General features: G+C 58.0%; 57 protein-coding genes and 1 tRNA gene (1 of these 58 running past the window's edge). 31 read left to right on the top strand and 27 right to left on the bottom strand.

Going from position 1 to position 55,625, the window contains the following annotated elements; all coding sequences use genetic code 11:
- Nucleotides 1–245 precede the first annotated feature (245 nt).
- The 4 genes from dnaN (at nt 246) to purF (ending at nt 6,175) form a co-directional block, all read left to right on the top strand.
- Nucleotides 246–1,412, top strand: coding sequence for a DNA polymerase III subunit beta (gene dnaN / locus SynMITS9220_RS00005; RefSeq protein WP_186991645.1), 1,167 nt, complete (start codon nt 246–248; stop codon nt 1,410–1,412).
- A gap of 2 nt (nt 1,413–1,414) precedes the next feature.
- A complete protein-coding gene (locus tag SynMITS9220_RS00010; protein ID WP_186989834.1) occupies nt 1,415–2,185 on the top strand; it encodes an RNA methyltransferase in 771 nt (256 codons plus the stop codon).
- A gap of 50 nt (nt 2,186–2,235) precedes the next feature.
- Complete coding sequence (gene purL, locus SynMITS9220_RS00015; protein ID WP_186989836.1) at nt 2,236–4,578, top strand: phosphoribosylformylglycinamidine synthase subunit PurL; 2,343 nt, start codon at nt 2,236–2,238, stop codon at nt 4,576–4,578.
- 139 nt (nt 4,579–4,717) lie between these two features.
- Entirely contained in the window at nt 4,718–6,175 is a 1,458-nt protein-coding gene (purF, locus tag SynMITS9220_RS00020; RefSeq protein ID WP_115125880.1) for an amidophosphoribosyltransferase, read from the top strand.
- Nucleotides 6,176–6,182: 7 nt separating this feature from the next.
- On the opposite strand, the gene SynMITS9220_RS00025 is transcribed toward purF, so the two are convergent.
- From SynMITS9220_RS00025 to queG, 3 genes are read right to left on the bottom strand one after another with little or no spacing between them, the layout of a single operon-like run.
- Nucleotides 6,183–8,699: a DNA topoisomerase (ATP-hydrolyzing) subunit A gene (locus tag SynMITS9220_RS00025; RefSeq protein ID WP_186989838.1), complete on the bottom strand. Its 2,517-nt coding sequence runs from the start codon at nt 8,697–8,699 to the stop codon at nt 6,183–6,185.
- A 55-nt stretch (nt 8,700–8,754) separates the two neighbouring features.
- Entirely contained in the window at nt 8,755–9,609 is an 855-nt protein-coding gene (locus tag SynMITS9220_RS00030; RefSeq protein WP_370594347.1) for a tetratricopeptide repeat protein, read from the bottom strand.
- A gap of 59 nt (nt 9,610–9,668) precedes the next feature.
- Nucleotides 9,669–10,631 carry a tRNA epoxyqueuosine(34) reductase QueG gene (queG, locus tag SynMITS9220_RS00035; RefSeq protein ID WP_186989842.1) on the bottom strand — a complete coding sequence of 321 codons (963 nt, stop codon included), beginning with the start codon at nt 10,629–10,631 and terminating at the stop codon, nt 9,669–9,671.
- A 41-nt stretch (nt 10,632–10,672) separates the two neighbouring features.
- Here queG and SynMITS9220_RS00040 point away from each other — a divergent pair, with 41 nt between their 5' ends.
- From SynMITS9220_RS00040 to SynMITS9220_RS00070, 7 genes are all read left to right on the top strand, one after another.
- The gene (locus SynMITS9220_RS00040) at nt 10,673–11,332 is read left to right on the top strand and encodes an HpsJ family protein (protein ID WP_186989845.1); all 660 of its coding nucleotides are present in this window, start codon (nt 10,673–10,675) and stop codon (nt 11,330–11,332) included.
- Nucleotides 11,333–11,381: 49 nt separating this feature from the next.
- A complete protein-coding gene (locus tag SynMITS9220_RS00045) occupies nt 11,382–12,119 on the top strand; it encodes a DUF502 domain-containing protein (RefSeq protein WP_067093790.1) in 738 nt (245 codons plus the stop codon).
- 25 nt (nt 12,120–12,144) lie between these two features.
- On the top strand, nt 12,145–12,771 hold the full coding sequence (gene nusB / locus SynMITS9220_RS00050) for a transcription antitermination factor NusB (protein WP_186989847.1): 627 nt from the start codon (nt 12,145–12,147) through the stop codon (nt 12,769–12,771).
- A gap of 17 nt (nt 12,772–12,788) precedes the next feature.
- On the top strand, nt 12,789–14,351 hold the full coding sequence (gene ftsY / locus SynMITS9220_RS00055; protein ID WP_186989849.1) for a signal recognition particle-docking protein FtsY: 1,563 nt from the start codon (nt 12,789–12,791) through the stop codon (nt 14,349–14,351).
- 81 nt (nt 14,352–14,432) lie between these two features.
- The gene (locus SynMITS9220_RS00060) at nt 14,433–15,842 is read left to right on the top strand and encodes a PP2C family protein-serine/threonine phosphatase (protein WP_186989851.1); all 1,410 of its coding nucleotides are present in this window, start codon (nt 14,433–14,435) and stop codon (nt 15,840–15,842) included.
- 32 nt (nt 15,843–15,874) lie between these two features.
- The gene (argH, locus tag SynMITS9220_RS00065) at nt 15,875–17,287 is read left to right on the top strand and encodes an argininosuccinate lyase (RefSeq protein WP_186989853.1); all 1,413 of its coding nucleotides are present in this window, start codon (nt 15,875–15,877) and stop codon (nt 17,285–17,287) included.
- Nucleotides 17,288–17,406: 119 nt separating this feature from the next.
- A complete protein-coding gene (locus SynMITS9220_RS00070; protein ID WP_186989855.1) occupies nt 17,407–18,081 on the top strand; it encodes an RNA-binding protein in 675 nt (224 codons plus the stop codon).
- Between the two features lie 25 nt (nt 18,082–18,106).
- Here the strand turns inward: SynMITS9220_RS00070 and dusA are convergent, their stop codons facing one another.
- Nucleotides 18,107–19,111, bottom strand: a complete 1,005-nt coding sequence (gene dusA, locus SynMITS9220_RS00075) for a tRNA dihydrouridine(20/20a) synthase DusA (protein ID WP_186989857.1) — start codon at nt 19,109–19,111, stop codon at nt 18,107–18,109.
- Between the two features lie 69 nt (nt 19,112–19,180).
- Between dusA and msrB the strand changes: the two genes are divergently transcribed.
- Entirely contained in the window at nt 19,181–19,690 is a 510-nt protein-coding gene (msrB, locus tag SynMITS9220_RS00080) for a peptide-methionine (R)-S-oxide reductase MsrB (protein WP_186989859.1), read from the top strand.
- Entirely contained in the window at nt 19,620–20,948 is a 1,329-nt protein-coding gene (locus tag SynMITS9220_RS00085; protein WP_186989861.1) for an NAD(P)/FAD-dependent oxidoreductase, read from the top strand. Before msrB ends, SynMITS9220_RS00085 begins: the two co-directional genes overlap by 71 nt.
- Here the strand turns inward: SynMITS9220_RS00085 and SynMITS9220_RS00090 are convergent.
- From SynMITS9220_RS00090 to SynMITS9220_RS00100, 3 genes are read right to left on the bottom strand one after another with little or no spacing between them, the layout of a single operon-like run.
- The gene (locus tag SynMITS9220_RS00090) at nt 20,923–22,200 is read right to left on the bottom strand and encodes a type II secretion system F family protein (protein WP_186989863.1); all 1,278 of its coding nucleotides are present in this window, start codon (nt 22,198–22,200) and stop codon (nt 20,923–20,925) included. The genes SynMITS9220_RS00085 and SynMITS9220_RS00090 overlap by 26 nt on opposite strands.
- A 16-nt stretch (nt 22,201–22,216) precedes the next feature.
- A complete protein-coding gene (locus tag SynMITS9220_RS00095; protein WP_186989865.1) occupies nt 22,217–23,278 on the bottom strand; it encodes a type IV pilus twitching motility protein PilT in 1,062 nt (353 codons plus the stop codon).
- A gap of 10 nt (nt 23,279–23,288) precedes the next feature.
- The gene (locus SynMITS9220_RS00100; protein ID WP_186989867.1) at nt 23,289–25,019 is read right to left on the bottom strand and encodes an ATPase, T2SS/T4P/T4SS family; all 1,731 of its coding nucleotides are present in this window, start codon (nt 25,017–25,019) and stop codon (nt 23,289–23,291) included.
- A gap of 95 nt (nt 25,020–25,114) precedes the next feature.
- Between SynMITS9220_RS00100 and grpE the strand changes: the two genes are divergently transcribed.
- From grpE to rsgA, 4 genes are read left to right on the top strand one after another with little or no spacing between them, the layout of a single operon-like run.
- A complete protein-coding gene (gene grpE, locus SynMITS9220_RS00105) occupies nt 25,115–25,852 on the top strand; it encodes a nucleotide exchange factor GrpE (RefSeq protein WP_186991648.1) in 738 nt (245 codons plus the stop codon).
- A gap of 42 nt (nt 25,853–25,894) precedes the next feature.
- On the top strand, nt 25,895–27,025 hold the full coding sequence (gene dnaJ, locus SynMITS9220_RS00110; protein ID WP_067093422.1) for a molecular chaperone DnaJ: 1,131 nt from the start codon (nt 25,895–25,897) through the stop codon (nt 27,023–27,025).
- 2 nt (nt 27,026–27,027) lie between these two features.
- On the top strand, nt 27,028–27,270 hold the full coding sequence (locus SynMITS9220_RS00115; RefSeq protein WP_067093421.1) for a sulfurtransferase TusA family protein: 243 nt from the start codon (nt 27,028–27,030) through the stop codon (nt 27,268–27,270).
- A gap of 19 nt (nt 27,271–27,289) precedes the next feature.
- Entirely contained in the window at nt 27,290–28,171 is an 882-nt protein-coding gene (gene rsgA / locus SynMITS9220_RS00120) for a ribosome small subunit-dependent GTPase A (RefSeq protein ID WP_186991651.1), read from the top strand.
- On the opposite strand, the gene SynMITS9220_RS00125 is transcribed toward rsgA, so the two are convergent.
- Genes SynMITS9220_RS00125 through murC form a run of 3 tightly spaced genes read right to left on the bottom strand, consistent with a single transcriptional unit; the run spans nt 28,146 to nt 30,871 of the window.
- Nucleotides 28,146–28,487 (bottom strand): YbaB/EbfC family nucleoid-associated protein, encoded by a 342-nt coding sequence (locus SynMITS9220_RS00125; RefSeq protein ID WP_186989870.1) that lies wholly within the window; start codon nt 28,485–28,487, stop codon nt 28,146–28,148. The two genes, rsgA and SynMITS9220_RS00125, sit on opposite strands and share 26 nt — an antisense overlap.
- 24 nt (nt 28,488–28,511) lie before the next feature.
- Nucleotides 28,512–29,444 carry a UDP-N-acetylmuramate dehydrogenase gene (gene murB / locus SynMITS9220_RS00130; protein ID WP_186989871.1) on the bottom strand — a complete coding sequence of 311 codons (933 nt, stop codon included), beginning with the start codon at nt 29,442–29,444 and terminating at the stop codon, nt 28,512–28,514.
- Complete coding sequence (gene murC, locus SynMITS9220_RS00135) at nt 29,420–30,871, bottom strand: UDP-N-acetylmuramate--L-alanine ligase (protein WP_186989873.1); 1,452 nt, start codon at nt 30,869–30,871, stop codon at nt 29,420–29,422. The genes murB and murC overlap by 25 nt, the downstream gene beginning before the upstream one ends.
- A gap of 169 nt (nt 30,872–31,040) precedes the next feature.
- On the opposite strand from murC, the gene gap reads away from it, so the two are divergent.
- Nucleotides 31,041–32,066, top strand: a complete 1,026-nt coding sequence (gap, locus tag SynMITS9220_RS00140) for a type I glyceraldehyde-3-phosphate dehydrogenase (RefSeq protein WP_115125897.1) — start codon at nt 31,041–31,043, stop codon at nt 32,064–32,066.
- A gap of 52 nt (nt 32,067–32,118) precedes the next feature.
- On the opposite strand, the gene thiL is transcribed toward gap, so the two are convergent.
- Nucleotides 32,119–33,120, bottom strand: a complete 1,002-nt coding sequence (gene thiL / locus SynMITS9220_RS00145) for a thiamine-phosphate kinase (RefSeq protein ID WP_186989875.1) — start codon at nt 33,118–33,120, stop codon at nt 32,119–32,121.
- A gap of 5 nt (nt 33,121–33,125) precedes the next feature.
- Nucleotides 33,126–34,244 (bottom strand): peptidylprolyl isomerase, encoded by a 1,119-nt coding sequence (locus SynMITS9220_RS00150; protein ID WP_370594348.1) that lies wholly within the window; start codon nt 34,242–34,244, stop codon nt 33,126–33,128.
- Between the two features lie 32 nt (nt 34,245–34,276).
- Between SynMITS9220_RS00150 and efp the strand changes: the two genes are divergently transcribed.
- A complete protein-coding gene (gene efp, locus SynMITS9220_RS00155; RefSeq protein ID WP_186991654.1) occupies nt 34,277–34,840 on the top strand; it encodes an elongation factor P in 564 nt (187 codons plus the stop codon).
- 2 nt (nt 34,841–34,842) lie between these two features.
- Nucleotides 34,843–35,328, top strand: coding sequence for an acetyl-CoA carboxylase biotin carboxyl carrier protein (gene accB / locus SynMITS9220_RS00160; protein ID WP_186989877.1), 486 nt, complete (start codon nt 34,843–34,845; stop codon nt 35,326–35,328).
- Here accB and pdxA read toward each other — a convergent pair.
- Nucleotides 35,315–36,349, bottom strand: a complete 1,035-nt coding sequence (gene pdxA / locus SynMITS9220_RS00165; RefSeq protein ID WP_186989879.1) for a 4-hydroxythreonine-4-phosphate dehydrogenase PdxA — start codon at nt 36,347–36,349, stop codon at nt 35,315–35,317. The two genes, accB and pdxA, sit on opposite strands and share 14 nt — an antisense overlap.
- Here pdxA and SynMITS9220_RS00170 point away from each other — a divergent pair.
- Nucleotides 36,348–36,539, top strand: a complete 192-nt coding sequence (locus SynMITS9220_RS00170; protein WP_186989881.1) for a 4-hydroxythreonine-4-phosphate dehydrogenase — start codon at nt 36,348–36,350, stop codon at nt 36,537–36,539. The genes pdxA and SynMITS9220_RS00170 overlap by 2 nt on opposite strands.
- On the opposite strand, the gene SynMITS9220_RS00175 is transcribed toward SynMITS9220_RS00170, so the two are convergent.
- Nucleotides 36,505–37,431 (bottom strand): SDR family oxidoreductase, encoded by a 927-nt coding sequence (locus tag SynMITS9220_RS00175; protein ID WP_186989883.1) that lies wholly within the window; start codon nt 37,429–37,431, stop codon nt 36,505–36,507. The two genes, SynMITS9220_RS00170 and SynMITS9220_RS00175, sit on opposite strands and share 35 nt — an antisense overlap.
- Before the next feature lie 72 nt (nt 37,432–37,503).
- Between SynMITS9220_RS00175 and SynMITS9220_RS00180 the strand changes: the two genes are divergently transcribed.
- The gene (locus SynMITS9220_RS00180) at nt 37,504–37,698 is read left to right on the top strand and encodes a serine protease inhibitor (RefSeq protein ID WP_067093411.1); all 195 of its coding nucleotides are present in this window, start codon (nt 37,504–37,506) and stop codon (nt 37,696–37,698) included.
- A gap of 21 nt (nt 37,699–37,719) precedes the next feature.
- Here the strand turns inward: SynMITS9220_RS00180 and SynMITS9220_RS00185 are convergent, their stop codons facing one another.
- Nucleotides 37,720–38,151, bottom strand: coding sequence for an HNH endonuclease (locus tag SynMITS9220_RS00185; RefSeq protein ID WP_115125903.1), 432 nt, complete (start codon nt 38,149–38,151; stop codon nt 37,720–37,722).
- Between the two features lie 250 nt (nt 38,152–38,401).
- Here SynMITS9220_RS00185 and SynMITS9220_RS00190 point away from each other — a divergent pair, with 250 nt between their 5' ends.
- A complete protein-coding gene (locus SynMITS9220_RS00190; protein ID WP_186991660.1) occupies nt 38,402–39,910 on the top strand; it encodes a DEAD/DEAH box helicase in 1,509 nt (502 codons plus the stop codon).
- Here the strand turns inward: SynMITS9220_RS00190 and SynMITS9220_RS00195 are convergent.
- The 3 genes from SynMITS9220_RS00195 to SynMITS9220_RS00205 form a co-directional block, all read right to left on the bottom strand.
- Nucleotides 39,865–40,284 carry a hypothetical protein gene (locus SynMITS9220_RS00195; RefSeq protein ID WP_186989885.1) on the bottom strand — a complete coding sequence of 140 codons (420 nt, stop codon included), beginning with the start codon at nt 40,282–40,284 and terminating at the stop codon, nt 39,865–39,867. The genes SynMITS9220_RS00190 and SynMITS9220_RS00195 overlap by 46 nt on opposite strands.
- 11 nt (nt 40,285–40,295) lie before the next feature.
- Nucleotides 40,296–40,712 carry a DUF6554 family protein gene (locus tag SynMITS9220_RS00200; protein ID WP_186989888.1) on the bottom strand — a complete coding sequence of 139 codons (417 nt, stop codon included), beginning with the start codon at nt 40,710–40,712 and terminating at the stop codon, nt 40,296–40,298.
- A gap of 63 nt (nt 40,713–40,775) precedes the next feature.
- Complete coding sequence (locus SynMITS9220_RS00205; protein ID WP_067093408.1) at nt 40,776–41,291, bottom strand: AbrB family transcriptional regulator; 516 nt, start codon at nt 41,289–41,291, stop codon at nt 40,776–40,778.
- A gap of 118 nt (nt 41,292–41,409) precedes the next feature.
- Between SynMITS9220_RS00205 and SynMITS9220_RS00210 the strand changes: the two genes are divergently transcribed.
- Nucleotides 41,410–41,727, top strand: a complete 318-nt coding sequence (locus SynMITS9220_RS00210; protein ID WP_186989892.1) for a chemotaxis protein — start codon at nt 41,410–41,412, stop codon at nt 41,725–41,727.
- Nucleotides 41,728–42,425: 698 nt separating this feature from the next.
- Here the strand turns inward: SynMITS9220_RS00210 and SynMITS9220_RS00215 are convergent.
- Both SynMITS9220_RS00215 and SynMITS9220_RS00220 read right to left on the bottom strand, forming a co-directional pair.
- A tRNA-Gly gene (locus SynMITS9220_RS00215) sits at nt 42,426–42,497 on the bottom strand.
- A 52-nt stretch (nt 42,498–42,549) separates the two neighbouring features.
- Nucleotides 42,550–43,701 carry an alanine--glyoxylate aminotransferase family protein gene (locus SynMITS9220_RS00220; RefSeq protein ID WP_186991665.1) on the bottom strand — a complete coding sequence of 384 codons (1,152 nt, stop codon included), beginning with the start codon at nt 43,699–43,701 and terminating at the stop codon, nt 42,550–42,552.
- A 53-nt stretch (nt 43,702–43,754) separates the two neighbouring features.
- Between SynMITS9220_RS00220 and cbiD the strand changes: the two genes are divergently transcribed.
- From cbiD to mrdA, 5 genes are all read left to right on the top strand, one after another.
- Nucleotides 43,755–44,927, top strand: a complete 1,173-nt coding sequence (cbiD, locus tag SynMITS9220_RS00225; RefSeq protein WP_186991663.1) for a cobalt-precorrin-5B (C(1))-methyltransferase CbiD — start codon at nt 43,755–43,757, stop codon at nt 44,925–44,927.
- Between the two features lie 50 nt (nt 44,928–44,977).
- Complete coding sequence (gene guaA, locus SynMITS9220_RS00230; RefSeq protein ID WP_186989894.1) at nt 44,978–46,564, top strand: glutamine-hydrolyzing GMP synthase; 1,587 nt, start codon at nt 44,978–44,980, stop codon at nt 46,562–46,564.
- Nucleotides 46,565–46,720: 156 nt separating this feature from the next.
- Nucleotides 46,721–47,332, top strand: coding sequence for a hypothetical protein (locus SynMITS9220_RS00235; protein ID WP_067093757.1), 612 nt, complete (start codon nt 46,721–46,723; stop codon nt 47,330–47,332).
- Nucleotides 47,333–47,350: 18 nt separating this feature from the next.
- Nucleotides 47,351–47,731, top strand: coding sequence for a hypothetical protein (locus tag SynMITS9220_RS00240; protein ID WP_186989896.1), 381 nt, complete (start codon nt 47,351–47,353; stop codon nt 47,729–47,731).
- A 5-nt stretch (nt 47,732–47,736) separates the two neighbouring features.
- Nucleotides 47,737–49,542: a penicillin-binding protein 2 gene (gene mrdA, locus SynMITS9220_RS00245; protein ID WP_186989898.1), complete on the top strand. Its 1,806-nt coding sequence runs from the start codon at nt 47,737–47,739 to the stop codon at nt 49,540–49,542.
- A gap of 1 nt (nt 49,543) precedes the next feature.
- Here mrdA and SynMITS9220_RS00250 read toward each other — a convergent pair whose 3' ends face one another.
- The 4 genes from SynMITS9220_RS00250 to SynMITS9220_RS00265 form a co-directional block, all read right to left on the bottom strand.
- Nucleotides 49,544–50,692 (bottom strand): glycosyltransferase family 1 protein, encoded by a 1,149-nt coding sequence (locus tag SynMITS9220_RS00250; RefSeq protein WP_186989900.1) that lies wholly within the window; start codon nt 50,690–50,692, stop codon nt 49,544–49,546.
- Nucleotides 50,693–50,705: 13 nt separating this feature from the next.
- Nucleotides 50,706–51,902 carry an NAD-dependent epimerase/dehydratase family protein gene (locus SynMITS9220_RS00255; protein ID WP_186989902.1) on the bottom strand — a complete coding sequence of 399 codons (1,197 nt, stop codon included), beginning with the start codon at nt 51,900–51,902 and terminating at the stop codon, nt 50,706–50,708.
- A gap of 58 nt (nt 51,903–51,960) precedes the next feature.
- Nucleotides 51,961–52,128, bottom strand: a complete 168-nt coding sequence (gene psb34 / locus SynMITS9220_RS00260; RefSeq protein WP_067093401.1) for a photosystem II assembly protein Psb34 — start codon at nt 52,126–52,128, stop codon at nt 51,961–51,963.
- 87 nt (nt 52,129–52,215) lie between these two features.
- The gene (locus SynMITS9220_RS00265; protein ID WP_115125913.1) at nt 52,216–53,025 is read right to left on the bottom strand and encodes a thiazole synthase; all 810 of its coding nucleotides are present in this window, start codon (nt 53,023–53,025) and stop codon (nt 52,216–52,218) included.
- Nucleotides 53,026–53,116: 91 nt separating this feature from the next.
- Here SynMITS9220_RS00265 and SynMITS9220_RS00270 point away from each other — a divergent pair, with 91 nt between their 5' ends.
- On the top strand, nt 53,117–53,638 hold the full coding sequence (locus SynMITS9220_RS00270) for a hypothetical protein (RefSeq protein WP_186989903.1): 522 nt from the start codon (nt 53,117–53,119) through the stop codon (nt 53,636–53,638).
- Here SynMITS9220_RS00270 and SynMITS9220_RS00275 read toward each other — a convergent pair.
- The 3 genes from SynMITS9220_RS00275 to rpmI form a co-directional block, all read right to left on the bottom strand.
- Nucleotides 53,606–54,196 (bottom strand): hypothetical protein, encoded by a 591-nt coding sequence (locus tag SynMITS9220_RS00275; RefSeq protein ID WP_186989905.1) that lies wholly within the window; start codon nt 54,194–54,196, stop codon nt 53,606–53,608. The genes SynMITS9220_RS00270 and SynMITS9220_RS00275 overlap by 33 nt on opposite strands.
- Before the next feature lie 34 nt (nt 54,197–54,230).
- Nucleotides 54,231–54,578 (bottom strand): 50S ribosomal protein L20, encoded by a 348-nt coding sequence (gene rplT, locus SynMITS9220_RS00280; RefSeq protein WP_186989908.1) that lies wholly within the window; start codon nt 54,576–54,578, stop codon nt 54,231–54,233.
- 65 nt (nt 54,579–54,643) lie between these two features.
- Nucleotides 54,644–54,841, bottom strand: coding sequence for a 50S ribosomal protein L35 (gene rpmI / locus SynMITS9220_RS00285; protein ID WP_066908876.1), 198 nt, complete (start codon nt 54,839–54,841; stop codon nt 54,644–54,646).
- 106 nt (nt 54,842–54,947) lie between these two features.
- Here rpmI and SynMITS9220_RS00290 point away from each other — a divergent pair, with 106 nt between their 5' ends.
- On the top strand, nt 54,948–55,625 hold the start of the coding sequence (locus tag SynMITS9220_RS00290) for a SpoIID/LytB domain-containing protein (RefSeq protein WP_186989910.1). Its footprint extends 927 nt past the window's final position; the window shows 678 of its 1,605 coding nt (coding positions 1–678); it begins with the start codon at nt 54,948–54,950; the stop codon falls past the right edge of the window.

Raw genomic sequence — 55,625 nt, forward strand, 5'->3', positions numbered from 1 at the left:
AGCTGTTTCTCCTCATCAGCGCAAAAAGATTCCCCAGGCCTGTGTGATCAGAAAAGAGCTGGTCAGGAAGGGACTTGATGGTTTTCCACGGTTTCCACAGGCCCTACTACGGCTGTTTTAGTTTTTTCTAAAAGATTTAAACAGCCAGTAAGCAGCAAGAACGACAAGTTCGTTTGGACCATTGCGCTTCGTGCGTCCCTGTGAAACCGTGGGTGACCTCAGGCCTTGCAGCGGACAACGTCGCCATGAAACTGGTTTGTTCCCAAACGGAACTCAACGCTGCGCTGCAATTGGTCAGCAGGGCGGTTGCAGCAAGACCGACCCATCCGGTACTTGCCAACGTGTTGCTGACCGCGGATGCCGGCACTGATCGGTTGAGCCTCACTGGTTTTGACCTCAATCTGGGCATTCAGACGTCCCTGGCTGCGACCGTTGAAACCAGTGGTGCGGTCACGCTGCCAGCGCGACTGTTTGGTGAGATCGTTTCGCGTCTTTCCAGCGATTCGCCCATCACTCTTGTCACCGATGAAGCCGGAGAACAGGTTGAACTCACCAGCTTGAGTGGCAGCTACCAGATGCGCGGCATGCCTGCGGATGATTTCCCGGAGCTGCCTCTGGTCGAGAACGGCACAGCGCTCAAACTGGATCCAGCAGCTCTGGTGAAAGCACTGCGCAGCACGCTGTTTGCCAGCAGTTCCGACGAAGCCAAGCAGCTGCTCACAGGGGTGCATCTCCGTTTTGATCGCACCAGCCTTGAGGCTGCTTCCACGGATGGTCATCGTCTGGCAGTGCTCAGTGTTGATGACGCACTGCAGGACCCTCTTGCTCTCTCTGATCAGGAGGCTTCGCAAGAGCCTGGCCTTGCTGTCACCCTTCCGGCCCGTTCCCTGAGGGAAGTGGAACGGCTGATGGCGGGATGGAAAGGAACAGATGCTGTGAGTCTGTTTTGCGAAAGCGGTCAGGTTGTGGTTCTGGCCGCTGATCAGATGGTGACCAGTCGCACCCTTGAGGGCACCTACCCGAATTACCGCCAGCTCATTCCTGATTCGTTCAATCGCACGCTTGATCTTGATCGTCGGGCCTTCGTGGCTTCACTCGAACGCATCGCTGTTTTGGCTGATCAGCACAACAATGTTGTTCGCATCGGCAGTGATCCTGACAAGGGTCTGGTTCAGATCAGTGCGGATGCTCAGGATGTTGGCAGTGGTTCCGAGTCCCTATCGGCTCAGATAGAAGGTGACCCTGTGCAGATCGCATTCAATGTGCGTTATGTGCTTGATGGTTTGAAAGCGATGGATTCGGAACGCGTTCGCCTGCAGTGCAATGCCCCGACAACCCCAGCCATCCTTTCACCATCAGATGATGCTTCAGGCCTCACCTATCTGGTGATGCCTGTTCAGATTCGTTCCTGACCTTGACGCTGCCTGACCCACTGCTGCTCAGCGATCTACTCAGGCACCGTGTGCGTTGTGATCAGGGACTTGATCACGGCATTGGGGTGATGGCCTGGATGCATCCTCCGGTGCATCGCCTGTTGGGCTGGGTGAGTCGTCCTTCCGCTCTGCGTAACTCCCGCACTGTCTGGAGACTTGATCAGTGTCGTGGTCTCGATGATCAGCAGGTGTTTGTGAAAGGGGTTCCTTCAGAGATTGATCAGCTCACCCTTGAGCGGCTTCCCACCCTGCTGGATGCCGACTTGCTCGATGTCGCTGGAGAGCGCCTTGGCCAGGTTGCAGACCTCGCCTTTGTTCCTTCAACAGGAGAGATCCTGCACTATCTGGTGTCTCGCAGCGATCCACGTCTGCCAGGAAGCAGCCGCTGGCGGCTCACGCCTGATCGCATTGTCGACCAGCAGCCTGGGTTGGTCTCCACTGGTCTTCGTGATCTGGATGATCTTCCCGAGGCGCGCGCCAGCGTTCGTCAGGATTTCGTTCGTCGCTCTCGTCACTGGCGGGAGCAGTTGCAACAGTTTGGTGATCGTGCCGGTGAACGGCTTGAGGGGTGGTTGGAGGAACCTCCCTGGGACGACTACCCCTCTCGCCGTGATCTCAACGAGCCTGATGATCGTCCCCAACCCATGGATTCAGATCCACTGGAGGATTGGCATGACGACGACTGGATTGATCGAGAGCCGGCCATGCAGAACCGACGGCCCGGAGAACGAGATGGAGATCCCTGGATCTGATTGGCACGGTCGGGCTGTCGGCAACACTGGGAGCAGATGACCTGTTGACTGTGGTCCAGTCTTCTTCTGCGGCTGAGACGTTTGATGTCGCGGCCGCCCTCCGCCAGGAAGGGCTCACGCAGCAGGATTACGTCGAGATTCAACGTCGCCTGGGGCGAGACCCCAACCGGGCTGAACTCGGCATGTTTGGGGTGATGTGGTCAGAGCACTGCTGTTACCGCAACTCCAGACCGCTGCTCAGTGGTTTTCCAACAGAGGGACCTCGCATCCTGGTGGGTCCCGGTGAAAACGCCGGTGTGGTGGATCTTGGCGGAGGCCATCGCCTCGCGTTCAAGATCGAAAGCCACAATCACCCCTCGGCAGTCGAACCCTTTCAGGGTGCTGCGACAGGTGTTGGTGGAATCCTCCGCGACATTTTCACCATGGGTGCTCGTCCGATCGCTCTGCTGAATGCCTTGCGTTTCGGCCCCCTGGATGATCCCGCCAATGTTGGATTGATGCAGGGCGTGGTGGCTGGCATTGCCCATTACGGCAATTGCGTGGGTGTGCCCACCGTGGGGGGTGAAGTGGCTTTTGATCCCTCTTACAGCGGCAATCCTCTGGTCAATGCGATGGCCCTCGGTCTGATGGAGACCGACGACATTGTGAAGTCCGGGGCTTCTGGAGTTGGTAACCCCGTGGTTTATGTGGGCAGCACCACCGGTCGTGATGGCATGGGTGGTGCCAGTTTTGCCAGTGCTGAGCTGAGTTCCGCTTCTCTGGATGACCGTCCCGCTGTGCAGGTGGGAGATCCGTTTCTGGAAAAGGGGTTGATTGAAGCCTGTCTGGAAGCATTCCAGAGCGGTGATGTGGTCGCCGCTCAAGACATGGGGGCTGCTGGTCTTACCTGCAGTTGTTCGGAAATGGCAGCTAAAGGAGATCTGGGCATTGAGCTGGATCTCGACAAAGTTCCTGCGCGGGAGCAGGGCATGACCGCCTACGAATACCTGTTGTCTGAATCGCAGGAGCGCATGCTGTTCGTGGTGCGTGCTGGCCGCGAAGAGCCTCTGATGGAGCGTTTCCGCCGCTGGGGTCTGCAGGCGGCTGTCGTGGGTCGCGTCCTAGCTGATCCTGTGGTTCGCGTGCTTCAGGCAGGCGTTGTGGCTGCTGAGGTCCCCTCGAGGGCTTTGGCGGAAGACACGCCGATCAATCACCATGATTTGCTCAGCGAACCTCCTGCTGACATTCAGGAGCTGTGGCGTTGGTCAGAAGCGGATCTTCCCCTCCCAAGCCAAGACCATGACTGGAGTCAGAGTCTTCTGCGCTTGTTGGATGATCCAACGATTGCAAGCAAACGCTGGGTGCATCGTCAGTACGACCAGCAGGTTTTGGCGAACACCGTGGTGTCGTCTGGATCCGCAGACGCAGCGGTGGTCAGACTTCGGCCGCAACAGGGTGAAGGATCGCTGGATGCTTCAACCAAGGGAGTGGCTGCCACGGTGGATTGTCCCAATCGTTGGGTTGCTTTGGATCCTGAACGGGGTGCCCAGGCAGCTGTTGCTGAAGCTGCACGCAATCTGAGTTGTGTGGGTGCTCAACCTCTCGCTGTCACCGACAATCTCAATTTTCCTTCGCCTGAAACCCCCAAGGGCTACTGGCAGCTTGCGAAGGCATGCCGCGGTATCTCGGATGCCTGCAGAGCTCTCAACACCCCGGTGACTGGTGGCAATGTCTCGCTCTACAACGAGATCAAAAAAGATGACGGCACCCTGCAGCCGATCCACCCCACGCCTGTGATCGGCATGGTGGGTGGTGTCGACGACATCGCGACCGTGATTGGTCTGGGATGGCGACAGGCTCAGGATTCCATTTACCTGATTGGTGTCGGCCCTGATGACGTCGAGGCTCTCTCTCTGGGCTTGGCAGGTAGTGCCTATCAACAGCTGATTACAGGGTCTTTGGCTGGTCGACCACCTTTGCCTGATCTTCCGATGGAAGACAAGGTTGGCAGTCTTGTGCGTGAGGCGATTACTCGCGGTCTGCTGGGCTCAGCTCATGATTGCAGCGATGGCGGTCTCTGCGTGGCTTTGGCGGAATCTTCGATTGCTTCGGGGTTGGGAATCGAGATCGACCTCAGTGTTCAGGGTGTGCGTTTGGATCGTGTTCTGTTTGCGGAAGGTGGGAGTCGGATCGTGGTGTCGGTCAAGGCAGATCGCATGGGTCCATGGGAAGCGCTGTTAGCTGAGCAGGACGATCTGCCAATCACTCGGATTGGTGTTGTCACCGAACAGCCTTGCCTGCAGGTTCGTGTTGATCATCACCTTTGTCTGAATCTGGAGATTGAGCAGTGTCGTGATGTCTACAGCAGTTCATTACCGCGAAGAATTGATGGCAATGGGGAGCTTGCTGAATGACCATGTGTCGCTTTGCTAAAATTGAAATGATTTTGTTTCCCGCCTTGTTTGGCTTTCGAGTTAATCATATCGATGATTTATTTATGAATTCAATGATCATATTTGATTCACTGAATAACTTTGTGAGCGAGTCGTAATTATGTGTGGAATTATCGGGGTGTTTTCTGTTGATTCTGTTAATCAGCAGATCTATGACAATCTTCTTCTGCTTCAGCATCGTGGACAGGATTCTGCAGGAATTGTCACGATGGATAACTATACATTTCACGTCCACAAACAACGTGGACGGGTTCGTGAAGCATTCCGAACGCGCGATATGCGCAAACTTCTTGGCAATGTTGGTCTTGGCCATGTTCGTTACGCCACCAGTGGAGCTGCAGCAGCTGAAGATGAAGTCCAGCCTTTTTATGTCAACGCTCCGTATGGAATCACCTTTGTTCACAATGGCAATCTGACCAATACCAGTCAGCTCGAACAGGACCTTTTCAAGATTGACCGACGTCATACCAACTCCTCCAGCGACACGGAGATGTTGGTGAATGTTCTTGCTACTGAAATCCAATCCCATCTCACGGGTCCTGATCTTTCTCCCGATCAATTGTTTGATGCCGTGTCGTCGTTGCATCGCAGAGTCAAGGGCTCCTATGCCGCGATTGCTCTGATCTCAGGCCGCGGCCTTCTTGCTTTCCGTGATCCTTTTGGCATCAGACCATTAATTCTTGGCCGCAGAAGCGCCAAAAATGGACGGGATGAATGGATCGTGGCGAGTGAATCACTCGTAATTGAAAACAGTGGTTATGAAATTGTTCGTGATGTTGAACCTGGGGAAGCAATCTTTATTGACTTTGATTTCAACTTGCACCAACGTCAATGTGCGCAGTCTTCCCAGCTAGTGCCCTGTGCTTTTGAATATGTTTATCTCGCAAGGCCAGATTCCGTTATGAACGGAATTTCTGTTTACGAAACAAGGCTTCGCATGGGCGATCTGCTTGCAAAAACAATTTCTGACTCATTACCAGCTGGTGATATCGATGTTGTGATGCCGATACCAGATTCAGCCAGACCTTCTGCTATGCAGGTGGCAAAACAACTTGGGATCGAATATCGCGAAGGATTTTATAAAAACCGTTATGTGGGTCGTACGTTCATCATGCCAGGACAAGCGGAAAGAAAAAAATCAGTACGGCAAAAACTCAATGCTTTGGGGACTGAATTTGCTGGAAAGAATGTTCTGATTGTGGATGATTCCATTGTTCGTGGTACGACATCCAGGGAAATTGTGCAGATGGCGCGCGACGCTGGAGCCAATCAGGTCACATTTACATCGGCTGCGCCGCCTGTTCGTTTTCCCAATGTGTATGGAATCAACATGCCCACGAGGGCAGAGCTTCTAGCTCATGGACGTTCGACCGATCAAATTGCAGATGTGCTCGCTGCTGATCATGTTGTGTATCAGAGCGTTGATAATCTCAAGAAAAGCATCGTTCAAGGTACTGATATCCAGGACCTTGAAATGTCTTGTTTTGACGGTCACTATGTGACCGGAGATATTGATGAGAACTACTTCGAGTGGCTGGAGGGGAACTGCAGTTCTTGAAATGAATTCAGCTCATTAGAGGAACAAGCTGAACCAGAGTTTCTTCTGCTTTGAATTTCAGCTGAGTGGGTTGATTGCTATCCATGCTGATTGTTGTGTTTTCGAGGCGGGCATGGCGCCCTTTGTTGGTTATCACACCCACCAGATCTGCGCTTTCACAGACTGAGACCAGTCGTTCGCTTTCTTTGTGATTGCCATTCAGTTTCACTGCGATTTCCCCTAGATCTCCACGTTTGCATCGGCGCAGTTCACTGAGGGAGAGGCGAATCAGACCACCTTTGTTGGTTCCGATCAGCACCTCCCCACTGTTGTTTGATTCAGAACTGTTTGATTCAGAACTGCTGCTGTCACCGGGTTGGCTGACAGCTCCCACAAGGTTTTCTCCGGGCAGCATGCGCATGGTCATTGGCCCCTGGGCCAACTTGCCCATCAAGGGCAGGCACTGCTCTTCAACTGGAAGGCAGAGAATTCGACCGATGTCACTCACTAGAGCCACGGTTCCACCTTCTTCGCAGATCACTGCTGAAAGCAGTGAAACGCCTTCCTTCAGTTTCAAGATGGTGGCAGCGCGACCTGAGAGCTCCTGAATTTCATCTAATGGAAGTCGTTTGAAGCGTCCGTCTGTGGTCAGCAGACCAAGCGACGAGCGCCTGTTGGTGTCTTTGTCATCAACAGCGGGAAGTCGAAGCAGGTTGATCACTGTTTCGCCTTCTAAAGCTGTCGGGAGGAATCGCTCCAGGCCTCCAGGTTGCTGACCGGCAAACTCCCAGCGCACCAGTGCGATCCGACCACTGGCGGTGAGTGCCAACAATCGAGGTGCAGGGTTGATCGGCAGGATCAGTCGTGCCGGAGAGGGTTCGTCGCCCAGATCGACTGCTTCATTGAGGTGCAATCGGCCGAGCAGCTGGGGGCTCACGACCTTCACTTGACCGTCGGTTTGGATCAGGATCCGCGATTCAGGTGGCAGAGCATCGAGGGCCTGACGGCGTTGCAGTTCGGCATTGGGGCGCTGGCTTGCTGCCCGTTCCGCCAGCAGGTGATCACCTCCTTCCACCAGACGTGTGCGGCGAGGAGTGGCAAAGCGTTTTTTCAGCTGGCGGAGCTCCTGAACCAGGGCATCCATAAGCTGTTCGCGATTGTCCAGCAACAGCTTCAGTCGTTGCCGTTCAGCTCGCAGTTCATCGGCTTCCTGGCGCAGGCTCTCTTGCTCCAGCCCCGTGAGCCGTCGCAAGGGCATGGCCAGAACCGCATCAGCCTGTCGCTCGCTGAGATCTAGTTGCACCATCAGGCTTGCTCGGGCCGTTGATGCATCGCGCGCCTCCTGAATCATGGCGATGACTTTCTGCAAAGAAGCCAGCGCTGTGATCAGGCCTTCCACCACCTCGAGCCGGTCCTCTGTTTTGCGCAGGGCATGGCTGGTTCGGCGAATCAGCGTCAGTTCCCGATATTCCAGGAAGGTCTGAAGCATTCGCCGCAGTGACAGTTGCCGAGGTTGACCGTCCACCAGTGCCAGCAGGATGGCTCCGAAATTGCTTTGTAGAGACGTTCGGCGTTGCAAGTCCTTGAGAACGGTGTCTGTATCAGCGTCTCGCCTCAGTTCCACCACAATCCGCATGCCTTCGCGGTCGCTTTCATCGCGTATGTCCGCAATGCCACCGATCTTTCCGTCGTTGACCTGTTCAGCAAGCTTTTCGATCCAGCCAGCCTTACTCAGTTGATAGGGCAGCTCAGTGACAATCACAGCGTTGCGCTTGTGTTTGCCCTTTCCTGGTTGCACTTCCTCCACGTGGGCGACGCCCCGCATCGGAATGCTGCCGCGACCACGCAGATAGGTGTCGCGGATTCCGCTGCCCAGCAAAACTTCACCGCCTGTGGGGAAATCTGGACCCGGGATCAGAGCCAGTAATTTCTCATCGCTCAGATCCGGTTTCCGCACCAGCGCCACCAGCCCATCAACCACTTCACCGAGGTTGTGGGGCGGGATGCTGGTGGCCATGCCCACCGCGATGCCAGCACAGCCGTTCAGCAGCAGAAACGGCAGCTGTGCCGGCAGGACCGTCGGTTCCTGTTGGGACCCATCGAAGTTGGCAGCGAAATCGACCGTGTCGTCGCCGATCTCATCGAGCAGTGCCTCATGAGCGATCGGTGCCAGTCGCGTTTCGGTGTAACGCATTGCGGCAGGTGGGTCATCGTCCACGGAACCGAAGTTGCCATGGCCATCCAGCAGCGGATGGCGGCTGGAAAAGGTCTGGACCTGTCTGACCAGCGCGTCGTAGACCGCCTGATCACCGTGAGGGTGATATTTACCGAGAACGTCGCCGACGACGCGGGCGCATTTGCGATATGGGCGATCAGGTGTGAGCCCAAGCTCGTGCATCGCGTACAGGATGCGGCGCTGAACCGGTTTGAGACCGTCGCGGACATCCGGCAAGGCCCGACCCACGATCACGCTCATCGCGTACTCGAGATAGGAGCGCTGCATCTCCTGATGCAGGGCGATCGGTTGAACGCGCTCCTCGGCCATCCGCTCCGGAATCAAGAAGGCAGAAGGCGCTTAGCCTACAGATCTTCGTTCTGAATCACTCAGCTGATTTGGGATCTGCATTGGCTTCAGCACGTTCGACGACTCCTCTCAGGCTGGGTGTCGTCAGCAGAACGTCAGTCGCCTGGCGAAGTTTCGAGCCCCAGAGTTGATTCTCCTGATGCCCTGGAAGCACGTAGTTGGGATCTTCAGCGAGCGCTTTGCGAGCCAGTTCAAGCGATTCAGTGTCGCCAGGATTCTGTTGATTGAGCGCAGCGGCCAGAGCCAGCATCGGCTCTGGGTTGCGTTTGATCGACAGCACGGAACGCCAGCGTTTGATGGCTTCGGGTGTGTTGCCCATTTCGAACAGCACCAGAGCTTGATTATTCAGTGCTTCCCAGAAGCTGGGTTTGATGGTTGTGGCCTGTTCAAAAGCCTTGAGAGCTTGTCTCAGGTCCGACTGCATCACGCGGGCATTGCCGAGATCAAAGTAAGCACCTGCGTTTTTGGGGTCTAGTCGTAGACCCTCATCGAGAAGAGAGATGGCGTCATCAGGACGCTCGTCGCGCAGTGCAATCGATGCTTCTGCAAACCAGAGTCCGGCTTTCCCTGGTTTCAGTGCTTTGGCCTTGGCCAGTGAGCCGGCGGCTGCTTTGAGCTGATCACTGCGCAGCTGCGCTTCAGCCAGAACCGACCACAGTCGTTCGTCATTCGGCTGGAGTCTGACCGCTAGTGCAGCAAGACTTGCTGCTTCCTCCGGTTGCCCTAGGCGCAGCAATTGTGCAGCGGTACGGCCGATGCCGACACCGGCTCCTTCCAGCTCCTGGGCGCTGGGTGTGTAGACGTATGGGGTCAGAGCCCTCGCTGGTGCAGCGTTGAGAGCACCAAGCGTTCCCGTCAGCATCGTGATCATCAGAGCTCGATGCCAGCTCCGTCCTCTACGAGCTTGAACTCCCATCGCTGATCCAAGAATCAGCTCACACTAGGGGGATTGTCAGGTCTCGCTGCAGCGGCATTGCGTCTCCACATCCAGGGTTTGATCCGGCGTAGCGCCGATCCCCGCAGCCGCTCGTCCCAGTCCTCGTCCGTCCAGCGTTGGATGTGCTCTGCCTGGAGGTCCAGCAACCAGGATCTCGGTTGCACATCAGGATCATCGCTGGATGGAATCGCGCCCTGATTGAAAGGGCAGACGTCCTGACAGATGTCACACCCAGCGACCCAGGGTCCCATGGCTTCGGCCATGGCAGCAGGCAGTTCTGGATTGCGGTTTTCAAGAGTGTGAAAAGCGATGCAGCGTCGTGCATCCACCACAAACGGCTCTGTAATCGCACTGGTTGGACAAGCTTCGATACAGGCGCGGCATTGACCGCACCGTGCTTTGGCTGGTTGATCGGCTTGGAGATGTTCTGTGGTGATCAGATGGCCGATCACCATCCATGAGCCCCTCCTGGGGTGGATCACGTTGCTGTGTTTGCCGATCCAGCCAAGCCCTGCCTCTTCCGCCCAGGCTTTGTCGAGAAGTGGCTCAGCATCCACGCAGACGCGCCAGCGACACTGAGGTCGAATGGTTTCTAGCCAGCGACCGACCCGTCGAAGTCGCTGATTCACAACCCTGTGATAATCCCTTCCCCAGGCGTAGCGGGCGACCGCTAAACGGTTGGGATGGCGCTCGGCAGCGACGTGATAGTTCAAGCCCACCGCCAGGATGCTTTGCGCCCCCTCCAAAAGGCTTGCTGCTGAAAGGCGACGCGGTGCCGCCATCCATTTCATGTCTGCTTGGTGGCCTGCTTCTAGCCAGCGCTGCAACGCTGCAGTCCGCATTTGCAAACGTTGGCTGCCTGGTAGTGAAGCGATGCCAACGGGGTCGAATCCCTCCTCCTCGGCCCGTTGTTTGAGGGCCAGGCTCAGCTCTGCAACGTTGGCTGGAACATTCAAAAACCTGACCTTAAAGTTGGGCACTCTTTTGGCATCGTGCCGTGTCAGCTCCCTCCCAAGACTCTTCTTTGCGTGCCGCGCCCTTGTTGCGTTGGTTGGGAATCACCTTGGTGCTTCTGCTCGCATTACAGATCGGAGTGGTGCTCAGTGCAGCTGACTGGAGTGATGGGGTTTTTCAACAGCTTTTGATCGAACGGCTTGTGAGCCAGGCTCCGATGGGATTTGTCGGTTTGCTGTTGATGCTGATTGGGTCCCGTCTGGATCACCCGCAACAGCTCCGCACGCCGATTCGCTGGGTCGTTTGCATTATTTCCGCAGTTCTCGCCGTGGTCATGATCGCGGTGATTCCGCTTGGAATTACAGGGAATCAATCCCTGATGGGAGAGGCCGATCAGACCCTTGAGCAAAGGCGCGGTCAGCTCGAGATGGCCCGTCAACAGTCGGCGAATCCAGAGAACGTGAAGGTTCTCGGCGAGCAGTTGGCTCAGGCAGGTCAGCTTCCAGCTGATGCCACAGAGGAGGACAAGATTCAGGCTGCTGAGACATTCATAGACAAACAGCTCTCACAGATGACTGAGCAGATTCAGCAGGCGGAACGCCAACGTGATCTCACGATGAATCAGCGTTTCTTCGGCGGCACCATCAGTGCTGTTGTGTTGGCAGTGGCGCTGGTCTTGCTCGCTCTCGGCGCAGTCCTCTGACCACTGGTTAGGTTGGTGTGACTCGTTGGCTCCAGGCCCCCGGCGTTCCTTGGTTCAGTCCAATCCAAGACCTGACCTGCCGCTAAGCGCCAGGCTTCAGAATGATCTCAAGAACGATCTGATTGCGGGTCTTCTGGTGGTCATTCCGCTTGCCACCACAATTTGGCTTTCCACGATTGTCAGCAAATTTGTGCTGGCGTTCGTCACATCAATTCCCAAACAGTTCAATCCATTCATCAATCTCAATCCTCTGCTCCAGGATTTGATCAACCTGGCGCTTGGTCTAACGGTTCCCTTGATGGGAATCCTCTTGATTGGGTTGATGGCGAGAAACATTGTTGGTCGATGGTTGCTGGAATTCGGAGAAGGAACGCTGCAGCGCATTCCTCTCGCCGGTTCCGTTTACAAAACGCTCAAGCAGCTGCTGGAAACGTTTCTCCGCGATAACTCCCGACGTTTTCGACGCGTCGTGCTGGTGGAGTACCCGCGCGAAGGTCTTTACAGCGTTGGTTTTGTCACAGGCCAGGTGGGGCCGTCTCTTCAGTCCGATCTCGGTCAGAACTTGCTGAGCGTGTTTATTCCTACGGCTCCTAATCCCACCACAGGTTGGTACACGCTTGTCCCTGAGGCCTCAGTCAGAGAACTCGATATTTCTGTTGAGGATGCGTTCAGAACCATCATTTCCGCTGGCATTGTGAATCCGGATGAACGCGAAGCACCGGTGAATCGCAGTTTTTCCAGTCTGATCGCTCAGCTCAGAGCATCTGTGGCACCCTCATCGTCCTGAGTCGTTCGAGACATCCCGCCGCTTTATGCAGACCCGAACCCTCTCCCGTGAGCTTGCACTGTTTGTGCTCGGTCAGTGCGCTGAACGAGAGCGTTCCTCAGCGGCGCAGGACAATCTCGAGACACTGCTTCAGAAAGCACTCGATAGCTTGATGCAGCACTGGCGCGAGGTGCTTGATCATTGCGCTGGCGATCTGGAAAAAGCTCAGCAATCGCTGCTCGACAGTGAGTTGCAGGAGGGCACTGCCTCCTCTGATCTGGCCTCTGTGCGGACCCATTTGCGCGACACGCTCACAGGGGCAGAACAAGTTCTCAATGGTCTGTCGGCCAGTCTTGAATTGCCGCGTCTTTTGGCGCTTGCTGATCAGGAACAGGTTCGTGAGGAAGCCATGCGCCGCATTCAGCTAGTCCTGAAGTCTCGTCAGGATATTGACGATCAACTCGACGGTGTCATGGAGGGTTGGAGACTCAGTCGGCTGCCTCGCATTGATCGCGACATCCTGCGCTTGGCTGTGGTTGATCTTCGTTCGATGAACACGCCGGCCTCCGTCGCCTGCAGTGAAGCGGTGGAGCTGGCCAATCGCTACAGCGATGAACAGGGCCGTCGCATGATCAATGGGGTTCTAAGGCGTCTTCAGAACGCCACCGCTTAGGCGCTGCTTTTATTCGAATGGTTTACGACTGGTTCAATCGAAGCGCCGAGGCTCCCCAGCCTTCTGAGCAGCCATCGAAGTCTGAGCAGACTCTCGATCCTGCAACTGCTCAGGACAGTTCAGGACAGACCGCACCGGCCGAAGAATCGCCGAAGTCAGAACCGGAGTCTGCTGGAGCTGAATCCGAGCAGGCCGTTGCTTCGGAAGAGGATGACCCACTTGAGTGGGCACGGCAGGCCTATGCCCGTCTGAAAGCCCAGAAGGAGCTTGAGAAGAACACGCAGTCCGTGACGGCTGAACCGGTGACTGCCGAACCGGTTGCTGAGTCTCCCGAGCCATCTGCGCCTGACGCTGTGGTTGCAGCATCGGAACCCGATGCGCCACAGCCTTCCTCACAGCAACAGCCCTCTGCCCCCGGGCTGTCTCTGCTCGAGCAGGCTGCGGCCCAGCGGCAGGAACGACAGCAGCAGTTGGAGCAGGCTCCAGCACCTGTTGTTGCTGAGCAAGTCAAGCCCGCGCCTGTTCAGCCTCAGCAGACCGTTGATCAATCCGATGAGCCCAGTCTTGGCGAGTTTGACGAAACTTTCACCTGGTCAGCAGAGGTGCTTGCCGCTCAAGGTCTTCGCTCTGATCAGATCACTCTTGAAGAGATCGATTGGCTTGGTCGTCTGCGACAGGGCCTTGAGAAGACCCGTCAGGGCTTTGTCACAGGTCTGCTGGAAAACCTCGGCGATGACCCGCTCACTCCGGAGGTGCTTGATGACCTCGAGTCGCTGCTTCTGCGCGCAGATGCTGGAGTTCAGGCCACAGACCAGGTGCTGGATGCTTTGCGTCGGCGCATGAATGAGGAGGTGGTGGATCCCACCGAGGGCATCCGCTTCCTCAAGGAACAGTTGCGTGATCTGCTCGATCAGCCCACGCGCAACAGCGGCGTGAAGTTGCTGGCTCCTCAGCGTGATCAGCTCAATGTGTGGTTGATGGTCGGTGTGAACGGTGTGGGTAAGACCACCACGCTCGGCAAACTTGCCAACCTCGCGGTCCGCAGTGGTTACTCGGCGATGATCGCAGCGGCCGACACGTTCCGTGCTGCGGCCGTACAGCAGGTGCAGGTCTGGGGAGATCGCAGTGATGTGCCGGTGATTGCCAACCCTTCGTCCAACGCTGATCCGGCGGCAGTGGTGTTCGATGCCATTGGAGCCGCCCGATCCAAGGGCACGGATCTTGTGTTGGTCGACACGGCCGGTCGCCTGCAGACGAAACACAACCTGATGGAAGAACTGGAGAAGATTCGTCGCGTCGTGGATCGTCTGGCTCCTGAAGCTCATGTGGAATCCCTGCTCGTACTGGATGCCAGTCAGGGACAAAACGGTCTTAAGCAGGCGATGGCCTTTGCCAAAACTGTTGGACTCACCGGTGTGGTGATCACCAAGCTCGATGGAACGGCCAGAGGTGGAGTGGCTCTGGCGGTGGCTTCCGAGGCCGGGTTGCCGATCCGCTTCATCGGAGCCGGTGAGGGAATCAGGGATCTGCGGCCGTTCAACAGTTTCGAGTTTGTTGAAGCACTGCTGGCTGGTCGCTGACGGTTGTTCCCAAGGCGGAACTAAAGCCTTCAGCTTTCTCCGGTCAGAGTTGCTACCTTGCGGTTCCTGCCAGGGGTTGCCGTGAGCAGCAATCCATCACGGCGCCATCCGGCTTCTTCGCTTCGTTCGGGGCCTCCGTCACTGACGGCGACAACGTCGCTGCGTCAGTTGCTCGACAGTCTTTCCAAGGAACAGCGCGCCAATCAAGAGCTGCTGGTCTCGATTGGTTTTGCGCTGCGCAGTTTCACCAACCTCAATCGTTTCCTTGAGCTTGTGCCCGTGGTGGCTGCTCGTCTGGTGGGTGTCGATGGTGCATTGCTCATCCCGTATCAGGCTGACGGGCGTCTGTGGACTGACCAGTTGCAGATGCAGTCCGTGTTGCGGACGGAGACCCTATTGCAGGCGGTGATCAACCATGAGCCTGGACGTTCGGCCGGGTTCGGTTCCGATGATGCCCTCGTGCTTGGCCTGGATCGACTGGTGCAAAGTCACCTCGGATCGGCTGGTGTGTTCGCAACGTCTCTGGTGGCCAGAGGTCGCCAGCGCGGACGTCTCTATGTGTTCAACACGTCTGGCTCGCTGGTCTGGAGTGATGCCCACCGTCGCAATGTGCAGCTGGTGGCTGATCTCACCGGTGTTGCGATCGAAAACGATCAGATGCTCCAGGAGGCCCGCCTGCATGAGCGAATGGATCGCCAGCTCAGCATCGGTGCTGAGATTCAGGCCCAGTTGCTGCCGGATCATTGTCCCGTGATTGAGGGGGTCGAACTGGCGGCCCGTTGCCGTCCGGCTTTTCAGGTGGGTGGTGATTACTACGACTTCATCCCCACCCGACCGGAGTTGATCGGTCGTCGTCGTGAGCGAGGTCGCTGGTCGCTGGTGATGGGCGATGTGATGGGTAAGGGCGTTCCAGCCGGCCTGCTGATGACGATGCTGCGCGGCATGTTGCGTGCGGAAGTGCTGAGCGGATTACCGCCGGACCGAATCCTTCATGACCTCAACCAGCTCGCGCTTGAGGATCTATCCCAGTCGCACCGTTTTGTGACGCTGTTCTATTCAGATTTTGATCCGCGAACGCGTCGGCTTCGCTTTGCCAATGCTGCGCACAATCCGCCTTTGATCTGGCGGGCTCAGCAACGCTGCATCAGTCGTCTGGATGCACCGGGTCTGTTGATCGGTCTGCAGCCTGAAGCGGAATACGGAAGTGGTTCCACGGTGCTCGAACCCGGCGATGTGCTGCTGTATTACACCGATGGCGTCACCGAAGCCCCTGGGTTGACGGGTGACCGCTTCGATGAAGCGCGCTTGATCCGCAACCTCGAGACCGCCTGTCGTTCGGGTACGGGTTCGCAGGGAATCCTTGATCAGTTGTTCGGCCGTCTTGATCGCTTTGTGGGGCCGGATCGACAGCTCGAGGATGATGCCTCGATGGTGGTTCTCAAGGTTCGGGAAGGGTTGATGTTGCCATCGGTTCCACGGTCTCCGGCCTGACAAGCTGAAGGGATCTGTGTTGAGGATGTCCCATGGCAGGTGGAGTGACGGGCGGAGGCTCCGCCACCTGGAGTGACCGGTTCGAACAGGGACTGCATCCGGCGATCGAACGCTTCAATGCCTCGATCGGCTTCGACATCCATCTCCTTCAGGAGGATCTGGATGGTTCAGTGGCCCATGCCCGCATGTTGGCTGAGTGCGGAGTCATTGAGTCGGTGGAGGCTGATCAGCTCTGCAGCGGTCTGGAACAGATCCGCGCAGAAGCGGCTGCCGGCAGCTTCAATCCCGGTCTCGACGATGAGGATGTGCACTTCGCTGTCGAGCGTCGGTTGATTGCACTGCTGGGTCCGGTGGGAAAAAAGTTGCATACCGGCCGCAGTCGCAATGATCAGGTGGGTACGGATCTGCGTCTGTGGCTTCGTCGTCGAATCGATGAGCTTGACCCGCAGGTGCGGCTGTTTCAGACCGCTCTGCTGCGTCAGGCGCTTGAGCACCGCAACACGCTGATTCCCGGTTACACCCACCTGCAGAGGGCGCAGCCCGTTTGTTTGGCGCATCACCTGCTTGCTTACGTGGAGATGCTCGAGCGGGATCGTCAACGGTTTCAGGATGTGCGCAAGCGGGTCAACTGCTCACCACTGGGTGCCGCAGCCTTGGCTGGAACGCCGGTGCCGATTGATCGGCGCAGCACTGCTGCAGCCCTGGAATTCGAGGGGATTTATGCCAACAGTCTTGATGCTGTGAGTGATCGCGATTTCGCTGTGGAGTTTTCAGCTGCAGCATCGTTGTTGATGGTGCACCTGAGCCGTCTGGCCGAGGAGGTGATCTTCTGGGCTTCGGAGGAATGCGGATTTGTGCGTCTGAGCGACCGTTGCGCCACTGGCAGCAGCCTGATGCCACAGAAGAAGAATCCTGATGTTCCTGAGCTGGTCCGTGGCAAGTGTGGTCGGGTGTTTGGTCATCTGCAGGGGCTGCTGACCATGATCAAGGGGCTGCCGCTTGCCTACAACAAGGATTTCCAGGAGGACAAGGAAGCGCTGTTTGATGTGGTGAACACCAGCGTCCAGTGCATTGAGGCGATGACGATCCTGATCGAGGAAGGGCTGAGCTTTCGTCCTGATCGGCTGGAGGCTGCTGTTGGATCAGATTTCTCCAATGCCACCGATGTAGCCGACTATCTGGTTGCCCGACAGGTCCCTTTCCGCGAGGCCTATCAAATCGTTGGTTCCGTGGTGAAGCAATGTCTGAGTGATGGAGTGTTGCTGCGTGATCTGAGCCTTGAACGTTGGCAGCAGTTTCACCCCTCGATTGACGCCGACCTGTTTGATGCTCTCGCGCCCCGTCAGGTTGTCGCCGCTCGCCTGAGTGAAGGTGGTACTGGGTTTGAGCGGGTTGAGGAGCAGTTGGCGCTCTGGAGCGATCGGCTCGGATTAACGAATCACTGATCATTTCGCGAGACCGGGTCTACCCTGATAGAGCCAGAGGTTGTTGGTCCTTCCTTGGATCCTGAACCAATGGCTTGTCTGATCCGATTGGGTCCTTTCTCTTCAGGTCCAGCAGTCAAGTGAGCATTTTTGTCGGCAATCTGCCCTTCCGCGCTGAGCAGGAAGACGTGATCGAACTGTTTGCCGCTCATGGAGAGGTCACGAACTGTGCCCTTCCTCTTGAGCGTGACACCGGTCGCAAACGTGGTTTCGCCTTTGTGGAGATGGTCGATGAAGCGGCGGAGGCCGCGGCGATCGAGGCTCTCCAGGGCGCTGAATTAATGGGTCGTCCCCTCCGCATCAACAAGGCTGAGCCACGCGGTAGCGCACCTCGTCGTGGCGGCGGTGGTGGCGGCTACGGCGGCGGTGGTGGCTACGGCGGCGGCGGTGGTGGCTACGGCGGCGGCGGTGGTGGCTACGGCGGTGGCGGTGGTGGCTACGGCGGTGGCGGTGGTGGCTACGGCGGTGGCGGTGGTGGCTACGGCGGTGGCGGTGGTGGCGATCGTCGCTCCGGTGCCCGAGGCTGGGAAGATCGCAGCTATGGCGGCGGTTCCTCCGGTGGCGGTTACAGCGGTGGTGGAGCTGCTGGCGGTGGCGATCAGTCCGGTTCTCCTTACGGAGGTGGTGTGGAAGAGGGTCGACGCAGTCGTCGCCGTGGTGGTGCTTCCCCGAACGATGGTGGTGGAAGCAGCTTTGGCGGCGGCGGTGATGGCGGTGGAGATGACTACGGCGGTTACGGCGGCGCCGAAGGTTGAGTCACCGATTCGTTCAGTTCAACGTTTAAAGCCCGGCATCTGTGAGTTGCCGGGCTGAATGTTCCAGCACGCTGAGATCTGCCCCTGCGCGCTGGGCTTGCTCACCGAGGTCGCGTCGCCAGTGGCGGGCACCCGGAACCCCTTCCACGAGCTGCACCAGGTGGCGGCAGAGATCCCAAAGACGGCCACCCCGTTGCAGGTGGCGTTCGGCATGGGGCATCAGGCCTGTGATCACGTCCGAGGCTTTCACGGTCCGTGGAGCATCGCCATAGATCAGGGCATCCATCGCTGCCCAGCGCAGAGGATGGGCATAGGCGGCCCGGCCAACCATTGCGCCATCGCAGTGATTCAGAGCAGACAGGCACTGCTCTGGGGTATCGAGTCCGCCGTTGAGCTCGATCATGAGCTCGGGCCTTCGTTGCTTGAGCGCGATCACTCGCTCGTGCTGTAACGGAGGGATCGTGCGGTTCTGTTTGGGATCGAGGCCATCCAGCCAGGCTTTGCGCGCATGCACGCTGAAGCGGGTGGCACCGGCCGCGGCCACTTGATCCACGAAAGCAGTGAGCAGGGTGTCGCTATCCAGATCATCAATACCAACCCGGTGTTTCACCGTCACCGGCAGGGCACTGGCGGTCACCATCGCTTCTACGCAGCGGGCGACGCGTTCGGGTTCTGCCATTAGGCAGGCTCCAAAATTGCCGGCCTGAACTCGAGGGCTTGGGCAGCCCACATTGAGGTTGATTTCGTCATAGCCCCAGTCCGCTGCCATGCGAGCGGCCTCGGCGAGCAGTGATGGCTGATCGCCGCCAACTTGCAGTGCGATCGGATGCTCCTCTACATCGAAGTCGAGTAGGCGTTCCCTTCGCTTGGTGTAGTGAAGTGCCTGGGCCACCACCATTTCGCTATACAGCAATGCATGACAGCTGATTTGGCGCATCAGCTGGCGGAAATGCCGGTCTGTGCAGTCCAGCATTGGAGCGATGCTGAAGCGCCAGCAAGGTTCCCGATCGGTTCTGGTGAGGGAATCCATCCCTCCATGCTGCCTGGTTCCTGGTTCCGAGTTGTTTAGAACGGTTGAAGCAACGACGCGACATCTGTGATGCCCTCCAGCTTCGAAAAGTGGCTATTGAGCAGGCGCTCCATGCTGTTCGCCGCGATTTCAGGGCTGGTTGGTGTTTTCCGGGCTCCGAAGCAGGTTGCCGCTGCCTCCGATGCATCGGATTCCAAGTGGGATCTCTCCGATCAGGAATGGAAGAAACGTTTGTCGTCGGATTCGTATCAGGTGCTTCGCAGGGAAGGCACCGAGCCCCCGTTCACCAGTGAGCTCAATAGTGAGAAGAGATCAGGTATTTATCACTGTGCGGGTTGCGATCTGTCGTTGTTCTCATCGCAGGCCAAGTTCGACAGTGGCACGGGTTGGCCAAGCTTCTGGCAGCCCCTGCCAGGTGCCATCGACACGAAAGTAGATTTCAAGTTGATTGTTCCGCGCACGGAATACCACTGCAGCCGCTGTGGCGGCCACCAGGGTCATGTGTTCAATGACGGTCCCAGGCCCACCGGCAAGCGCTACTGCAACAACGGAGTCGCTCTGCGCTTCCAGGCCGCTTGATCTGATTGTGATCGGTGGTGGTCCTGCTGGTTACATGGCAGCGATCACTGCGGCTGAGAAGGGTTTGCGCGAGGTTGTGGTTCTGGAGGCAACGCCGGAGCCACTTCAGAAGGTGCGCATCAGTGGTGGTGGCCGCTGCAATGTCACGCACGCCTGCTGGGACCCCGTCGAACTGTCCAGCCATTACCCCCGTGGCAGTCGACCGTTGCGGGGTCCGTTCAGTCGTTTCGCCTGTGGTGATGCGATCGCCTGGTTTGATGACCATGGCCTCACCCTTGTTGAGGAACAAGACGGACGCATGTTTCCGCAGCAGAACCGTTCCGAGGCGGTGATCCACTGCTTGCAGAACGCCGCGACTCGGGTGGGTGTGCAGCTGCGGACCAAGGTGATGGTGCAGCGGGTTGAGGTGCAGAGGGATGGTGGTTTTGTGGTTGATGGGCGTGGGCTTGATCAGCCATTGAAGGCTCGCAATGTGATGTTGGCCACCGGTGGTCATCCCAGTGGTCGAACGCTCGCGGAGTCCCTCGGTCATCACGTGGTGCCGCCTGTTCCTTCGTTGTTCAGCCTGTCGCTGCAGTCCAAAGCACTTGCCGCCTGCAGTGGCATTGCCATTGATGAGGTGAGCCTTGATCTGAAGCTCGGGGATCAGCGCTTCCGGCAAACCGGTCGGGTCCTGATCACCCATCGCGGACTCAGTGGTCCGGCAACGCTGCGACTCTCGGCTTTTGCCGCTCGGGCGCTTCACGACAGCCACTACAAGGGCGAACTGAAGGTGGACTGGAGTGGGGGCCTGGGCCGTCAGGGTGTTGAGCAGAGGCTGCGGCAGTGGCGGGTGGACATGGCACGTCGCACCTTGATTTCGGCCAAACCGTTTGAGCACTTGCCGCGTCGCTTGTGGCAGGCTTTTCTGTCTGCTGTTGCTGTGGATGGTGAGCGCCGTTGGGCGGATCTGCCGTTGAAGGTTGAACGCCAGCTGGTCGATATTCTCTGCGCTCAGCGCCTGCTGATTCAGGGCCGCGGCCCATTTGGTGAGGAGTTCGTCACTGCTGGTGGAGTGGCCCTCGGCGAGGTGAATCTGGCCACGATGGCAAGTCGTCGCTGTCCAGGGCTCTATGTCGCCGGTGAGCTGCTGGATGTGGATGGTGTCACCGGTGGATTCAACTTCCAGGCTTGCTGGAGTGGCGGCTGGCTGGCTGGCCAGGCCATCGCCGCCGCCAAATCCCAGCTGGTGACTACTGAATCTGATCAAACACCGTGAACATCGGCAGATACATCGCCAGCAGGATCGAACCAACGATGCCACCCACCACCACGATCATCGCCGGCTCCAGCATTGAGGTGAGTGCTTTGACTGACGCGGATACCTCGTCTTCATAGAAGTCGGCCACCTTGCTGAGCATCTGGTCCATTTCTCCGGTCTCTTCGCCGATCGAAAGCATGCTCAGGGCCATATCGGGCAACACTTTCTGCCGTGTCAGAGCTGTGCTCAGCAGCACCCCTTCCTGAACCAGCGCTCTTGAGTCGAGGATCGCGTCGGAAATGATCGAATTGCCTGCCGTTTCACTGGAGATCTCTAGCGCCATCAGGATTGGGACGCCTGCTCGACTCAGTGAGCTGAAGATCCTGCAGAACTGGGCGGTTGCCGTTTTCATGATGAGGTCTCCGAACAGGGGCACTTTGAGCATCAAGCGATCCACCACACGCCGCCCCTTATCGGTCGCGTAATAACGGCTGAACAGCCATACAGCCACAAGAAGACCACCGGCAAACAGCAGAGCTGCGGATGAGCGCAGAAGCTCGCTCAGGTCCACCATTACCTGGGTGAACAGTGGTAATTCCGCGCCCAGATCTTCGAAGATCCCCGCGAAGGTTGGAATCAGGAAGATGGTCATCCCCAGGAACACCAGGATGGCGATCACCAGCACCGCCACGGGGTAACCGAGTGCACCCTTGATCTGGTTCTGCAGGCGGGCATTGTCTTCCAGAAGCTTGGCCAGCCGTTTCAGTGATTCATCCAGCACCCCGCCGGCTTCACCGGCTTCCACCATGGCCACGGTGAGCTGGTCGAACACTTTGGGCCACTGACGCATCGCAGTGCCCATCGCGGTGCCCTGGTTCACTTCCGTGCCCACTGCAGTGAGCGCTTTTTTGAACATCGGCAGCTTCTGCTGAGTGGTCATCAGATCGAGGCTGCGCACGATCGGCACCCCTGCATCCACCAGCACCGCCAGCTTGCTGGCCCAGACTGCTTTTTCCTTCACGCCTGGAGGTTTTTGGAAAGCTTCTCCCAGATCGATTGAGAGCAAGCTCCCGCCGGATGTTCCATCGGCTTTGGCAGAGGTTTCCTTTTTCCTGTTCCGTCCAGAACCGGTTTCACTGGCACGCCATTCGGTGGCTTTGATGCCGCGTCGTCTCAACTGACGCTTGGCCGTGGCCAAATCGTTGGCTTTGAGCGTCAGCGTCCGCTCCTGACCGGTCGCGGAGGTGTAGGTGGCAGTGAATGTGGCCATGGTGGGAGTGGACCTCTCAGCTGCCGACAAGTCGCTCAAGCTCAGCAGGTTTGCTGGCTTTGGCCAATGCTTCCTGTAGAGCGATGTCGCCATCGCTCACGAGATTTTCCAGGGTCTGCATCCCCTGTTCACCGCCGGTTTGGATCTGTGAGTACAGCTGGGCGGTCTTGCCTTCGCGAATCAGGTTGGCGATGGCCGGCGTATTGATCATGATTTCCTGCGCCATGACTCGGCCAAACTGACCAGGTTCGGGATTGCTGCGACGACAGAGCGTCTGGGAGAAGACCGCCACCAGACTTCCGGACAGTTGCACGCGGATCTGGGTTTGCTGTGCGGGTGGGAACACATCCACCATGCGGTCCACGGTTTGGGCGGCAGAACTGGTGTGCAGAGTGCCGAAGACGAGGTGACCGGTCTCCGCGGCACTGATGGCCAGCTGAATGGTTTCCAAGTCGCGCATTTCACCCACCAGGATCACGTCCGGGTCTTCGCGCAGGGCTGCTCTCAGTGCATTGCCAAAACTGCGGGTGTCTTCATTGAGCTGGCGCTGGTGCACCAGGCTTCGGTCGCTTTTGTAGACGAATTCGATTGGGTCCTCAATGGTGAGGATGTGTTCGGCACGGGTGTGATTGATGTGATCGAGCAGCGCCGCCAGGGTGGTGGTCTTGCCTGAGCCTGTTGGTCCGGTGACCAGCACCAGTCCTCTTGGTCGCTTGCTGGTTTCCACCACCACGGGTGGGAGGTTCAGCAATTCGATGCTTGGGATCGTGCTGCCCAGTGCTCTCAGGCAGGCCGCATAGCTGCCTTTCTGGCGATAAACATTCACCCGGAAACGCGCCACTCCTTTGAGTCCGTAGGCGCAGTCGAGTTCCCAAGTTTGCTCCAAAGTCTTGCGTTGGCTGTTGTTGAGCATCGAGAAGATCAGCCGGTTGCAGCTCTCTTCCTGTAGAGCTTCCTCACGCATTGCTCGCAGTTGCCCGCTGAAGCGTCCAAAGGGGGGCTGGCCGCTGGCGATATGCAGGTCACTGCCTCCCTTCTCCACCAGTTCCTGCATGAGGTCTTCGATCATCAGCTCCATCGCTTGCTCCTCAGTGACGTGGGGTCAGGCAGTAAGGACATTCCAGCCAACCTTCCTGAAGTCCGCCACCACAGCCACTGCAGGTGAGCGTGCTCAGGGCTCTGGCCCGCCGCTCTGATTCCAGGCCGGAATCGGTGAGCACCATGCGGCCCACTTCTTCCAGGGTTGTGTGCCCCTCTCTCACTAGATCGAGGCTGTAACCCAGAAGTGTTTTCATGCCTCCCTCAAGAGCCAGCTGGCGCACCATGTCGGTGGTGGCGCCCTTGGCCACGGTGGTCGCCAGCGCTTCGTTCATGCGCAGCACTTCGTAGACCCCGACTCGCCCTTTGTAACCACTGCCCTGACACATGGGGCAAGGATCGGCCTGGCCTTCATGGTGGTTGGCACGGAAGAAACTGACGTCCGCCTCGTTGCTTGCCATCAGCCCGAAGCGACCTAGTTCTTCGGGATCTGGCCGGTAGGCAATACGGCATTGGGGACAGACCCGCCGAAGTAGACGCTGGGACACGATCCCGATCAGTGAGGCGCTGACCATGAAAGGCTCCACACCCATCTCGTCGAGTCTGGCGATGGCGCTAGGGGCGTCATTGCAGTGGAGCGTGGTCAGCACCAGGTGACCAGTGAGAGCAGCTTCGATGGCTGTTTTCGCTGTTTCCAGATCGCGTGTTTCGCCGACCAGCAGCACGTCTGGGTCCTGGCGCATGAAGGCTCTCAGTGCCTGACTGAAATCGAAGCCTTTTTCCCGGTTCACCTGGCATTGGGTAATACCTGGTAGGGCGAATTCGATCGGATCCTCAACTGTGGAGATGTTGATCCCCGGTTCATTGCGTTCGGCCAGCAGGGAATACAGCGTGGTGGATTTGCCCGATCCAGTCGGCCCTGTCACCAGGATCATCCCGAAGGGTTTGGATCCCAGGGTGCGCACGAGCTGAAGTGCTTCAGCATTGGTAATCAGCTTGTCGAGTCCCAGTTGAGTGGCGGAACTGTCCAGCAGCCGCAGCACGATCTTTTCCCCGTAGCGGCTCGGCAGGCTGTTCACGCGGAAATCCACCGTGCGGTTCTGGAACCTTCGCCGGATGCGACCGTCCTGGGGCACGCGCCGTTCGGCGATGTCCAGGTCCGCCATGATCTTGAACCTGGAGGTCACGGCCGGCACCAGTCGGCTCGGAAGGGTTTCGATCTGACTCTGCAGCACTCCGTCCTGACGGAAGCGCAGTTGAAGTCCGGCTTGCTGAGGCTCCACATGGATGTCGCTTGCATCCAGCTCAAGGGCCTGCATCAGGATGCGATCCACCAGATCGATCACGGGGGAGCGTTCTGCATCGTTGAGGCCTGATTCAAGATCCTGCGGTCCTGTGGAGTCCTCAGCTTTCTCGTCTGGATCGGCTTCCAGAATCCCGCCGACGGTGAAATCCTTCAGGTAAGACGTGGCTGTTTCCGCCACGCTTTCGCTTTCTGAACCTTCCGGAGCCGAGGTCTGGCTGTTGGTTGCGACGGCGGAGTTGGATCGCTGCGATGTTTCTGTGATCGCTTGTTCTTGGGCTGGAACTTCATCCTTAATCCCTACGTTCTTGCTGAGCAGCTCCGTCAGGCGTTCGGCAAGCGCGGCGTGACGAACAGGATCAAACCCCTTCGCTTTCAGTTCCTGGAGCAGTGAGGGTTCATCGGCGCTGACGAGCTCGCCTGGGATGGTTCGCTGCAACAGAAGTTCCAGTTCCAGATGCCGGCGGTCGTCGCTCACGGATCAAAGTCGCAGAAAGGTGCGGGCTTCCCCCGCTTGTGGGAGGACTGCCTCACCTATCAACATGTCTAGACGTGAATTCGCAACCGGTCAGCATGAGTGGCGATGCTTCTACCCCAGCGCAGGATCCGTCATCGGCTGGTTCCGACGGCCAGCAACCTGCCGTGACGCCAAATGAAACTCTGGACACGACACCAGTCGTGGAGGAGTCAGCGTCCACTGAAGGGACAGCTGAATCGGAGTCAGGGACTCAGTCCGTTGACAACGACGCCCGTCTTGAGCAGCTCGAGAAGGAGCACTCCGCGCTCAGAGAGGAGCATGAGGTGTTGCGCGGTCAGTACGTACGCATCGCTGCGGACTTCGACAACTTCCGCAAGCGTCAGAGTCGCGACCAGGACGATCTCAAGTTGCAGCTCATCTGCAGCACCCTCACTGAAATCCTCCCCGTTGTGGACAATTTCGAGCGTGCTCGTCAGCAGCTCGATCCTCAGACGGAAGAAGCGCAGGGGCTTCACCGCAGCTATCAGGGGCTCTACAAACAGCTGGTTGAGGTGCTCAAACAGCTGGGTGTTGCTCCGATGCGAGTGGTTGGCCAGGAGTTTGATCCAACCCTGCACGAGGCGGTGCTGCGTGAGCCCAGTGAGGAGCATCCAGAGGATGTGGTGATTGAGGAGCTGCAGCGTGGTTATCACCTCGATGGCCGCGTTTTGCGTCACGCCATGGTCAAGGTGTCGATGGGGCCTGGCCCACAACAAGCTGCCGGCAGCGAGACGTCCACTTCTGATGCTGAGGTCGCCTCTGAAGGGGAGGTTTCGGGAGATGCCAACAGTTGATCAGACCTCTGCTTTTACTGTGATTTTCAGGACGTCCAGCTGATGGCCGATTACTACGAGCTACTCGGTGTCAGCAGGGATGCTGATGCCGACACCCTCAAACGGGCCTATCGGCGACTGGCTCGCCAATATCACCCCGACATCAACAAAGACCCCGGCGCAGAGGATCGCTTCAAAGAGATCGGACGTGCCTACGAGGTTCTCAGTGACCCCCAGACCCGCGGTCGTTACGACCAATTCGGTGAGGCGGGACTCGGTGGCGCGGCTGGCATGCCCGACATGGGCGACATGGGTGGCTTTGCCGATATTTTTGAAACCTTCTTCAGCGGGTTCGGTGGAGCCGCCGGTGGTGGTCGTCAGCAACGCCGTCGTGGACCTCAGCAGGGAGATGACCTGCGCTACGACCTCACGATCGACTTTGAGCAGGGGGTGTTCGGACAGGAGCGGGAGATTCGCGTTCCTCACTTGGAAACCTGCAGCACCTGCAGCGGTAGCGGTGCCAAGAGCGGCAGTGGCCCCACCACTTGCTCCACCTGTGGCGGTGTTGGCCAGGTGCGCCGGGCAACCAGGACCCCTTTCGGCAGTTTCACCCAAGTGGCGGAATGTCCCAGCTGCAATGGCAGTGGTCAGGTGATTGCTGATCCCTGCAATGCCTGTGGCGGACAGGGTGTCACTCAGGTGCGCAAGAAGTTGCGGATCAATATTCCTGCTGGTGTTGACACCGGTACCCGTCTCAGGGTGACCGGCGAGGGCAATGCTGGCTTACGGGGTGGTCCCTCTGGCGACTTGTACGTGTTCCTGACCGTTAAATCCCATCCGTCGTTGCAGAGGGATGGATTGACGGTCCACTCCGAAGTGAAGGTGAGCTATCTCCAGGCGATTCTCGGTGACACCATCGAAGTGGACACAGTGGACGGGCCAACCAGCCTCGAGATTCCTGCTGGAACGCAACCCAATGCCGTTCTCACCCTGGACAACAAGGGCATTCCCAAGCTGGGCAACCCTGTGGCCCGCGGCAATCAACGCATCACGGTCAATGTGAAGCTGCCAACTCGTCTCAACACTGAAGAGAAGGGACTGCTCGAAGAGCTGGCCGGTCATCACTCCGCCAGGGGAGAGCAGCACCATCACCACAAGAGTGGCCTGTTTGCTCGTCTGTTCGGACAGCGTTGACCATGACGGAACGTCTCCCCGATCGTCAGCTCGATCTCTGTGGGACGCCCTGTCCGCTCAATTTCATTCGCTGTCGGCTCACTCTTGAGAGCATGACTGCTGGTCAGTGCCTTCAGGTGGATCTCGATCCTGGTGAGCCAGAAGAGATGGTGGTTCCGGGACTGCGACGTGATGGCCATCAGGTCCATGTGGAGCGTCTCTCGGATGTTCAGGTGCGACTGAAGGTGATCTGTGCCGGTGATTAGCCATGAGCTGCATCCGGGCATGGTCGTTGCACTGCAGGCCAACTATCTCGAGGTGGAGCTTGAGGCCCCACCTGTCGATGTTCCTCCCCGTTTGCTCTGCACGCGTCGCACCCGACTGAACCATCGTGGTGCTGCGGTCCATGTGGGTGATCGTGTGCGTGTGGAAGCCATTGACTGTGATCACGCCAGGGCTGTGGTGGCGGAAGTGGAACCTCGGAGCAGTTTTCTGGTTCGTCCTCCCGTGGCTAATGCCTCATGCATCCTGGTGGCGGTCGCCGTTGAGCAACCTGCTTTTGATGCCGATCAGGTCAGCAGGTTCTTGCTCACGGCTGAGAAGACCGGATTGCAGGTGTTGCTCGTGCTGACCAAGTGCGATCTGCTGGATGCCGATGCCTTGTCAAAACTGCGTAAACGTTTGCAGGGATGGGGGTATGAACCGATTCTTGTGTCCACTCGTTCTGGAATGGGCCTGGAAGAACTGCGCGCCCACTTAGCCACTGTTCCGATCTCGGTGCTTTGCGGCCCCTCGGGGGTTGGTAAGAGTTCGTTGCTGAATGGTCTCCTGCCCGGACTGGCGTTACGGGTGGGTGCGGTGTCAGGTCGTCTGCAGAGGGGGCGCCACACCACGCGTCATGTGGAATTGCATGCGTTCTCTCCTGGCTCCAGGGTTGCTGATACTCCAGGGTTCAACCGTCCGGACTTACCGGATGATGTTTCCAATCTGGAAGTGCTGTTCCCAGAACTGCGTGTCCAGCTTGATCAATACCCCTGCCGTTTCCGTGACTGCCTGCACCGGGATGAACCGGGTTGTGGTGTGACTCGCGACTGGGAGCGCTATCCCATGTATCGCAAAGCTGTGGAGGAGCTTCTTGAGATCAGCCGCCCATTCCGGGCAGGTTGAGATCGAGCCCGCCGGTGAGCTCCTGCATTCGCTCCTTCATGGTTCCAGTGGAGCGTTCGTAGGCCGATTGAAGTGCGGCGAGTGTGGCGGTTTCAGCGGCTTCTTGCCCTTCATTCAGCAGGCTGGGATCCAACTTCACACGTAGGGGCTGCTGGTTGCCGGAGAGCCAGATGCAGGCTCGGCCGTCTTCGCTGCTGCCTTCGATCTCCATGGCATCGAGCTCTTCCTGCAGTTTCTGAGCGTCTTGCTGGATCTGCTGTGCCTTGCGGAAGGCTTCGGTGAGCTGTCCAAAATTGGGAAGTCCGAACCCGGCCATGGCATCGCTGAAGGAACCGAAAGGTTAGGCCGCCATCTCGAACCCCAGTCGTTTCACTTCAGGCTGGAGCTGGATGCCGTGGGCATCGGCTACCTCCTGTTGCACCAAGCCAATCAGGTTGCGGATATCTGCAGCCCGGGCTCCTCCAGTGTTGACAATGAAGTTGGCGTGCACTTCAGAGACCTGCGCCCCACCGACACGGCGGCCTTTCAGGCCAAGACCTTCGATCAAACGACCGGCCTTTGCAGGTTCTGGATTGCGAAAGACGCTGCCACAGCTCGGTTGCTTGTAGGGCTGGGTGCTGGTGCGATGGTTGAGATTTTCGCTGGTGCGCTGTTGCAGCTCGGTCGGATCATGACCTGCTTCCAGCTGAAATTCGGCGGCCACCACCAGGAAGGGTTGGGTCTGTAGAGCACTGTGGCGGTACGCGAAATCGAGTGATTCCCGCTCAAGCCTCCGGATCCTGAAATCATCGCCTTGCAGAGGAACCACATCCACGCTGAGCAGCCGTTCAGCGGTACAACCACCCTGGGCACCGGCGTTCATCACAGCGGCTCCGCCGACCGTGCCAGGGATGCCCACGGCCCACTCCAGCCCTTGCAATCCTTTTCGCGCCGCACGCCTTGCCAAGGTCGGGATCGGTTCACCAGAACTTGCCCGCACCCTGCCGGTCTGGGCGTTCAGTTCAAGTCCCTGCAGCCGTCTCAGGCAGAGAGTGAGTCCTGGAAGCCCTGCATCAGCAATCAGCAGATTGGAGCCTGCACCGATCACACGGACGGGTAATCCTTCGTTTGCTGCCCAATGGAGCAGGGTGGAAATCTGCTGGGTTTGATTCGGTTCGCCCAACCATTGCGCTGGTCCGCCCACTCGCCAGGTTGTGTAGTGGGCCAGGGACACCTGCTCTTGCAGGATTCCCTGTTCCTTCAGGTCTCTCAAGCTGTCAGTGTCGACTGACATGACGTCTGCTCCTGCAAGGCGTTCGGTGACAGCCGTGACCAGAGACTGTTCACATCACCGGCTCCCATGGCCAGTACGAGGTCATCGGCACAGCTGTGCTCCCGAACAAGATCAGCCAGTTCGTCCATGGTGTCGGCCACCAGAACCGTCTGATCGGCACTGTGTTGCTGAATGCACGATGCCAGGGCTTTGCTGCTGACACCGGGGATTGGAGTTTCACCGGCTGAAAACACCGGAGCCAAAACAACGATGTCGACGTTGGAGAGCGCCACCGCGAATTCGTTCTGAAATTCCTGAGTGCGGCTGTATCGATGCGGTTGGAAGACCGCCAACAGTCGTTTTGGACTTCGCGGCAGTGGGCTTCGCCCACTGGACACCATCAGAGCGGCCATCGCCAGGGTCGCCGCCACTTCACTGGGGTGATGGGCGTAGTCGTCCACCACCAGACGTCCCTGCCAGTCGCCCCGATAGTCGAAGCGGCGTCCAGGTGTCTTGAGTTCATTCAGGTGGGTCACCAGACGCTCGAGAGGAATTCCTTCCAAACGACAGGCAGCGAGAGCCCCCAGGGCATTGCTCAGGTTGTGCAGCCCTGGCAGCGGCAACGTGATTCGGCCGACATACTCAGCCTGTTCATAGAGATCGGCAACCGTGTGATCGCCTTCAAGGGCTACCGGCAGAGCGGCGAAATCAACATTGTCGCTGCGTTGCACTGACCACCAGGCATCAGCTTGGAAGTGTTCGCTCAGGATCGGGTCGTCCTGATTGGCAAGCAATCGACCGCAACCGGCGGCGAAGCGGCGCATGGTGGTGATCAGATCATCGAGATCCCTGTAGTGATCGGTGTGATCCAGTTCCAGGTTCGTAATCACTCCCAGAGTTGCGTTGAATTTCACCAGGGAGCCATCGGATTCATCGGCTTCTGCCACCAGCAGCCGGCCGGAGCCCGCATGTCCGTTGCTTCCGTAGCAGGGAACGATTCCACCAATCACAGCGGTTGGATCTTCACCAGCGCTGTGAAGAAGTGACGTCACCACTGTGCTTGTGGTGGTTTTGCCGTGACTTCCCGCGACCGCAATTGAAGGCTGTTGATCGATCAGGGCAGCGAGCAGATCGGAGCGGTGCCAGACAGTTAGCTGCAATTGCCGGGCCGCGGCCAGTTCAGCATTGCTTTCGGGGATGGCGCTGCTGATCACCACCAAGGGTGTAGCTAAACCACGTGTTTTCAGTTCATCAAAATTATTTGCAGTTTGCGAGGCGAAAGCCACCATGCCAAGCGACTGCAGGGCCTCCATTGCTGGGGACATCTTGCGGTCGGAGCCACTCACCTGGTGACCGCGGCTGAGCAGAATTCTCGCCAGGGCAGACATGCCGATTCCGCCTGCACCGATGAAGTGCACTGAGGAAGGGCTGTCAAGCGATCTGCTCAAGAACAAATGCCGTGGACGCGCACGATAAATCAGCATTTCCTGCTGACCACCAATCGGCGCAGACTGTCGCGCTAGCCCCCTCAAAAATTTGATGCTGGGGCTGTTTCATTGGAAATTAGCGATTTCTGTATGATCAGCGGCCATTCCCTGCGGATTGTCCGCTCCTCATATGACTCTGCGCGTTGCGATCAATGGATTCGGCCGAATCGGTCGCAATGTGATGCGGGGTTGGATCAGCCGTGGCGCTGACACCGACATCGAGATTGTGGGCGTCAATGCCACCTCGGACCCCAAGACCAGTGCTCACCTGCTGACCTACGACTCCATTCTGGGCAAGCTCGATCCCAGCGTGAAGATCGAAACCACTGACGACTCGATGATCGTCAATGGCAAGCAGGTGAAGTTCTTCTCCGACCGCAATCCCCTCAATTGCCCCTGGAAGGACTGGGGCGTGGATCTGGTTCTTGAGTCGACCGGTGTCTTCAACACCGACGAGAAGGCCAGCATGCACATTCAGGCCGGTGCCAAGAAGGTGATTCTCACCGCTCCTGGCAAAGGCCCCAAGGTCGGCACGTTCGTGGTCGGTGTGAATGAGGATCAATACCGTCATGAAGATTTCGACATCCTCAGCAACGCCAGCTGCACCACCAACTGCCTCGCCCCGCTGGTGAAAGTGATCGATCAGTCGATCGGCATTAACCGTGGCCTAATGACCACCATTCACAGTTACACAGGCGACCAGAGGATTCTCGACAACAACCATCGCGATCTGCGTCGTGCTCGTGCCGCTGCTGTGAACATGGTTCCCACCTCCACGGGTGCAGCCCAAGCCGTGGCTCTGGTCTACCCCCCTGTGAAGGGCAAGTTCACTGGTATCGCCATGCGCGTTCCGACTCCGAACGTTTCAGCCGTTGATCTCGTGTTCGAGTCCAACCGCGCCTCTTCCGTGGATGAGATCAAATCGATCCTCAAGGCAGCTGCTGATGGTCCGATGAGCAAGATCATCAAGTACGGCGATCTGCCCTTGGTGTCCAGCGACTACGCCGGCACGAATCAGTCGACCATTTTTGACGCGGATCTGACCCTTGCCATGGGTGACAACTTCTTCAAAATCGTTGCCTGGTACGACAACGAGTGGGGCTACAGCCAAAGAGTTGTGGACCTTGCCGAGGTCGTGGCCAGGAACTGGAAATAATCAGGATTTGAGCTGATTTTCAATCCCTCCCACTGGGAGGGATTTTTTTTGGTCACTCATCATTCAGAGCAGAGCCGAAGTGATCAAACTCTGCAGCGGTCACAGGACGGCTGGTCTCACTCCAGACGATCTGATTGCTCTCCGCGGTGATACAGCCGATGCGCTGGCTGTCCGGTTGATGTTCAAGCCAGCGTTGGGCCCAGAGGGCTGGGAGACTCAGCACCAATTCAAAATCCTCACCACCGTTCAGGCACCATTGATCCCAGAGCTCGCCAGAGGGCCAGCCTTCCGCTCGCGGAAGCCAGTCATGGGTGAGTTGAGCTCCGCACTCACTGCTGTTGCAAAGAGCCTGCACCGCCGCCAGGAGACCGTCACTGCTATCCGTGCCGGCGGCTCTCCAGGGCAAGTTTTCAGGTTTGTTCTCGAGCAGCGTGGTTAAGGCATCCAGCCTGGGTCTGGGGCGGCGATGTTGGCTGATGGCCTGGTGTTGAAGGGCTTCCATCAGTGCACTGGTGCCATCCAGAGTCGGATCACCTTGAAGCAGTGCTAGCCCTAAACGGCTTAGTCCATGGGGCCCGCTGGTGACGAGCCAATCGCCTGGACAAGCATCACCACGATGCAGGCGTAAAGGCCCGAGTCGACCGAGTGCGGTGACCGAGATCAGTTTTTCTGTGCCTGCGGAGCAGTCTCCTCCCAGCAGGATCCCTCCATAGCAGTTGAGCGCTTCGCTGATACCGCAGTACAGATCCTCAACCCAGCTCCATGGAGTGCTTCCCGGTGCCACCAGAGCCACTGTGATCCCATCCACAGCAACGGCGCCGCTGGCTGCCAGATCCGACAGGTTGGTTGCCACGGCCCGCCAGCCCACATCCGCTGGACTTGTGGTGCGGTCACTGAAGTGAATTCCATCCACAAGCACGTCGGTGTTCACCAGCAGCTGCCGGGAGTCGGCGGCCAGGGTGCACGTGTCATCAGCCAGCTGGCCAGGAGGAGCGAAGCGAGCTAGCCGCCTGAGCAGCTCCGCTTCACCCAGCCCAGCCAGTGTGACCGTCACGGAGCTCAGGCGTGCTGCTGGAGTCGATCGGCCCCTTCGACCACTTTGATCCGTTTGATCTCATCGTTGACGCCCAGTTCCTCGAGCACATCGAATCCGTCAACGACATAACCGAAGGCTGCATTGCGCCCATCCACCAGATTCAGCCCTGCTGGTGTCAGCTCTGCTTCGTAGAGAAACAGAAAGAACTGGGATGAGCCGTCATCAAGGGCCTGATCGGAGTGTGCCCAACCCAGCGTTCCCAGGGTGGCAAAGGGAAGCACCGGAGTGGCTTTGAACATGCCGACGTCTTCGAAGGTTTGGTTGTAAAGAGTTTCCGGTTCATCGGGAACACGGATTTCCAAGGGCACGTGGCGTTCCTGCTTGGTTTTTGGATCCACATAGCCAATGTCAGGTCCTTTGGGATCTCCGCTCTGCAGGATGTAGAAATCTTCCGCACGGTTGAAGGGCAGGCCGTCATAGAAGCCCTTCAGGCTGAGATCAATGAATGCACCCGCAGTCAGCGGTGCGTTGTAACCATCCACCACAGCCGTGAGATCGCCTTCAGTGGTTTCGATGACCACGGTGGCTCGGCCTGCCAGCCGTGGCAGGTCGTCGAATTCCGACGGGATGTCAGGCAGCCGATCATCAATCAGCAGTGATTCCAGATCACCGATCTGGCTGAGGGTCTTGCGTCGTGACTGGATAAACCCGGCTTTGTCTTTGTTTTCAATGCGTTCCTGCAGAACGTTCAGGTCATCGGCCACTGCATCAAGGATCTGCTCGGCCTTGGATTGATCATCGCTGGGCATCGCGGCGATGATCGCCTCCCTTCTGTTGCTCAGCAGGGATTGCGTGCGTTTGAGACCGCGTCCGAGAGCACTCCAGCGCTTGGCACGCAAGTCATCACTGGTGCCTTCAAGTTGATGTTGAAGATCGCGCAGGTCCTGCTGATGCATGGGCAACGAATCACGCAGGATCGCTGCTGGATCCTGCACGGCGTTTCCCTGGGGGAGTCCCGCCAAGGCGGGTGGGGTCCAGGCCAGGCCAACCATGATCAGCAGGCTGATAAGCCATGCGCTAAAGCGTTGAAATCCCAACCGAATCGCCAAGGAGAACCCCAGGTGCTGAAAGGACTTTGGCACAGCCGTATGATCCCCTGAACCGTTCGGCGGGAATGATCTCCAGCAACGACTTTCGCACCGGCACCACGATCGAGCTCGACGGTGCCGTTTGGCGCGTGGTCGAGTTCCTGCACGTGAAGCCTGGCAAAGGGTCGGCCTTCGTTCGCACCAAGCTCAAGGCGGTTCAGACCGGGAGCGTTGTCGACAAAACCTTCCGTGCCGGAGAGATGCTTCCTCAGGCTGTTCTGGAGAAAGCCACTCTCCAGCACACCTATATGGAGGGTGAGGACTATGTCTTTATGGACATGTCGAGCTATGAGGAAACTCGCCTCACCGCTCAGCAGATCGGTGACAGCCGCAAGTACCTCAAGGAGGGCATGGAAGTGAGTGTGGTCTCGTGGAACGAGAAGCCCCTCGAAGTGGAATTGCCCAACTCCGTTGTGCTGGAGATCACCCAGACCGATCCTGGTGTGAAAGGTGATACTGCCACCGGTGGAACCAAGCCTGCGATCCTTGAAACTGGTGCTCAGGTGATGGTTCCTCTGTTTCTCTCGATTGGCGAGAAGATCAAGGTGGACACGCGCAATGATTCCTATCTGGGTCGGGAGAGCAGCTGACTATGCAACTCGATCACGATCAGCTGCACAAGCTTTTGGATGCCCTGGGTGAAAGCGATATCCAGGAGTTCCGCCTTGAAGGCGACGACTTCCGTCTGGAAGTTCGTCGCAACCTGCCGGTTACAGCCGTCGCTGCCCCGGTGGTCCCTGTTGCTCAGGTTCCAGCACCGGTGCCAGTCGTTGATGTTCCCGCCCAGGGAGAATCAGCCTCAGCGGCTCCACCGGCTGCGGCGGGTTCCCGTTCTGACCTGGTCGATGTCACAGCACCAATGGTCGGCACCTTCTACACCGCTCCTGCCCCAGGTGAAGCTCCCTTCGTGGAGATCGGTAATCGGATCAATGCCGGTCAGACAATCTGCATTCTTGAAGCCATGAAGCTCATGAACGAGCTGGAGGCCGAGGTCGCAGGTGAAGTGGTTGAAATCCTTGTGGATAACGGCACCCCGGTGGAATTCGGTCAGGTGCTGATGCGCGTCAAGCCCGGCTGAGTTCCCAGGCCGCCTGGATGGCGGCCAGCATGCTTGTTCCTCTTGCCACTCCTTGTCCGGCGATGTCGAAGCCGGTGCCGTGGTCGGGGGAGGTTCGTAGAAAAGACAAGCCCAGAGTGGTGTTCACGGCCTGATCGAAGGCCAGCAACTTCACCGGAATCAGACCCTGATCGTGATACAAGGCCAGGATTCCATCAGGTCCGACCTGACCAGCACTGTTGCTCCATGCTTCAGCAGCACTCAACCAGCACGTGTCTGGAGGGAGGGGGCCTCTCAGTTGCACGCAAGGATGCTTGCTCGCCCAGCGCTCCAGTAGCGGGTTCAGCCACTGCTGCTCTTCACCTCCCAGTTGTCCTTGCTCTCCGGCATGTGGGTTGAGTCCGGCCACCAGCAATTGAGGAGCGGGATTGAAACGCAGGCAGAACCCTGCGAGTTCATCGAGCTTGCGTTCAACCAGATCCGCCGTGAGAACCTCTGGTACTTGTCCAAGCGGGATGTGTGTGGTGGCCAGCAAGGTGTTCAGCCTCCATCCGGTTGCCGGTGAGACAGCCGTGAACAGCATCGAGGCAGTGTTGCGTCCATCCAGTTCCGCAAGACGTTCGGTCTGCCCGGGATAGCGATGTCCGGCTTGATGCCAGGCATGTTTCGCGATCGGTGCGGTCACCAGTGCCCGTGCTTGTTGCTGTTGGACCAGCTCCACAGCTCTGCTCAGCCATTGGAAACCTGCCTCTCCACTTGTTGGTCCTGCGTCGCCGGGTTCGAGAGGCCCTCCGGGCACTGGTAAATCCTCAATGCTCAATGCATCTGGATCTGCGATGGGATCCTGCGAATGCACTCTGAGCTGGTCAGCGGTCTTTTGCAGGCTGGCCTTGCAGCCGACAAGCAGAGGCATCGGCATGTCCCCTGGCCGCCTGGGATCAGCCAGGGCTTTCAGCGTGACTTCCATGCCGATCCCAGCAGGATCACCGAGTGCGATTACGAGGCGCTGCTTAGCGTCATGGCATTCGATGGATGGGGTCATGCTGCGTTGGCTGGTGATCGGCCTGTTGCTCTACGGCCTGGGAACGGCGTTTCGGGAGGGATGGCTGGAAGTTCAGTGGAGTCGCTTGTTGCATGATGCAGGTCTGACCTTTATCGATCCTGATCAGCCCTTGAAGCTGGATCAGGTTCCTCTGCTTAGCCCGAAGCGCTCTGAGTCGGATTCCCCATGAGTCTTTCCGCTTCCAGACAGTGGGCAAGCCCACTGCGGAAGTTGGGATGAACCATGGTGTAGCCAAGTGTCTTGCAGAGAAGATCGTTGCTCACTCTGCGGTTTTCGGCCCAGAAACTTCGGGCCATGGCGCTCATGTCAGCTTCAGCATCCGTGTAATTGCGAGTCTCTGGAAGGTCGCAGTCCAAAAGGTCTGCGGCATGGCGCTGCATCACATGACTGGGAGCGGGCTCATGATCACAGAGGTTCACGACGGGAGGGTGCTGTCCTGCAGCAGAGCAGTGCATTAAGTGCAGGCAGGCCGCGGCGATGTCATCGACATGCACCCGGCAGAACACCTGGCCCGGCTTATGGACAGGCTTCAGGCTGCCGGCCTTCACAGCCGCGAGGGGTGAGCGACCTGGTCCGTAGATCCCTGGTAAACGCAGAATCTGCACTGGCAGACCACTGTTCATCCACTCCTGTTCACAGACCAGGCGTCTGCGGCTGCGGTCCTGACCGGGTTGTGGTGGATCCGCTTCGCTCACCCAGGCCCCCTCTGTGTTGCCATAGACGCCTGTGGTCGACAGATAGCCCGCCCAACGAAGCGGTAGTTGCCTGAGCTGAGGCCCCAGTGTCCGCAACACAGGGTCGTTCTGATCCCGCCCTGGTGGAATCGTGCTCAGTAGATGGGTCACGCCATCCAGCTCAGCGTCCGTTGGTATCAGGTTTTGGGCAGTGTCAAAACGTAGATCTCTGCTCTCGGGATCGGGGTTTCTGCTCGTGGTGAGCACCCTGATGTTCAGGGCCTCAGCCAGTGCCGCCAGCCGGCGTCCACTGAAGCCGGCTCCAAGGATGCACAACGTGGATCCAGCGGGCAGTGATTGGCAACGGTTGACAAGTGATTCCGTCATGAGTACAAACGTATCAGTGGCAATGCAGTCGTGACCAGTTCCTGTCTTCCCCTGATGTCGTCTCAGTCATCCATGCTGCCTCGAAGTGCTGGCAATCGCAGCATGGTCGTGGAAACTGGCGAGAGCACTGCTCTGCGTCGCTTGGCGGCAACCGTCTTCGCCTCGGTGTTGGTGAGTGCGGCCTTTGTGCTGGCACCCGAGCAGCCTGAACAGCAGGCCTCAATTTGTCAGCAGCATCATTCAGCAGAAGCTTGCAGAGTTTGGTGATGCAGGTCGGGTTCAGTCGTTTCAGGCAGCCTCGAGGCCCCAGTTCTGATGACTCTGGTGATTGAGTGATGCATCAGGTGCCATTGATGCATGAGAGGTTTGATTCAATTCGGGTTGAGCCCACTGCAGAAGTCTCAGGGCAAGCCGCAAATCTCCATCCATCCAGGCACGGATCGCCATGGCTCGTCGCGGATCGTAAAAGCGTTGGCGTCGATACCAATCAAAAACTTCAGAATCAGATTTGTGCCCATTGCATGAGAGACAGGCTGGAACGCAGTTTTCGGTGGTGCTTAAACCGCCCTTAGCTCTTGGAAGAATATGATCAATCGATTCAGATTGTTTTCCGCAGTAAATACAGCTTTTACCGGTGTAAGTATGTAGTGATTGACGCCATCTTCGGACTCGCAGTTTGGGGCATAGATCTTCAAGGAAAACCGCGTCCCTGTTATGCATCCGAATGGTTCGGTTGGAAGAATTCTGGCGCTTTCGTTGGGTTCGTCAATGTGTTCTTCGCTGCATTTTTGGCACTTTTTGAAGTGTGATTTTTGAGCTTCAAGCCCCTTGCTGGGAGCACAAGAAGCAATACAATTACATCTGCTGAAATGTCGTTACGGCATCATCAACGTCCTGCTGCAGCCTTGGGCTGACCCCTTCAGGACTGGTGAGGGTCACCTACCCCTTTGATGCCGTCACCCATGCACAGATGGGCCGGATCAGGCCTCGGGGACTCTGGAAAGGTTCGCAGCATGGCTGGGAATTTCCACTGGCCGCAGCCGAGTACCTACTCGACCGTTTGGGTTCACGTTTTCGGGTTGAAGACGAACTGTTGCGTTGGCTGGACTGGCATCGTCATCCACTGCCACCGCTTCCTCGTCACCGGGAGCTGATGGCTCGTGCCGACCTGGATCAGCCCCTAGCGGATGGCCGTGTACCGCTGCCACATCAACGGTCGGGTGCTCGTTGGTTGCTGGCACGTCGCGGAGCCTTGCTGGCTGATGAGATGGGTCTTGGAAAGACGCTCACGTCGCTATTGGCGGCTCGCGCACTGATGCGTGCCGTCCCTCTGCGCTTGATGGTGATCGCTCCTGTGGGACTTCATCCCCACTGGCAGCGCGAAGTCGAGTCTCTCGATCTCGAGTGCACACTGCACAGTTGGGCCCGGTTGCCGGCCGACCTTCCGGAAGCTGGAACACTTCTGGTGGTTGATGAAGCTCATTTCGCCCAGTCGCTTCAGGCTCAGCGAACCCAGGCCCTGTTGCGATTGGCCCGCCATCCGCGGCTGCGGGCGGTGTGGATGCTGACGGGCACACCCATTCGCAATGGTCGACCGATTCAGTTTTTTCCGCTACTGGCGGCCATGGATCATCCACTGGCTCGTGATCAGCGTTCCTTTGAGGAGATCTTTTGCCAAGGACACTGGACTGAGCAGGGTGGTCGGCGACGCTGGCGTGCCGATGGTGCAAGTCGTCTGGAGGAATTGCGGCGCCTCACTCGACCATTGGTTTTGCATCGATGCAAGCAGCAGGTGCTGGGTCTTCCCGCCAAACAGCGCCGCTGCCATGGCATTGCACTGGCTACCGATCAGGCGTTGGGATTCGATCACCGCCTGCGTCTTGTGGTGGAGGACTATCGCCGACGCGTTCAGCTCGGCGAAGTGCGTTCGGATGCTGAATCACTGGCTGTGCTCACCTCCCTGCGCATGATTGCGGCCGAATTCAAGCTCCCCGCTGCTCAGGCGCTTGTGGAGCAGTTGCGTGCCGATGGTCAGGCGATCGTGCTGTTCAGCTCCTTCGTGTCACCGCTGCAGCTCCTGCAGGAGCGGCTGGGTGGTGTTCTGTTAACCGGTCGGCAAAAACCGGAACAGCGACAGGCTGCAGTCGATCATTTTCAGGCTGGTGGAACCGACCTGCTTTTGGCGACCTATGGCTGCGGAGGGTTGGGATTCACACTGCATCGGGCACGTCAGGTTGTGCTTCTGGAGCGTCCCTGGACTCCAGGCGATGTTGACCAGGCTGAGGATCGTTGCCATCGCATCGGCATGGATGGTGGGCTGACCAGCCATTGGCTTCAGCTTGGTCTGGCCGATCAACTTGTGGATGGTCTGGTGGCGAGCAAAGCTGACAAGATCGAGTTGCTGCTGGGTCCCCGTCGCATCAATGTGGATCGTCAGCCGTTGCCGGCGCTGGTGGCTCGATGTTTGCAGGATTGCTGACGAACCTCTAGCTCGTGCTTGAGCAGAGGGTCTTTGGATTTGTTCCGGCTATTCAGCAGGGAGATTGCCTGGCTCACATCAGCGCAAGCCTCATCATCACGCCCCATGAGGGTCTGGATCAGTGACCTGTCGGTCAGCGGCACTGGATTGTCAGGGTGACTTGCCACAACCGCATTGCACTGCTCTAGGGCTTTGTCCAGTCGCTCCAGATTGAGGTTTTCAAGGCAACTGGATGTTGTCACCTGGGGACTTGGTGACGCAGCTTGAGGACTCTCGGCCTTCTTGCAGGCCTGGATCGTGAGCAGCAGAACACCAATCAGGAGAGCCGACTGCGGCCATGTGGAACGCCAATCGGCTCGCGCAGGCCTAAGCAATGACAAAGGTTTCAGTAGCTGTAACGATCATCAGCATCCCAGTCCGTTGAAGTCTCGCTATTGGAATCACTGCTCGTGATTGAGCTCTGACGAGTGGCTCTTGAGGACTTCTTGGAGGTTTTGTCTCCGAACAGATCTCCGAGATAACGACCGCAATCCGGATAGCTGCCCGGTTCCTCTACCACGGTTTCGGTGATCATCACCGCCGCATGCTTCGGAGATGTTTTGAACACTCCACTGCTTTGACGCTTGATCAAGGCATAGGAGGCTTCGAAGCTCACGGCGTGACTATTGCCGTTGCTGCGCATGTAGCAATAAACCTGAGCGCCTTTTTTTGAGTCGGCGCTGGCCGCCTCCACAGGTGCAGCTACGAGCAGCATCCCCGCCAGAGGCAGCAGGACGGCGAGGCGGGTGCGGAGGCTGGCCATGGATGGACAGAAAAGGCGATATACGTCAACGTATCGGCTCGCGTTTGGCTGTCCAGAGGTGAATCAGGAATTGCCCAGTCCGAGAGGGGTGAGCAGTTTCACCACCAGTGGCAGGACCAGAAGCACGGTGATCAGTCGTACGGCATGCAGTGCCGCAACAGCGGCGCCAACTCCGTAATCCTCTCCGACCAGGCTCATACCACTGATTCCACCGGGCGCTGCTCCCAGCAGGGTGATGAGCGGGTCGACACCAAGCAGACGACTGGTCCACAAACCAATCACTAGACCTGTCATCACCAGCGTGAGCGTGATCAGCACCGCAGGCTTCCAGAGTTGTTGCAGCTGCTCAAGAGAGGTTCGCGTCAGTCCGGTGCCGATCACAGTCCCGATTCCGATTTGAAGAGCGGTGCGTGTACCGGGCGGCCATGCGGCAACTTCAACGCGTCCGCTCATGCTCACAACTGCAGCACCGATCAGTGCGCCCGCAAGCGGTGCTGCGGGAATTCCAGTTTTCATGGCGAGCAGTCCCATGCCAGTGCCGGCCAGGGCATACACCAGCAGGGTCATCAGAGAAGGCATGGCACCCGCAGGCAGCAGATCTCTCAGTTTGAAGGCAGAGCGGGATGGCCTTATTGCACTGCTCTTGAGAGTTGGCCACCCATGTGTTGTCATCAGGCCAACACTCGCCTGTCTTCGGATGACTCAGTCTGTGTCCTTCCGCATCACCCGTACGGCGGAAGATGTCGCCCAGATGCTCAACGCCTTGTCGCAGCGCTTGGTGAAGCTTGAACAGAGGCTCGAGAGTCTGGAACTGCAGGTCCGTCAGCAGCGCAGCGAGGCAGAAACCATGCCTGCTGAAGAACGGCAGCGCCTCGATGACGTGGACCAACTGCTGCTTGATTGCCAGGAGTTGCTCAACAGCACTGAGCTGAGTTCGGATGCGGCTTCCGACTCTGCAGGAGCGTTGTCTCAGCCTTCTATGAGTGAGTCTGAATACGAGGCTGAAGCTGCATAAAGCTGGTCACAGGTGGCAAAATAAAAAGAAAGCCGACCATGGCATCCACCACTTTTTCAACCTCTGGTCCTCGCAATACAGGCAACAGCCGTTGTTCCCACGCTCCAGGTTCACCCGGATTGTCGTCTGCGAATTGCAGCGGTTTCTTTGAAGGTGGCCATCAGCTTGAAAAGCTTGAATTCGCTTTAGCTGTAGCCATTACCAGAGGTGATCGATCAAGGTCTGATCAGTTGCGTGCTCAGATCGCGGATCTGGGCGGCAATATCGAAGAACCAGGCACTTGAGTTGTGATTGCTTCTGTCGACATGAAACGGGCTTGAGACGCAAGAAGCCCGAGTTCAAATATTTGGACTCTTCGCTTTTTTGTGAATTGATATTTTCCGCGACCATTTGATATTATTCATGCAATTATTGCATTGTCGCTTTGACGACGTTGTTGAAATCTGCTGTACCTCTTCAATCCGTGGAGCCTGATCGCGAACAACTGCTCATCCGAGCACGCCAATGGTTTGATCAAGCGCGCGCTCAGGCAAACGAAGGAAATACTGCTGGATCAGCCCAACTGATCTTGAGAGCTCTCAATCATGAACGCAGAGCCGGTAGCGTTGGCCCACAGGTTATTCAACTGATTAAACCAAGAGCTTCAACATCCAATTGGGGTAGTCGAAGTTAGAAAATTATTGTTCATCAATTTATAAAGCGGGTGACCGGATTTGAACCGGCGACGTTCAGCTTGGGAAGCTGACATTCTACCGCTGAATTACACCCGCACTCAAATATTCTATCTCATTCTGGAAACTTCTCAATAGTCATTCTGGCTTTTCACTGACTCAAAATCTCTGAGGCTGCACTCAACCCAGCACCCATTGAGCCCTTGTGCAGACCGAGTGATTGCAAAACTGATTCGATTGCTGCCACTGCCGTTAGCACGTCTCTGTCACAGATAAATCCAAGATGTCCGATCCGGAAGACTTTGCCCTTGAGATGATCCTGACCGCCTGCGAGCAGGATGTCGTAGCGGTCTTTAACAGCCTTGCGTAGCTGTTCCGCATCAATGCCATCCGGTGCCACAGCCGTGATGGCAGGACTGCCATACCCTTCCGCGGCGAACAGTGGCAGACCGATCGCCTTCATGGCTGCATGGGAAGCTGCCCGGTGCCTGGAATGGCGAGCAAAAATTGCCTCCAAGCCTTCGGTTTGCATCATCCCCAGCGCTGCTTCCAGTGCGAAGTAGAGATTCACTGCTGGAGTGAAGGGGTTGCTGTTCTTGGCGGCTGTTTTTCGATAAGGGCCAAGGTCCAGGTAGAACTTCGGGAGATCGGAGCGTTCATAGGCCTTCCAAGCTCGATCGCTCATGGCAACGAAGCTCAGGCCAGGGGGCATCATGTATCCCTTTTGGGAGCCGGAGGCGACAACGTCTAGGCCCCAGGCATCCATTGGCACGTTCGCGGCTCCAAGGCTTGTGACGCAGTCCGCAATGGTGAGAGCCGTGCCGTGGGTTTTGACATGGCCACTAATGGTCTCAAGGTCATTGATCACTCCGGTGGAGGTTTCGGAGTGGGTGAGGATCACTGCCTTGATTGATTTGGTCGTGTCGGCTTCCAGTGCGCTGCGAAAGGTGTCTGGATTGAGTGGTTGACCCCACTCGGCTTTGATCACTTCCACATCCAGGCCGTAGGCCCGCGCCACTTTCACCCAGCGTTCGCCGAACTTGCCGTTGTCACCACAGAGCACCTTGTCTCCGCGGCTGAGTGTGTTGATGATTCCCGCCTCCATGGCGGCGGTACCGCTACCGGTGATGACCAGCACATCGCTGTTGGTTTGATGCAGCCAGCGCAGCTGTGTATTGGTGCGTTCCACCACGGCTTGGAATTCGCTGCTTCGATGGCCGATCGGGTGGCGGCCCATGGCCTTGAGTACTGTTTCGGGCACCGGGGTGGGTCCCGGGATCATCAGGGTGAGCTTGTCCTGCACGGGCTCGATGGGTGCCAATCGTCCATCCTAAAAAATGATCTGCAGGGTTTCCCATCGCCACAACGTCTGCCGATTCAGGATCCGGGCTGACCCTGCCTGTTTGGGTGGCGGCTGCGGCGCGAGCTGCGGCGCTTGTTCTTGCTGGATCCGCAGCGCCCACGAGCGTTGATCTCAGGATTCCTGCTGAACAGGGGCTGCGTCGTGTGGAGCTGCATGCGGCCTCGCTGCTGGATGGTGGTGACAAGGCACTGGCGATCAGCATCTGCGATCCCGGAGCTGGATTGGATCTCACCCGCGGCCTGGAGATCTGGGTGCTTGTGAGCCTTCGCTCCCCTGGGGAGGGATTGCAGATCCACGCAGGCGAGGGCGTTGGTCGGCTGGAGCAAGACGGGTCACTGTGTATTTCAGGTTTCGCCCGTGAGTTGCTTGAGCTCAATCTCAGCGATCTGTTGCCGGTTTTGGGTGGCCTTGATGTTGAGGTGGTGTTTCCCCGCGGACGGGAGTTGGCATTGCGCACCAGCAATTCAGCTTTCGGTGTGGTTGAGGGTCTCGCGTTGATTGGCACGCAGGCTGAGGTGCAGACCAGCGCTTCCCCTGATCAGTTGCAGTTGGCTCGTGAGCGGTTGCGTGAGCTCACTGATCAGAACGGTTTCGCAGGTCGGTTGACGCTTGTCATTGGTGAAAACGGTTTGGATCTGGCTGAGCAGCTGGGACTGTCTGATCAGCAGCCGCTACTGAAGTCAGGAAACTGGATCGGCCCCTTGTTGGTGGCTGCTGCTGAATCCGGAGTGCGGCAGCTGCTCGTGCTCGGATATCACGGAAAACTGATCAAATTGGCGGGTGGGATCTTTCACACCCATCACCACCTCGCTGATGCACGTCTTGAAGTGTTGGCTGCTCTGGCCGTGCAGCAGGGCCTCGATCTGGAATCCATTCGCGCCATGCTTCAAACCGCTTCGATGGAACAGGCCTGGTGTTGGTTGCAAGCCCATGATCTGGAGCAGGCTATGGGTCTCTGGATGGCCGTGGCTGAGGCGGTAGAAGGCAGGAGTGAGGCTTATCTGAAGCGCTATGGCTGCACCGGCATGCGAATTGGGGCAGCTTTGTTCAACCGCGATCGTCAGCTGCGTTGGGCAGGGCCTGAAGGTCTACTGATGCTTCGGCATTGCGGCGTTCAACTGCATCCTTTGGCTGCTGATTCAGGTCAAGGCCCTTCTCTACGCTGATTCATTGGCGGCCGATTTCGCGGCCTACCGTTCCACGGCTTTCGTGCGAGATGTCCCAGGTTCCGATTGAAGGTCCGCGTCAGCCGGCCATCGTCATTCTTGATTTCGGCTCCCAGTACTCCGAACTGATTGCCCGCCGGGTGCGAGAGACCGAGGTGTTCTCCGTGGTGCTGGGCTACAGCACATCCGTTGAAGAGCTGCGTCAAATCGCGCCTAAGGGGATCATCCTCAGCGGTGGCCCAAGTTCGGTGTACGCCGACGGTGCTCCCCTCTGTGATCCACAGATCTGGTCGATGGGGATTCCGGTTCTCGGCGTTTGTTACGGCATGCAGCTGATGGTGCAGCAGTTGGGCGGTCGTGTGGTGGCAGCCACCGGTAAAGCGGAGTACGGCAAAGCACCGCTTGAAGTGGACGATCCCACGGACTTACTCACCAATGTGGATAACGGCTCCACGATGTGGATGAGTCATGGGGATTCGGTGGAGGCGCTGCCGAAGGGATTCGTGCGTCTTGCCCATACGGCCAACACACCTGAGGCGGCCGTTGCCAACCATGATCGCCAGTTGTACGGCGTGCAGTTCCATCCCGAGGTGGTCCATTCCACCTGCGGCATGGCGATGATTCGTAATTTCGTTTATCACATTTGCGGTTGCGAGCCTGACTGGACGACAGCAACGTTCATTGAGGAAGCTGTTAAGCAGATCCGCGATCAGGTCGGTGACAAGAGGGTGTTGCTCGCTCTCTCAGGTGGCGTGGATTCATCAACCCTGGCCTTTTTGCTCAAGAAGGCCATTGGTGATCAGCTCACCTGCATGTTCATTGATCAGGGCTTCATGCGGAAGGGCGAGCCTGAGTTCCTGATGGACTTCTTCGACCGCAAGTTCAATATTCACGTCGAGTACATCAAGGCTCGGCAACGATTCCTGACCAAGCTCAAGGACGTCACGGACCCCGAGCAGAAACGCAAGATCATCGGCACCGAATTCATCCGTGTGTTTGAAGAGGAGAGTCGTCGCCTCGGTCCTTTTGATTACCTGGCCCAGGGCACGCTCTATCCAGATGTGATCGAGAGTGCAGGAACCAACGTTGACCCCAAGACCGGGGAGCGGGTTGCCGTGAAGATCAAGAGCCACCACAACGTGGGTGGCCTTCCCAAGGATCTTCAGTTCAAGTTGGTGGAACCGCTTCGCAAGCTGTTCAAAGACGAAGTGCGCAAGGTGGGTCGCTCACTTGGACTTCCTGAGGAGATCGTGCGTCGTCATCCCTTCCCTGGTCCGGGTCTGGCCATTCGCATCCTTGGCGAAGTCACAGCTGAGAAGCTCGACTGCCTGCGTGATGCTGACCTGATCGTGCGTGAAGAGGTTAAGGAGGCTGGCCTGTATCACGACATCTGGCAGGCCTTCGCTGTTCTGTTACCTGTGCGATCGGTGGGGGTGATGGGTGACAAGCGCACCTATGCCTGGCCGATTGTGCTCCGATGCGTGTCCAGTGAAGACGGTATGACCGCTGACTGGTCGCGCTTGCCCTACGACCTGATGGAGACCATTTCCAATCGCATTGTCAATGAGGTGAAAGGTGTGAACCGTGTGGTGCTGGATATCACCAGCAAGCCTCCGGGCACCATCGAGTGGGAATAGCTCAGGCTTTGAAATCCAGCACTGGCTGGCTCATGGCTGAGTCAGTTGCTTTTTTGCCAGTCCAAGTTGGCCCTCGACGGGAGTATCAAGGAGTGCCTTCAGGGGGCTGGTAGGCCGTTGCCAGCGCCGATAACCTTGGCCCCCGGCTTCAAGGATGTGACCGCTGCCCAACAGCAGGACCAGCAACTGCAGCGACGTCTCCAGCAGGACAGCATCCAGCTTGCTGGCAAGACCGTTTACATCAATCCGTTTCTCTACTGGCGACGCTTCGACAGCAACACCGATCGCTGGTTGCGCGAGCCTGGACAGTTGAATGAGGATCAGATCCAGCAGAATCGCGGCCGTTTCTATCCAGAGTTGGAGTGGGCTCTGCTGGATCCCTCCGATCAGGAGATCAAGGATGGCGCGGTGGAGATGTTCCTGAAAAGTCTGGAACTGATCGGAACGTTTCATCCCGAGCTCACGTCAGGCCAGCTGCTTGAGGTCGAGCGCAAGATGGCGATCACCAAGAAGCGGTCCTTCGAGCGCTGGGTGGAGAAGTCGTACCGAAGGCGGGTACGACTTCAAAGCCGGGAGAAGCGTCGGTTTGCCCGGGATCGCTTCTGGCGTGGCTGGTCTGAGTGGATTGCCCTCGAGACCACGCATCATGCTTTGGTTCCGATCGTGGCGATTGTTGTGCTGTCCGGTGTGATCGGCTGGTCATTGGGGTCCTCTCGTTCAGCCTGTCCGACACTTGTTCTCCCTTCGGAGCAGACTGGACTTCGTTGAATCATTAGGCCCGCCTCTATGGCCGATAGCCAACCACTTGATTCGCTGCGCCTGGCGCTGATGCAGGAGGTTCTACCGATGGGTCTGGCGTTTGTCGATCGCGTCCGCACGGATGGCCCTGCCAAGGCTGTTGAGTCGGTCGCCAGAGGGGATGATCCCCTTGGCGATCTGCGAGAGCAGGGTGAAGCCGCGGCTCGGGAGGTTCGTGAACGCTTGGATCAGATCAGCCCCGGGCTGGGAAATCCTGTGATGTCTGTGCAGGTGGAGGTGGATGAGCCTGTGGCGCCGCAAGACAGTCTCGATTCGGATCACAGTGACGCGTCGCAGTTGCAGGACGTTCTGGCACGGATTGATGGGCGTCTGCAGCGGTTGGATGCGCTGATGAACAAGGTGAGTTGACTGGGATGGCGGGTTCTGGTTCCTCGCAACGGGATGGTCAGCGTCAGAGCGGTTTGCGTCAGCAGCCACTGGTGCTTTTGGCGCTCGTTCTGCTGGTGAGTGCGGCGATGGTCTCCCGCCTGGTGTGGCTTCAGGTGCTTGAGGGGTCCCGCTACCGCGAACTGGCTGATGAGAATCGCATTCGCCTTGTTCCTCGTTCACCGACACGAGGACGGCTGCTGGATCGCAAAGGGCGGGTGTTGGCCTCCAGCAAATTGACCTACTCCCTTTATGTCGAGCCTCGCTTGGTGGACGATGCCAGCTGGCCAGACCTGCGCGATCGCCTGGCCAGCTTGCTGAGTCTTGATGCGGCCGTTCTGGATCAGCGCCGCGGCAGCGGACAGGCACGGGACGGTTATCGCATCAATTTGGCTACCGATCTGAAGCCGGAGCAGGTTCTGCGTTTCCGTGAACAGTCGCAGGGGTTGAAGGGGGCCCAGGTGGATGTGGACATCCTGCGCTTCTACCCTCACGGCACCCTGGCGGCTCATGCCCTGGGCTATACCCAGCCCATCACGGAGCAGGAATACAAGACCCTCGCCGACAAGGGATACAAAATCCGAGATCGCATCGGGCGCATCGGTGTGGAGGCAGCCTACGAAACCCATCTTCGCGGTGCCTGGGGTGGGCAGATGCTCGAGGTGAATGCCATGGGCGAGGTGCAGCGTCATCTTGGCGACCGGCCTTCGGTTGCCGGCAAGGACCTCAAGCTCACGCTGGATCTGGATCTACAGAAGGCAGCGGAGCAGGCTTTGGCCGACAAGCCTGGTGGTGCGATCGTCGCGATGGATCCCAGCAATGGCGCCCTTCTTGCTCTGGCCAGCAAGCCCACATTCGATCCCAATTTCTTCTCCAAGCTCGTCACCACCCAGAAGGAGTACGACGCACTCTTTTCCAATCCGAAAAAGCCTTTGCTCAGCCGGTCCATGAATGCTTATGACCCCGGCAGCACCTGGAAGGCTGTGACGGCGATGGCCGGCATGGAGTCCGGCAAGTTTCCTGCTGATACGCAACTCAACACCACCGCCTGCATCACTTACGGAGGTCATTGCTTTCCTGATCACAACGGTGCCGGCTTTGGCCGTATCGGCTATGCCGATGCGTTGCGTTTTTCCAGCAACACCTTTTTCTACCAAGTGGGTGTTGGCTCAGGATCCCTTGCGTTGAAGAAAGCGGCGGATGCGCTGGGCTTTCAACAGAAGACCGGCATCGAGATCGGTTGGGAGGAAAGTGTGGGGCTCGTGGGTGATGAAGACTGGGCGGCGGCCGGTCGTGGCTGGGCCGACCCCGGAACGACCCCTTGGATTCCGGAAGACATGGCCAGTGCTTCCATCGGGCAGTCGGTGGTTCAGATCACGCCCCTCCAGTTGGCCAGGGCCTATTCCGTGTTCGCCAATGGTGGCTGGCTGGTCACCCCCCATCTGGCAGATCAGGGGCTCGACTGGACTGACCCTGCTCGGCGCACAAAAGTCGATATCAAACCATCCACGCTCAACAAGATCCGCGAGGGTCTGCGCAAGGTGGTGTCTGATGGCACCGGTTATGGATTGAACGGTCCTGGGATTCCACCGGCCGGAGGCAAGACAGGAACTGCAGAAGACAGCACCGGCGGACCGGACCATGCCTGGTTCGCCACGTACGCGCCCTATCCAGAGGGGAAGATCGTGATCGTGGCCTTTGCCCAGAACACACCTGGCGGCGGATCAGTGCACGCCCTGCCGATGGCCAAAAAGGTAATGGAGGTCTGGAACCGCACCCGCGGCAAGCAATGAGTCAGGCGGCAGCGCTCAGTTGCTGCTTCTGGAGAACGTTGCGGTAGTAGCCGCGCAATTGTTCCGTTGCACCTGCCCAGCCCCAGCGTTCTGCTTCGTCTCTAGCGGCTCTGCGCAGTGACTGGCGTTCGATGTCATTGCCGAGTAGGCGACGCGTGGCTGTGATCAGGCTGGAAGCACCTCCATCGTTGCCGTCGGGTTCATAGAGACAGCCATTCACGCCGTCGGTGATGATGTCGGGAATGCCGCCGCGGTTGGCTCCAACCACCGGGCAACCGGCTGCCATGGCTTCCAGCAGCACCAGTCCGAGAGTTTCCGTGCTGGAGGGGAAGAGGAAAGCATCACCGCATGCATAGGCGCTTGCCAGCTCTTCGCCGGCTAGGTAGCCCACAAATGTGGTGGCCGTGCCTTCAAAATGTTTTTCCAGTTGCTGGCGGTGGGGTCCGTCACCGACCAGCGCCAGACGAGCATCGGGCAGAGCTTCGAGCACAGGTTTGATCCGCTCGATCTGCTTCTCGGCCGAGAGCCGGCCCACGTAGAGCAGCAGAGCTCCGCGGTCGTCTTGATCGCCCATCAAGCGTTGGCGCATTGCATTGCTGCGCAGCTCAGGACTGAACAGTTCGGTGTCCACCCCGCGCTGCCAGAGATCCGTGTGCTGGATTCCCTTGTCACTCAGCTCCTGAACCATGGCGGTGGAGGTGCACAGATTCAGAAGGGCCTGGTTGTGGGCGGCTTTCAGCAGTTCCCACAGCAATGGCTCGAGCATGCCCATGCCGTAGTGCTCGAGGTACTTGGGCAGATGGGTGTGATAGCTGGCAACCAGCGGGATTGATTTGGTCTTGGCGAGCCAGATGCCCCCGAGCCCCAGCACCGCTGGATTCACAACATGAATGAGGTCTGGCGCGAAGCTGTCGATCGCTTCGGAGACAGCTGGCCGTGGCAGAGCCAGCTTCAGCTCCGGATAGAGCGGTAGAGGCATGGCGGGCACACCGATCAGGCGGGCACCCATGTACTCCTCCGGACAGCCTTCTGGACAGAACACCATCACCTCATCGCCGGCGTCCACCAGATGCTTCACCGTTTTGGTGAGGCGGGTGACGATGCCGTCGACCTTGGGCAGAAAGGTTTCGGTGAAGAAGGCGATTTTCAAGGGAAGGGCCTGATCAGGAGGCGGAGCCGATGGCTTGGGCCTGGGTTTTGGTCCAGGCAGAGGTGCAGAGGATGCGGTTGCGATCGCAGCGATCGGCGTAACGGGTGGCGATTTCCACCACTTCCTTCAACAGACCGTCATCGAGTGTGGTGGGGTTGAGCCCGAGCTCAATGAAACAACGGTTGTCAACGATCAGGTCGTTTTCAACGGCTTCGTTGCGGGGATTGGGCAGGTTGTTCACCTTGGCTCCAGTGAGGGCTGCAACTTTCTTGGCCAGTTCACCCACCTGGTGGCTTTCGGTCATCTGGTTGAAGATCTTGACCCGTTCGCCTTGTTCTGGAGGGTTATCCAGGGCCAGCTGGACGCAGCGCACGGAGTCGCGGATGTGAATGAACGCGCGTGTCTGGCCCCCAGTGCCGTGCACGGTCAGTGGATAGCCAATGGCCGCCTGCATCAGGAAGCGATTGAGCACCGTTCCGTAGTCGCCGTCGTAATCAAAACGATTGGTCAGCCGTGGGTCGCGATCGGTTGCGTCTGTGTTCGTGCCCCAGACGATGCCCTGATGCAGGTCGGTGATGCGGACCTTGTCGTTCTTGTTGTAATAGAGGAAGAGCAGCTGATCCAGCGTCTTGGTCATGTGATAGACGCTGCCAGGGCTTGCCGGGTGGAGGATTTCCTCCTCGAAGCGACTGCCGTCGGGCTGGGGGACTTCCACTTTCAGGTAGCCCTCTGGGATGGTGGCGCCTCTGTGGGAGCCGTATCCGTAGACGCCCATGGTTCCTAGGTGGACCACATGAATGTCTTGGCCGGATTCCACGATGGCGGCTAACAGGTTGTGGGTTCCGTTGACGTTGTTGTCGACCGTGTAGCGCTTGGTCGCGCTGCTTTTCATCGAATAGGGAGCTGCGCGCTGTTCAGCGAAGTGCACGACCGCCTCAGGCTTCTCCTGGTTGAGTAGATCCACCAGGCGCTCGTACTCGTGGGCGATATCCATGTGCACGAAGCGCATGGGCTTGCCGCCGATCTCTTCCCAGGCTTTGAGGCGATCACCGATGTTGGCAATCGGTGTGAGCGATTCAACCTCCAGGTCGATGTCGATCTTGCGCCGACTCAGGTTGTCCACGATCACAACATCGTGGCCCTGATCCGCCAAATTCACGGCGCAGGGCCAGCCGCAGAAGCCGTCACCACCGAGAACGAGAACTTTCACCCCAAACTCCTGCTGAAGCGTGCGAGCCGCCAATGAGGTGCAAGCTACTACAGGGTTTTCAGCTGATCGCCACGGTTAGGGCCATCAGTGCCACCACCAGCACTGAGCCGCTGATGATCAACGCTCTGGAGGCACTGCTGCGGCTGGTTTCCTTGGCCATGACCTCCATGCGGGGCTCTTTGGCAAAGGCATTCAGACGTCCACCGTCTTCGGTTGTGACCTGCATGGGTCCATTGTGACTGGACGGACCTTATGAGTGCAATTGCTTAATGACCTCATTTATGTCGCTTGCTTCATGTCACTTCACCAGTCTTTACTTGACCAGGCCGGTGGTCGGAGAGCTGGCACTGGCTTGTTCGAGTTTTGGCAGTCGGCCAGAAAGGTAAGCAGTGCGGCCCGCTTGAACCGCCTGACCCATCGCTTCAGCCATCGCCGCAGGGTTGCCCGCTAGGGCAATGGCGCTGTTGACCAAGACGGCATCGGCGCCCATTTCCAGAGCGGCGGCGGCTTCACTGGGGACCCCGATCCCGGCATCCACAACGACTGGAACACCGGCGTTCTCGATGATGAGCGCGATGTTTGATGCGTTGCGCAGCCCCTGTCCAGATCCGATCGGTGAACCCAGGGGCATCACTGTTGCGCAGCCCACCTCTTCAAGCCGTTGGGCGAGCAGCGGATCGGCATTGATGTAGGGCAGCACTGTGAATCCCTCCTTCACAAGCTGTTCAGCAGCCTCAAGAGTTCCGAAGGGATCCGGCAAAAGGTGCCGGCTGTCGGGAATCACCTCCAGCTTCACGAACGTGTTGTCTTCCTGGCCTGCCAGCTTGGCCAGCTCGCGGCCCAGCCTGGCCACACGCACGGCTTCATCCGCGTTGGCACAGCCAGCGGTGTTGGGCAGCATCCAGATGCGTTTCCAGTCGATGGCATCCATCAGGCCGGCGTGGCCGGCTGCCACGGTCTGCACACGCCTGACGGCCACGGTCACCATGTCGCAATCGGAGCGAACGAGGCTTTGCTGCATCGCTTCCAGATTCGGATACTTGCCCGTGCCGGTGAACAGCCTGCTGTTGAACTGCCGACCACCGATCAGAAGTGGGTCGGTGTTGGACGGGGTCGAAGCCATTGAAGGAGCTGCGGACTAGTGGGGAACCGGATCGGAAGTCGAACAGGCCACGGTTGAGGGACCTACCCTGCGGCCATCATCCGTTCTTGTCATGCCCATCACTATGGACATGAACGCGCCGATTGAGATTCCGGCGACGTTCGAACCGTCACTACCTCTCGATGCCTCCGCCTTGAAGGAGCCACTTGATCTTGAAGGTTCGGTTCAGCGTTTTGATCCGATTGCCAGGGCCGCCAATATCGCTATGTCGATGCCGAGAGAGTGGTGCGGCAGTTACATGTCGTTCTCAAGCGGCAACAGCGTGGATGTGAAACTCACCTTTGCGAGTGTTCAGCCCATCGGCCAGATGGTTGATCTGAGAGGAAACATGCAGATCGGCGAGATCAGCACGCCGGTGCAGGGCAATCTCAATGCATCGTCGGATCAGTTGGATTTGTTGCCGCTTGCCAGCCAGCTCACGGACGACCTCGAGCCTGGTGGCAGTTACCTCGCTCTTCAGGGAATGTCCCTTTCGAGCTGGCAGGCTCCACGGCTTACCAATCGCGGCGGCAGCCTGAGCTTGGCTCCAAGCTGTCCTGGTTCAGAAGCCCCTGCTGTCAGAGCTCTCTGGTGAGCTCTTCTGCGATTCGATGAAGGAGCTGGTTGTTTGGCCTCCTGCTGCTCGTTCCAAGCGTTTGAGTCGGTTTTTTGCCGTTTTGTTCGACGGCTCAAGTGCCAGCACTTTGCGGTAAAGATCTGCTGCTTCCTCCCTGTTGAGCAAACGCTCCTGAGCAAAGGCGAGATTGTTCAGGGCCACTGGATAGTCCTGCTTGGCCTGCAGGGCAAATTTGTAATGCCGTACAGCTCCTGGAAAATCCTTCTGAGCAGCCAGGGAAAATCCCAATGCGTTCTGGATCAGAGCCCGAGCTTCCTGAGGTTCATTGTTCAGGCGTTTCACGGCCTGACGCAATGTTGCTGTGGCCTTCGGATAAAGACGTTTGCGTAATTGGACGGAGGCGAGCTCATACAGATCTCCAGCATCCTTGGAGGATCCAGCTTCGGATTGCTCAAGACGAATGAGCTCTAATTCATCACGACGAACCCGCAGAAGTTGCCGCCCTGCAATGACGGCCGCAACAGCAAGCAAGCCAATCAGTCCAAGCAGGTAGGTCTGCGGCAGGAAGGAATTCATGAAGGCTGGTTGAGCTCCCGTAAGGGGACGCTATTCAACCCTGAGTTGCATTCACCACACTGGCGAAGCTGGCGGGGTCCACCACGGCCATTTGGGCCAGCATTTTGCGGTTGATGCGCACATCAGCTTTTTTGAGACCACCGATCAAACGGCTGTAGCTCACACCGTTCATGCGAGCTGCTGCATTGATCCTGGCAATCCACAGACGGCGGAAGTCGCGCTTGCGCCGGCGCCGATCGCGGTAGGCGTTGCACAGAGCCTTCATGACCCGCTGATTGGCGGTGCGGAAGAGGGTTCCGTTACTGCCTTGGAAGCCACGAGCCAGACGGAGAATCTTGTTGCGACGCTTACGGGCGACGTTGCCTCTTTTAACGCGTGCCATGGGTCTTGAGAAAGGGAATTAAAGGAAGATGTGAATCAGCTACTGCTTGGAAAGCAGGCCGCGTCTCAGGCGTAGGGCATCATCAGGGCCACACGCTCTTCGTCGGTGCGGTCAACGACAGCTTTCGTTTTCAGGTGCCGCTTCAATTTCGGGCTTTTGTGATCCAGCAGGTGGTTGTGAAACGCGCGACGTCTCAGGAATTTGCCAGTGCCTGTTGCTTTGAACCGCTTGGCGGCTGCTTTGCGGGTCTTGAGCTTGGGCATTTCTCTGGCAGTGCGCGGCACAAACGACAAACATAGAACCTCAACCTGCCTTCAGCCAAACCCTTTGTTCAGGTTCATGCTCAGATCAGCTGTCCAGCCCGCTGTGATGCCCCGTTCCGCTCCAGTTGCAGTCTTCAGGCTTCTCCCATGGATTTGGCTTCCGGTTTGGGCGGGCCTGGGTTGTCAGGCCCAGGTCATCGAGCAGCCTTCGCCTCCTTCTGAAGCTCAAGATGAGGCTGTTGTGGTGCCGACTCATCGAAGCGTGCCATTGCCGCCCTCGGCCAGGAACTCCGTTCTCTGGGTGTCACTCGACGATCATCTCGGTGCAGGAACTCGGTCCGATCGATCGGCTGCTCAATTGACGTTGATCAGCGCGGGAGCTGCTCCACTGCGACTGCTGGATCAAGCCGGACAGCTTGTGTTGTCGACTGACAGGCTGCGCTTCAGCTGGCGACGCGTCGCTCTCCAGGAACCTCTCGATGTGGCCCGACGTGTGGCCGGACCGTTTGCGAGTTTCGAGTCAGCCGACCAAATCGCTCAGCGATGGCGTGGTCAGGGGGTGGAGGCGCAGGTGGCTCATCCAGGCGAATGGGAGGTTTGGGCTCCCGCTGAAGCGCTTGATCTTGCAGGTGTGTCCCTGCGTGAGGTCAGTCAGCGCATCAGCAGTGTTGTGATGCCCGTGCTCGAGGGGCCCGAGGGAGGACGCACCCTGCAGGGGCCTCTGCATGTGCAAGCTCCTGATGGCATGCGTTGGAACGGTGGTGTTCTGCGCGGACCGTTTCGT

It is taken from the genome of Synechococcus sp. MIT S9220 (genome assembly GCF_014304815.1).
In the GTDB taxonomy this organism is placed as follows: Bacteria; Cyanobacteriota; Cyanobacteriia; order PCC-6307; family Cyanobiaceae; genus Synechococcus_C.

Excerpts from the sequence above, each read along its gene's own strand:
- rsgA (WP_186991651.1), top strand. The coding sequence starts at position 27,290 with ATGGTCGTTGCACTGCAGGCCAACTATCTCGAGGTGGAGCTTGAGGCC.
- SynMITS9220_RS00265 (WP_115125913.1), bottom strand. The coding sequence starts at position 53,025 with ATGGCTTCGACCCCGTCCAACACCGACCCACTTCTGATCGGTGGTCGG.
- accB (WP_186989877.1), top strand. The coding sequence starts at position 34,843 with ATGCAACTCGATCACGATCAGCTGCACAAGCTTTTGGATGCCCTGGGT.
- SynMITS9220_RS00190 (WP_186991660.1), top strand. The coding sequence starts at position 38,402 with ATGGGCCGGATCAGGCCTCGGGGACTCTGGAAAGGTTCGCAGCATGGC.
- argH (WP_186989853.1), top strand. The coding sequence starts at position 15,875 with ATGGCAGGTGGAGTGACGGGCGGAGGCTCCGCCACCTGGAGTGACCGG.
- SynMITS9220_RS00185 (WP_115125903.1), bottom strand. The coding sequence starts at position 38,151 with ATGCATAACAGGGACGCGGTTTTCCTTGAAGATCTATGCCCCAAACTG.
- mrdA (WP_186989898.1), top strand. The coding sequence starts at position 47,737 with ATGGCGGGTTCTGGTTCCTCGCAACGGGATGGTCAGCGTCAGAGCGGT.
- SynMITS9220_RS00085 (WP_186989861.1), top strand. The coding sequence starts at position 19,620 with ATGACGGTCCCAGGCCCACCGGCAAGCGCTACTGCAACAACGGAGTCG.
- SynMITS9220_RS00210 (WP_186989892.1), top strand. The coding sequence starts at position 41,410 with ATGACTCAGTCTGTGTCCTTCCGCATCACCCGTACGGCGGAAGATGTC.
- efp (WP_186991654.1), top strand. The coding sequence starts at position 34,277 with ATGATCTCCAGCAACGACTTTCGCACCGGCACCACGATCGAGCTCGAC.
- dusA (WP_186989857.1), bottom strand. The coding sequence starts at position 19,111 with ATGGATTCCCTCACCAGAACCGATCGGGAACCTTGCTGGCGCTTCAGC.
- pdxA (WP_186989879.1), bottom strand. The coding sequence starts at position 36,349 with ATGACCCCATCCATCGAATGCCATGACGCTAAGCAGCGCCTCGTAATC.
- SynMITS9220_RS00270 (WP_186989903.1), top strand. The coding sequence starts at position 53,117 with ATGCCCATCACTATGGACATGAACGCGCCGATTGAGATTCCGGCGACG.
- SynMITS9220_RS00125 (WP_186989870.1), bottom strand. The coding sequence starts at position 28,487 with ATGGCCGGGTTCGGACTTCCCAATTTTGGACAGCTCACCGAAGCCTTC.
- guaA (WP_186989894.1), top strand. The coding sequence starts at position 44,978 with ATGTCCCAGGTTCCGATTGAAGGTCCGCGTCAGCCGGCCATCGTCATT.
- SynMITS9220_RS00275 (WP_186989905.1), bottom strand. The coding sequence starts at position 54,196 with ATGAATTCCTTCCTGCCGCAGACCTACCTGCTTGGACTGATTGGCTTG.
- SynMITS9220_RS00205 (WP_067093408.1), bottom strand. The coding sequence starts at position 41,291 with ATGCCTTCTCTGATGACCCTGCTGGTGTATGCCCTGGCCGGCACTGGC.
- psb34 (WP_067093401.1), bottom strand. The coding sequence starts at position 52,128 with ATGCAGGTCACAACCGAAGACGGTGGACGTCTGAATGCCTTTGCCAAA.
- rpmI (WP_066908876.1), bottom strand. The coding sequence starts at position 54,841 with ATGCCCAAGCTCAAGACCCGCAAAGCAGCCGCCAAGCGGTTCAAAGCA.
- grpE (WP_186991648.1), top strand. The coding sequence starts at position 25,115 with ATGAGTGGCGATGCTTCTACCCCAGCGCAGGATCCGTCATCGGCTGGT.
- SynMITS9220_RS00030 (WP_370594347.1), bottom strand. The coding sequence starts at position 9,609 with ATGATCACGATGCTGACGGGAACGCTTGGTGCTCTCAACGCTGCACCA.
- msrB (WP_186989859.1), top strand. The coding sequence starts at position 19,181 with ATGCCCTCCAGCTTCGAAAAGTGGCTATTGAGCAGGCGCTCCATGCTG.
- SynMITS9220_RS00095 (WP_186989865.1), bottom strand. The coding sequence starts at position 23,278 with ATGGAGCTGATGATCGAAGACCTCATGCAGGAACTGGTGGAGAAGGGA.
- murB (WP_186989871.1), bottom strand. The coding sequence starts at position 29,444 with ATGTCAGTCGACACTGACAGCTTGAGAGACCTGAAGGAACAGGGAATC.
- SynMITS9220_RS00240 (WP_186989896.1), top strand. The coding sequence starts at position 47,351 with ATGGCCGATAGCCAACCACTTGATTCGCTGCGCCTGGCGCTGATGCAG.
- gap (WP_115125897.1), top strand. The coding sequence starts at position 31,041 with ATGACTCTGCGCGTTGCGATCAATGGATTCGGCCGAATCGGTCGCAAT.
- SynMITS9220_RS00170 (WP_186989881.1), top strand. The coding sequence starts at position 36,348 with ATGCTGCGTTGGCTGGTGATCGGCCTGTTGCTCTACGGCCTGGGAACG.
- SynMITS9220_RS00090 (WP_186989863.1), bottom strand. The coding sequence starts at position 22,200 with ATGGCCACATTCACTGCCACCTACACCTCCGCGACCGGTCAGGAGCGG.
- SynMITS9220_RS00200 (WP_186989888.1), bottom strand. The coding sequence starts at position 40,712 with ATGGCCAGCCTCCGCACCCGCCTCGCCGTCCTGCTGCCTCTGGCGGGG.
- dnaJ (WP_067093422.1), top strand. The coding sequence starts at position 25,895 with ATGGCCGATTACTACGAGCTACTCGGTGTCAGCAGGGATGCTGATGCC.
- SynMITS9220_RS00180 (WP_067093411.1), top strand. The coding sequence starts at position 37,504 with ATGCTGCCTCGAAGTGCTGGCAATCGCAGCATGGTCGTGGAAACTGGC.
- SynMITS9220_RS00175 (WP_186989883.1), bottom strand. The coding sequence starts at position 37,431 with ATGACGGAATCACTTGTCAACCGTTGCCAATCACTGCCCGCTGGATCC.
- SynMITS9220_RS00025 (WP_186989838.1), bottom strand. The coding sequence starts at position 8,699 with ATGGCCGAGGAGCGCGTTCAACCGATCGCCCTGCATCAGGAGATGCAG.
- nusB (WP_186989847.1), top strand. The coding sequence starts at position 12,145 with ATGCAGACCCGAACCCTCTCCCGTGAGCTTGCACTGTTTGTGCTCGGT.
- ftsY (WP_186989849.1), top strand. The coding sequence starts at position 12,789 with ATGGTTTACGACTGGTTCAATCGAAGCGCCGAGGCTCCCCAGCCTTCT.
- dnaN (WP_186991645.1), top strand. The coding sequence starts at position 246 with ATGAAACTGGTTTGTTCCCAAACGGAACTCAACGCTGCGCTGCAATTG.
- purF (WP_115125880.1), top strand. The coding sequence starts at position 4,718 with ATGTGTGGAATTATCGGGGTGTTTTCTGTTGATTCTGTTAATCAGCAG.
- rplT (WP_186989908.1), bottom strand. The coding sequence starts at position 54,578 with ATGGCACGCGTTAAAAGAGGCAACGTCGCCCGTAAGCGTCGCAACAAG.
- SynMITS9220_RS00115 (WP_067093421.1), top strand. The coding sequence starts at position 27,028 with ATGACGGAACGTCTCCCCGATCGTCAGCTCGATCTCTGTGGGACGCCC.